This is a genomic window from Lysobacter sp. cf310, from assembly GCF_900114355.1.
Classification (GTDB): Bacteria; Pseudomonadota; Gammaproteobacteria; order Xanthomonadales; family Xanthomonadaceae; genus Lysobacter.
In genome coordinates, this window is sequence record NZ_FOSS01000004.1 from 250,945 (window position 1) to 306,216 (window position 55,272).

A 55,272-nucleotide genomic window follows, 5' to 3' on the forward strand; every position below is an offset into this window, starting at 1 on the left:
AGCGTCACGCAGCGCGGCCGGCAGGCGGTCCCGGCGCGCATGGTCGCGACCAAGCGGTACGGCGTAGCGATGATGGGACGCGTATGCCGATCGGGGTGGCGCCGGCATGGCGAGCGTTGCGATAGGGTTGGTCATTCGCGAATGCCTGCCAGTCCATGCACGGTTTGTTCGCTCAAGGCAGGCCCGCCGGCGGCAGCGATGACCTCCGGCGGGAACTGCGGCAGCTGGCCCGTCCCCGAACGCCGCAGGCGCTCGCCCGACTGGATCGGCGGGCCGTCTTCCTCCATGTAGCGCCGGATGTGCTCATACAGGCGCCACAGCAGTTCATCCTCCCACCAGCCCTTGTAGCCGATGGTCACGATCTCCTTGCATTGCCTGGCTTGCTGGGGGTCGCCCCACAGCAAGGCCAGCAGATAGGAAGATCGCATCGTTTCGCCCGTCAACTCGCTGAGCCGATAGCTGCGCGCATGGGCGTCGTCCCAGCGATAGGTCTTTACCTCGCCGACGCCGGCACATTGCCAGAATGTCCAGAAACGCATCGGGATGACGGTGAAGAACGAGACCTCTCGGGTCTTGCGATTGAACAGGACCGGGAGATCGCGCGGCGTAAGGAATCCGACCCTGAAGAAAAACAGCGCCGCAACCAGAAAGAACAGCGCGGCGATCGTCGAAACGACGGCCATCGACAAGTTCAGGGCATGATCCGCCTGGTTCGGATCCAGCGTCGCGATCGCTTCGACGGCGCCCCATCCGAACATGCAGGCGGCGAAGCCGATCAGGACCGCGTACAACCCCATCATGAATCCGATCTCGCTGGTGCCCGCCGGCGCGCCGACCACGATGGCGTCGGCATGAACGCTCAGCAAGGAATCGCAGGAGCTCGCCTCGCCATGCACGGATTCGCGCTTCTCGCGCGGGGCGACGCGCCAGGGGGCTGTCCCACCCAAGAGGGTTTTCTTGCGCGTCCGCTCGACGAATTCGAAATGCGGATCGGGCGCATTCCATTGCGGCAGGCGAATATCGTAGTCCGGGTGGTTCGCACGACTCATGATCGTTCACTGGGCGAGTGGATCGATGCGGAACCCGGCGGCGCGCATCGATCCGATCGCCTCAGGCGCTAGAGCCGACGTCGGCGGTGGTCCAGATTCCGTCGATACAGCGTTGCACGCCGCCGGGGTTGGCGTCACGCAGCTCGGGCGGCAGGCGGTCCTGGCGCACGTTGTCGTAACTATGCAGCGCCGCATAGCGATGGATGGACGCTGGCATGCCGACCGAGGTGAAACCGGCGTGGCTGGTGCTGGGGTACGGACCGCCGTGCTGCATGGCCGGGCTTACCGCCACGCCGGTCGGCCACTTGTCGTCGATCAGACGGCCCACGCGCGGACGCAAGGCCGCGGCGAGGCGCGCGTACTCGGCCTCGTCGCTGCCGTCGGCGGCGCTGTGCAGGCTGCCGGTGAGGTTGCCGTCGAAGGCGCGCGCGATCGCCACGGCCTGGTCGGCGTCGCGATAACGCAGCAGCAGCGACACCGGCCCGAAGGCTTCCTGCTGCAGGGCTTCGGCGGCGGCGAGGAAGTCCGCGCCGTCCACGCTCAACAGGGTCGGCGCATAACGCGCGCCGGGACCCGACGCCTGCGCCGCGCCGGCCACCACCCGCGCGCCGGCCGCGCGCAGCCGCGTCACCGCCAGCTCCAGCTGGCGCTGCACGCCTGCAGAGAACAGCACCGCCGGCGCCGCGGCGGCGAAGCGCGCGGCGGCGGCGGCGACGAAGGCGTCGCCCGCCTCGTCCATCGGCAACACCACCACGCCGGGATTGGTGCAGAACTGACCGCTGCCCAGCGTGCACGAGGCGTAGAAGTCCTGCGCCAGGGTCTCGCCGCGCTCGCGCAGCGCGCCGGGCAGCAGGAACACTGGATTCACGCTCGACATCTCGGCGTAGATCGGGATGCCCGCGCGGTCCGCCGCGGCCTTCAGCGCCAGGCCGCCGCCGCGGCTGCCGGTGAAACCGATCGCACCCAGGCGGCGGTCGCCGGCCAGCTGCAGGCCGCGCTCGGGATCGAGCTCGTACAGCAGTTGCACCGCCGCTTCCGGCAGCCCGCTCGCGTGCACCGCCTCGTGGGCGATGCGCGCGAGCACGCGGCTGGTGCCCGGGTGGGACGGATGGGCCTTGGCGATCACCGGATTGCGCGCGGCGATGGCGGAGGCGAAATCGCTGCCGGCCACCGCGTTGAAGGCGAACGGGAAATTGTTGGGGCCGAACACCAGCACCGGTTTGTGCAGGGGCGCGTAGTGCGCGCGCAGACCGGCCTGGGTATCGATGACCGGCTGCGTCCAGGCGTAGGCGTGCACCGCCGCCGCGGCCTGGCGCAGTTGGCCGGTGGTGCGCGGCAGTTCGACCGCGGACAACCGCGGCGCCAGCGGCAGCGCGGTTTCGGCGTGCGCGATCGCGACCAGCTCGTCCGCGGCGGCCTCGATGCCGGCCGCGTAACGCTCCAGGAAATCGGCGATGCGCGCGGGCGCGGTGGCCGCCAGTTCGTCGGCGGCCGCGCTGGCCGCGGCCACGGCCGCCTCGATATCGCGCGGGCCCGAGCGCGGAAAGATCTCGCCGATGGGCTCGCCGCTGGTCGGATCCAACGCGCGAAAGCCGCCGGCGTCGTCGCGGCTTTGCTGCCATTGGCCTGCGATCAGAATCGGTTGCATGCGCTGGTTCCTCGCGGGATGGCCTGGATCAAAGCTTGGGGCGCGTAGCCAGGGCGTGCTCGATCACCGCCAGCGCCTCGGCGCGTTCGGCGCCCTCCACCAGCAGACGCGGCGCGCGCACGCGCTCGTCGCCCATGCCCACGCGCTGCTGCTGCAGTTTGATCAGCTGCACGAACTTGGGCACGGTGTCCATGCGCAGCAGCGGCAGCAGCCAGGCGTAGAGGTCCATCGCCGCCGCCGCGCCGCCGTCGCGGGCCTGTTCGAACACGCGCACCGATTCGGCCGGGAAGGCGTTGACCACGCCGGCGATCCAGCCCACCGCACCCATGGACACGCCCTCCACGATCGCGTCGTCCATGCCGACCATGAGTTCCAGGCGGTCGCCCAGCAGCGCCTTGATCGCGGCGAAGCGGCGGATGTCGCAGGAGGATTCCTTGACCGCCTGCAGGTTCGGATAGGCGGCGGCGAGCTCGGCGATGCGCTCGGGCACGAAGTCGGTCTTGTAGGCGACCGGGTTGTTGTACAGCAGCACCGGCAGGTCGGTGGCCTCGAGGATGGCGCGCATATGCGCGCCCATCTCGCGCCAGTCGGTGGAGTAGACGTAGGGTGGCAGCGCCATCAGGCCGCGCGCGCCCAGGCGCTCGGCGGCCTGGGCCAGGCGCACGGCCTCGGCGGTGGACAGGGCGGCGATGCCGGGGATCACCGGCGCGCGATCGCCCAGCGCCGCGACCAGGGTTTCGATGATCGCCAGCTTCTCGTCGAACGACAGCGTCGCGCCCTCGCCCAGCGAACCCAAGGGCACGATGCCCGTGCAGCCGGCGTCGATGAGCTGGTTGGCGTGGCGGGCGAGGAAGGCGTGGTCGACCGAGCCGTCGGCGGCGAACGGCGTGGTGATGGCGGGCACGACGCCGCGCCAGAAACTTGCGTTGCTCATGTAGGGATCCTGTTCGATGCGGTGTTGAAAGGGTTCGCGGCGCGCGGCGTCTACTCGGGACGCACGCCCCAGGCGAAGGGGTCGTCGTCCTCGACCAGCAGCCGGCCCTGCGCCATCAGATGCGCGCGGCCGCTGATGCGCGGACGGATGCGGCCGTCGGCGGCATGTTCGTAGCTGCCTTCGAACACGCTGCCCAGCACGCTCTCCATGCGCGTGACCGCGCCGGGCGCGAGCGCGCCGTCGGCGGCCAGGCAGGCCAGCTTGGCCGAGAAGCCGGTGCCGCAGGGCGAACGGTCGTAGGCCAGGCCCGGGCACAGCACGAAGTTGCGCGCGTCCACGCCGGGCGCGTGGGCGGCGCCGTTGAGTTCGATGTGGTCGATCTCCGCTTCGCCGGCGCCGCGCACGCCGGCGGCTTCCAGCGCGCGCCGGATCGCCTCGGTGTAGGCGGTCAGCTCGCGCCAATGCGCGATCGTCAGCGGGATCGTGCCGTCGCGGGTGATGTAGAACCAGTTGCCGCCCCAGGCCACGTCGCCGCGCACGCGGCCGTAGCCTGGCACGTCCAGCGTTACGTTCTGGGCGTGGCGATAGCTTTCGACGTTGTCGATGGAGACCAGTCCGTCGGCGTGCAGTTGCGCCACCACCGTGCCCACTGGCGTGTCGATCGCATGCCGGCCCGGGCCGATCCGGCCCAGGTGGGCGAGCGTGCGCACCAGACCGATGGTGCCGTGGCCGCACATGCCCAGGGTGCCGACGTTGTTGAAGAAGATCGTCGAGGCCACCGAGAACACGTGCTGCGGCGGCAGCAGCAAGGCGCCGACCATGGCGTCGGAGCCGCGCGGCTCGCAGGCGATCGCGCTGCGCCAGCGGTCGTGGTGGGCGGCGAAGGCCGCGCGCTGCTCGGCCAGATCGCCGGTGCCCAGATCGGGCAGGCCGGACAGCACCACCCGCGTGGGTTCGCCGCCGGTGTGGCTGTCGATGTAGTCGATGCTGCGCATGATCGCCATGGTCCGGCCGAGGGCGCGTACGGGTCTAGCGGGCTTGCGCCACGGCGGATGCGGAAATCGGCACAAAGTTTCGCGCGCGCCGCATAATCGGACGATGCCTTCCGCGCCGCTGCCGCTGGTGGACCCGGACCTCCTGCAGGAGTTGTTCGATCGTCTGCCCGACGTGGTGTTCTTCATCAAGGACCGTCAGGGCCGCTATACCCACGCCAATCAGACCCTGGTCCAGCGCCTGGGCCTGGGCGGGCGCGAGGCGGTGATCGGCCGCGGCGCGAGCGAGTTGTTCCCGGCGCGCCTGGGCGACAGCTACTCCGCGCAGGACCGGCGCGTGCTCGCGGGCGGGCGCATCGACGACCAACTGGAAATGCACATGTTCCAGAACCGCGCCGCGGGCTGGTGCCTGACCAGCAAGCAGCCGCTGTGGCACGAAGGCGAGGTGCTGGGCCTGATCGGCATCTCGCGCGACCTCGCCCAGCCCGACGGCCGTCATCCCGGCTACGCGCGCCTGCGCCGCGTGCTCGACCACATGGAAGCGCATTACGGCGAACCCGTGCGCATGCAGGCCCTGGCGGAATTGGCGGGCCTGTCGTTGTCGCAACTGGAACGCCAGTTCCGGCGCGTGTTCCAGCTCGCGCCGCAGCAGTGGCTCACGCGCCTGCGCATCGAAGCGGCGATGCAGCGCCTGCACGGCGAGGACACCATCGCGGCGATCGGTCACCAGTGCGGCTTCACCGATCAAAGCGCCTTCAGCCGCCAGTTCAAGGCCAGCGTCGGCCTGACCCCGCGCGACTATCGCCGGCTCAAGCCTGCGCCGCCTTGCGCGCGGACATGAGCATCTGCGCGGCCGCGTACAGCACCACCACCACCACCAGCCAGCGCAGCCATTCCAGCGGCAACGACTTGACCGCGAACGCGGCGATCAGCACGCCCGGAATGCCGCCTACCGCCAGGCCCAGCGCCGCGCGCAGGTCGTAGCGGCCCGAGCGCACGAAGGCGCCGCCGCCGACCGGCATCAGGAAGGCGCAGGCGCCCATCATGATCGGGAACGCGGCGATCGGATTCATGCCCAGCAGCGCGACCAGGATCAGGCAAGGCGCGTACAGGCCGATGCCCAGCATCATCAGCGCGCCCAGCAACAGGCTCACCGCGATCGCGAACACGAGCTTGCCGCCTTCCAATCCCAGCGCGACGCCGCCGCCGGGCAGCCAGTCCAGGTTCGCCGCCAGGAACAGCCCGGCCGCGATCAACAGGGCCACGCCCATGCCGATCTGGATCGCGCGCCGCGGCAGGCGCGCGACCACGCGCACGCCGAGCCAGGCGCCGACCACGGCCGCGCCGATCATGCCCAGCAGGGTGGTCAGGTCGACTTCCACCACCGCGATGAAGATCAGCGCCTGGACCACGGTCGGCAACGCGTTGCCGACGTTCAAGGTGCCGGGAATGCGGTCGTCGTCGACGCGGCCACGCAGCTTGAAGATCGCGGTGGTGGTGGCGAAGGAACCGATGCCCAGGGTGTCGAAGAAGTTGGCGACGAAGCCGGTCGCCAGATCGCGCGCATCCGGCCGGCGCGGCGCATCCGTCGGCACGCGGCGCGCGCGCTCGATCATCCACCAGCGCCCGACATAGCCCAGGGCCAACAGCGTCAGTGCCGACAGCAAAAGGATGGTGCCGTCCCGGATGGGATCCATCGACCGACTCCTGCGCAGCGCACGCGGACGCGTGCCGAGGCATGTTCGGTGCGCGCTGGCGCGCGCGGCTTGTCTGGCTTCCGCGCCCGGCGTGCGGATATTTGCGTAGTCGCCCGCCGCGGCCGCGCCTAGCATCGTGGCTCCTCGTCCGCCCGGGCCGCGCGCTTGAGCCGAACTTCGTCTTCCGTGCTCGTGATCGGCGCCGGCGTGATCGGCCATGCCTGCGCGCTGGGCCTGCAGCAGCGCGGCTGGCGCACGATCCTGACCGACCCCGACCGCGTCGGCGCGGCCGCGTCCTGGGGCAACGCCGGGCATATCGCCACCGAACAGGCGCAGCCGCTGGCCTCGCCGGCGACGCTGCGCTCGGCGCCGCGGCGGCTGTACGCCTTCGGCGGGCCACTGGCGCTGCGCGATCCGCTCAGCATCGCGCCCTGGGTGTGGCGCTATCTGCGCGCCTGCACGCCCGCCTCCTACGAACGCGGCCGGCTGGCCTTGCGCGGCTTGCTCGCGCAGGCGCTGCCGGCCTGGCGACGACTGGCGCAGACCCTGGAGCAACCGGAGCTGCTGCGCGAGACCGGGCACTGGTTGTGCTGGGAGTCCGCCCGCAGCGCGCAGCAGGGCCGCGAGGGCTGGCAGCGCAGCGATATCGGCGACACCCGTTTCGATGCCTTGGCCGCGAGCGACCTCGACGCCCTGCGTACGTCGCTGCGCGCGCCGATCGAAGCCGGCATCGCGTTTTCCGGCACCGCCCAGATCGCCGACCCGCGCCGCTTGGCGGCGGCGTTGCACGAGCGCTACCAGGCCATGGGCGGCGAGCGCCGCTACGACCGCATCGAGGCCTTGAGCATCGACGACGACGGCGTGCTCGCGCGCACCCGCGACGGCGCGCAGCTGCGCGCCGAACGCGTGCTGGTCTGCGCCGGCGCGCGTTCGCGCGGCCTGATGGCCTCGCTGGGCATCGATGCGCCGCTGGTGGCCGAGCGCGGCTACCACCTGCAGTGGGCGGACCACGACTGGCCGGATCGGCCGCCGGTGGTGTTCGAGGACCGCTCGATGATCGTGACCCGTTTCGAAGGCGGCCTGCGCGCGGCCGGTTTCGTCGAATACGCACGCGTGGACTCGCCGCCCGATCCGGGCAAGTGGCGACGCCTGCGCCGGCACGTCGCCGAGCTCGGCCTGCCGGTGCGCGGCGAGCCCAACGAATGGTTCGGCGCGCGCCCGACCCTGCCCGACTATCTGCCGGCGATGGGACGCAGCGCGCGTCACCCGCGCCTGCACTACGCCTTCGGCCACCAGCACCTGGGCCTGACCCTGGCCGCGATCAGCGGCGAGCTGATGGCCCAGGCGATGAGCGGGATCGAGGCGCCGACGGACTTGGCGGCGTTCGATCTGGCCCGCTTCGGCGGCCGATAACAGCCGCCGCGGCGCGCGCATGGCCGCCCCGGCGCGGCCTTACACTGGCCGCATGTCCATCGATTCCGTCGCCCTGGTCGAAGCCGACGCCGTCGCCGCGCAGATCCGCGAGGCCTTCGCCGATTACCACGCGCGCTTCGCCGCGATCACCCGGCGCGCCAAGGGCCGTTTCGAAACCTGCGACTGGAACGGCGCGCGCGACGACGCGGTCGCACGCATCGCCCTGTACGACCGCTGCGTGGCCGAGGCCAGCGATGCGCTGGACGCGCGCCTGGGCGCGCAGGCCCACGACCGCGCGCTGTGGTCGGCGGTGCATGCGCGTTACGCCGAACAGATCGAGCCGCTGCTGGATCGCGAGCTCTACAAGACCTTCTTCAACACCCTGACCCGGCGCTTCTTCAAGACCCGCGGGGTGGACGCGGCGATCGAGTTCGTGGCCCTGGACATCGAGCCCACCGACGCCATCACCCACCCGGTCGCGCGCCACAGCTATGCGGTGTCGGAGGACCGGCTCACCGAAACCCTGATGCGGGTGCTGGACGATTACCCGTTCGCGGTGCCCTACGCGCACCGCACGCGCTGCGCGGCCGGGATCGCGGTGCGCTTGCAGGACGATCTGCACCACTGGGGTCCCAGCCCGGTGCGCGCGATCGAGCTGCTGGACGCGGTGTTCTACCGCGAGCGTCGCGCCTACCTGATCGGGCGGGTGTTCGGCGAGCGCGCGTTTTCGCCCTGCGTGATCGCCCTGGTCAACGACGGCGGCGCGCTGCGCGTCGATGCGGTGCTGACCTTGCGCGCCGACGTGGTCCAGTTGTTCAGTTACTCGCGCAGCTATTTCCACGCCGACCTCACCACGGTCGGCGACGCGGTGGTGTTCCTGCGCACCTTGCTGCCGGGCAAGCCGATCGACGAGCTCTACACCGTGCTCGGCCGCGCCAAGCAGGGCAAGACCGAACGCTATCGCACCTTCTTCCGCCAGTTCGCGGCCCAGGCCGGCGAGCGCCTGGTGCGCGCCGACGGCGAGCGCGGCATGGTGATGGCGGTGTTCACCCTGCCCAGCTATCCGCTGGTGTTCAAACTGATCCGCGACCGCTTCGCCTATCCGAAGGAGATCGCGCGCACCGAAGTCGAGGCCAAGTACGCGCTGGTGTTCCACCACGACCGCGTCGGCCGCCTGGTCGACGCCCAGCCATTCCGCTTCCTGCGCTTTCCGCGCGCGCGCTTCGCACCGGAGCTGCTGGAGGAACTGCTGAGCACCTGCGCCGGCAGCATCACCCAGGACGGCGACGATCTGGTCCTGCACCTGTGTTACGTGGAACGCCGGCTGCGGCCCTTGAACCTGTATCTGCGCGAGCAGCCGCTGGAGGCCGCGCGCGCCGCCGCGATCGACTACGGTCAGGCGATCAAGGATCTGGCCCTGGCCAACATCTTCCCCGGCGACTTGCTGCTGAAGAACTTCGGCGTCTCGCGCCACGGCCGCGCGGTGTTCTACGACTACGACGAGCTGTGCCTGGTCACCGATTGCCGCTTCCGCGCGGTGCCCGAGGCGCGCAATCACGAAGACGAGATGGAATCGGGGGCCTGGTTCTACGCGGCCGGCAACGACGTGTTCCCCGAGCAGTTCCCGCGCTTCCTCGGCCTGGCGCCGCCCCTGCTGGGCGCGCTGCTGCACGCGCACCCCGAGATCTTCCAGGTCGCCTGGTGGCAACAGGTGCAGGCCGCGCTGGTCGCCGGCCGCTACACCGACGTCGCGCCGTATCCCTTGGACCGGCGCCTGCCCTAGCGCTCAGCGCCAGCTGGACGGATCGATCGGCAGGTCCATGCGCGGGTCGTGCACCAGCAGGCGGTCGTCGGCGCCGAGCAGGTCGGGATACACCACCAGGTTCAGGCCGCCGATGCGGCGGGTGGACGGGAACACGACCGCGGCCAGGCCGGCGGCGCGCACGTCGTCGGCGATCACCCAGCTCGGCGGTTCGATCTCGTCCAGGAAGGCCAGGCGCTTCCAGTTGCAGGACAGCTCCTGCCACAGCGGCGCCCATTGCGCGGGGTCGTAACCGGCGCGGAAATCGGCCACGCGCGCGATGCTGACGCGGTAGGCGACCAGGGTACCGGGGCGCACCAGCGGATCGTCCTGGCGGAATTCCTCGATCGCGGTTTCCGGTTCCAGCGCCAGATACAGCGCGTCGATGCCGGGGCGGTTGAGGCGGCCGCCGGCCACGGCCGCGCCGGCGCCGCTGAGCGGCTGGAACGACCAGCGCGGGGTGTGCATGCGATACGCCGGGAGCTCCGGCCCCAGCCCCGCGAGGATCATCCGGTGGCGCCGCCTTCCAGCGTCGCCAGGTAGCGGATCACGGCTTCGGACTTGCCGTCGCGCACCAGATCGGCCGCGGTCTGGTAACCGAACTCGGCGATCGGGTGATTGATGAACCAGAACAGGGTGCGCTCGCGGTCGTCGTTCACGCGGTAGGCCGCGGCCAGCACTTTGACGATGTCGCGCAGGGCGCCTTGCAGCTGCGCCGACTCCGGATTGCCGGTGACGGTGTTGCGGTGCACGCGCGCCAGGCCGGCCAGGTCGCTCACGCCCATGTGCAGGGCCTGGGCCATCCGCACCGGCGACAGAGTCGGGCGCGAGGGCTCGCGTAGGGTTTCGAGGAAGGTGTCGAAGGCGGCGGCGGACACGGCGGGCTCCTGCTCGGTTTGGGCCCATGATACGCCTAAATATTGCACAAGCAAGGCCCGGTTCCGCCTAAAGCAAAGGCCCGGACGAACCGGGCCTGCTAGGGGAGGGAGCGCAGACGAGCCGCCGCCATCAGCAGCACGCGCCAATCGCGCCTGGGCTGGCGCAGCGGGCGGCGGCTTGCGGGACCCCCGCCAGGATGGGCTTGGGAACCACCGCCTTGGCCTCGGCGGCCGGCACGGCCTCGGGCGGGTCGAAGAAGCGGTGATCGGTCAGGTACCCCTGCATGAACAGCAGGTCCTTGTAGATGCTCAAGACGCTCATGACGTGCTCCTGGCGGGACGGGCGCCGGTCCGGAATGGACTGGCTAGTTGAGTAAGGTGCAAGTTACGCTTAGGCTAGGCCTTGAAAAAGCGATCATTCTGCAAGTCAGCCTTGAGCAGGATTCAAGATGAGCCGCCCCCCTCTGCACGCCCTGCTGGGCTTCGCCGCGGCCGCCCGCAGCGGCAACCTGACCCGCGCCGCAGGCTCGATGCACCTCACCGTGAGTGCCTTGAGCCACCAGATCCGTGCACTTGAGGAGCGCCTCGGGCGGCGCCTGTTCGATCGCGGTCCGCGCGGGGTCAAGCTGACCGCCGACGGCGAGCGCCTGATGAACCGGATCGCGCCGCACCTGGAGGCGCTGGACCACGCCCTGCGCCCCTACGCGCCCTGCCGCGACGACGTGCTCACCCTGAGCCTGATGGCCTCGATGGCCTCGGCCTGGCTGGTGCCGCGGCTGGGCGATTTCCTGGCCCTGCACCCGCAGCTGGAGCTCAACCTGCAGTCCAGCACGCGCCTGGTCGATTTCGAACGCGAAACCAATGTCGACGCCGCCCTGCGCGGCGGCTACGGCGGCTGGCCGGGCGTGGTGATCGAGCACCTGTTCGACGAGACCCTGACCCCGGTGGCCAGCCCCAAGCTGGTCGAGCGCATGGGCGGGCTGCCGGCGCTGGAGGATCTGCAGCGCTGGCCGCTGCTCGGCGATCCGGCCGATCACTGGCGCGACTGGTTCGAGCACTACGGCGGCCGCGAACCCAACCGCTACGTCGCCCACTTCGACGATTCCGAGACCATGCACCGCGCCGCCGTCGAAGGCATGGGCGTCGCGCTGGCACGCATGGCGCGCACGCGCTTGCTGATCGAGAACGGCCAGCTGGTGTCGCTGCGCCCCGAACGCCTGCGCACCGACTACGCCCATTACCTGGTGTACCCGCAGCGCTCGGCCGATCACGCCGGCCTGCTCGCGTTCCGCGGCTGGGTGCACGAACAGGCCCAGGCCTATGTGCAGCGCATGCACGACACCCTGCCCAGCGACGAAGCGCTGACGCGGCCGGTGCGCAAGCACTCGCAGACCTGAGCGGGTCCGGGACCACCGGCACTGGCCGCTAACGCGGCAGCGGTTAGGCTGATCGCCCTTTCCGCTCCGAGGCCGACGCATGACCGCTCTCCCCTTGCACCGTCCCTTGCTGATCGCCGTGATCGCCGCCGCGCTCGGCCTGGGCGCCGCGTCGGTCGAAGCCAAGCCACCCGCCGCGAAAGCGGCCGCGGCCACGAAAGCCGCCGGCTTCGAGCGCGTGCTCGCCGGCGACTGGCGCAACGAAAAGAACCGCGCCCGCGACGTCTATCGCCACCCGGCCCAGACCCTGGGCTTCTTCGGCGTGAAGCCGGGCCAGACCGTCATCGAAATCACCCCCGGCGGCGGCTGGTACAGCGAAGTCCTGGCGCCCTACCTCAAGGACGACGGCCAGTACGTCGCCGCGGTGTGGGACGACGCGATTCCGGACCAGCCCAAGTACCGCTACAGCCTCAACACCCAGCTGCGCGCCAAGTTCGCCGACAGCCCGGCGATCTACGGCAAGCCCGACGTGCGCGTGTTCGACCCCAAGGCGCCGAACTTCGGCCCGGCCGGCGGCGCCGACGTGGTGCTGACCTTCCGCAACGCCCACAACTGGGTCTCCGACGGCAACGCGCCGGCCTACTTCAAGGCCTTCTTCGACGCGCTCAAGCCCGGCGGCGTGCTCGGCGTGGTCGATCACCGCGCCAAGCCCGGCACCGATCTGGAGGCGATGAAGAAGTCCGGCTACCTCACCGAAGCGCTGGTGATCGAACTGGCCCAGGGCGCCGGCTTCGTGCTCGACGAGAAGAGCGAGGTCAACGCCAATCCCAAGGACACCGCCGACCATCCCAACGGCGTGTGGACCCTGCCGCCCAGCAACCAGCACGACGCCGCCGACGACGCCAAATACAAGGCGATCGGCGAAAGCGACCGCATGACCCTGCGCTTCAAGAAGCCGGGCTGAGGACGACCGCGCAGCGCGCTTGCGGCCAAGCCGCGGGCGCGCTGCGCGACTCGCGCGGCGAGTGCGGCGTGCGCAGGTCGCAACGCAATCGCGTTCCAGTACAGTGCATGCAAAAGGACGTTGGGGACGGTGGGATGGCTGGACGAACTACGACGCGGCTCCTGTTCGCGGGGCTGAGTGTCGCGTTGATACTCGCAGTCGCCGTTGCCTTGCTGATACTGATGCCCAACCTGCGCAGCGCCGACTACTGGAGCTCGCTGCGCGACGCGGCCCTGGGCGCGCCGACACCGCCTCCGGCGCCCGGGCCGGAGCTCACCGCCGAAGTCCCCGCGACCGACACCGCGACGGTCGCGGCCGTCGAAGCAGTACCGGGCGCGGAAAACAACGCGGTCGCAGCGGCCGAGCCCGACACCAGTTCGCTGGACGTGTTGCCGGGCCCGTATCGGAACCTGGCCGCCGCCGCGTTGCCGTACGCGCTGCAGCCCGACGTCCGCTACGAAGGCCGTCTCGATACGCAAGATCTGCCGCCCGACGTGCTGCCGTCCTCGGTGGAGGAAGCGCTGGAGCACAGCGTGGACTCGGCCTCGGACGAGGAAAGCCAGGCCGTAGCGGCCGTGGAAATGGAACGTGCGATCCGCCAACGCGGCAAGGCCGGCGCCGACGTCTGCGCCGGCGCGGACCTGCAGGCCGGACAGCGCGCGCTGATGCGCCGGCGCGAGTTCGTGCTGCCGTGGGTGCGCAGCGGCGACCTGGTGATGATCCAGGGCGCCTTCCCGGGCAACGCGTTCCAGCGTGCCAAGCTCGCCGGCGGTAGGCCCTTGGGGGCCAAGCCGGAGGTGTCGATGGCGGTGCACGGCCCGAGCTTCGAGTACTTCCGCGCCAGCCTCAACAACGAGCGCGGCGCGCAGCCCGACGACAAGGAACGGCTGGCGCTGGTGTTCAAAGCCGAGAAAGACGGCGCCTACCGGCTCATCGTCAAGGTCGACGATTGCACGACGGCCAGCTCGATTGCCTACGCGCTGCAAGTGCGGCGCCGCGGCGCGCGCACGCAGAGCGCGGCCGAGGCCACGCCGGCGACGACGCGCACGCAGGCACTGCCGGCAAGCAGCCTGCCGCTGGTCGAGATCGGCGACACCTATCAGGGCCGCCTGCATCCCGCGCGGCCGCTCAAAGGCGCTTATTCGCCGTCCACCTTGTACTCGACGCTGTTCCAGGACATGCGCATCGGGCCGCTGGTCAAGGGCAAGCGCTATCTGATCGAGGTCGCCAGCCCGGACGTCGATCCGGCGCTGCAGCTGTTCCAGCGCGGCCCGCTGGTCGGCGACACCTCGCCGCGCCAGGACACCGATGGCGGCGCGCACGGCAACGCGATGCTGGTCTACCAGCCCACGCTGGACGGCCCGCACATCCTGCGCGTGCTCGGCACCGATCCGCGCGATATCGAACGCGAGCACGCGAGCTTCGGCTACCAGGTGCGCGTGAGCGAATGGACGCAATGAGCGCGGCTGCGATCAGCTCGGGCTCGATCCCTCGTCGCTAGGCGGGGACCGAGTGTCGGACGCCGCCGCCTGCACCGTCGGTGTTTGGCGGCAGGCGCGGCCTCGGCGATCATGCGCGCATGCTGATCGCGTTCAACAAGCCTTACGGGGTGCTCTGCCAGTTCACCGACCGCAGCCTGCCCCCGCGGCCGACCCTGGCCGGCTTCGGTTTGCCGCCGGACGTGTATGCGGCCGGGCGCCTGGATCATGACAGCGAAGGCCTGCTGCTGCTCACCGACGACGGCGGCCTCGCGCATCGGCTCACCGATCCGCGTCATAAGCAGAGCAAGACCTATTGGGTGCAGGTCGAGGGCGATCCTTCCGAGGCGCAGCTGCACGCGCTGCGCGAGGGCGTGGACCTCAACGACGGCCGCACCCGTCCCGCTCAAGCGACACGCATCGAGACGCCGACACTGTGGCCGCGCGATCCGCCGGTGCGCTTTCGCAAGACCGTGCCGGATGCGTGGTTGGCGCTGACCATCGGCGAAGGCCGCAATCGCCAGGTGCGGCGCATGACCGCGGCGGTGGGGCTGCCGACGCTGCGGCTGGTGCGCGTGGCGATCGCCGAGCATCGGTTGGACGGGTTGGCGCCGGGGGCGTGGCGGGAGCTCTAGCGCCATCGGAGTTCGCCGCCGTTCGGGGTGTCGCGATCGCGGCTTACGCCGCTCCCACAGAAAGCCCATCGCCGCTTTGGGGTAGGAGCGGCGTAAGCCGCGATCACGCCACCTCAGGCACCGCGCACGCCACCTGCCCTCTGTAGGAGCGGCGCAAGCCGCGACCGCGCCACCACAGACACCGCGCAAGCGCCGCGCTTTCTGTGGGAGCGGCGTAAGCCGCGATTCGCGCTAGCGATGCGGCGACGTCGCCACCGAATGACGCGTCGCTACCGCGCACACCCGCGCATCCCCCTCAATCCCGCTCCGCCATCGGCGGCGCCACCGGCACCGAGTTCGCGCCCGGCCGGGTCAGGATCAATACCCCGCCCAGCACCACCGCGGTGCCCACGATCTGCACCGGCGTGATCGCCTCGCCCAGCACCCAGCCGCCCAGGAACACCAGCGACACCGGCCCCAGCACCGACAGCTGGGCGGCGGTGCCGGCGCCCAGGCGCGCGACCGCGGCCATGGTGAAAGTCACCGGCAGGAAGGTGCAGAACAGCGCATTCGCCGCGGCCAGGCCGTAGACCGGCCAGGGCAGCTGCAGCAGGTGCGCGGGATCGCGCGCGATCAGGTAGTGGATCAGCGTGGCCGCGGTCGACACCACCATCGCGTAGGCGACCAGGCGCAGCGAGCCGATGCGCTGGATCAGCTGCCCCGACATCGCCAGGTACAGCGCGTAGCAGAACGCCGCCATCAGCACGAGCGCGCTGCCCAGCAGCACGTGCTCGCCTTCCACGCGCAGGTTCTCGACCATCACCAGGGCCACGCCGGCGTAGCTGACCGCCATCGCGATCCATTCCTTGCGCGCGACCTTGCGCCCGAACGCGAACACGCCCATCAGCAGCACGAAGGTCGGGTTGAGGAACAGGATCAGGCGTTCCAGCGAGACCGGCACGTATTCCAGGCCCCAGAAGTCGAGCAGGCTGGACAGGTAGTAGCCGAGCACGCCCAGCACCACGATCAGGCCCAGGTCGCGCCGGCTCAGGCCGTCGCCGCGCGCGCGGGCGCGGCGGGTCTCGCGCAGGCCCAGCAGCGCGAACAAGGGCAGCGACAGCGACATGCGCAGCGCCATCACGTCCAGGGCGTCGATGCCGTAGCGGTACTGCAGCTTGGCCAGGATCGCCTTGGCCGAAAACAGGATCGCGCCGGCCGCGGCCAGACTCAGGCCGAGGCGCCGCGCGGCGGGGTCGTGGGTGGGGGTCACGGCGGGTTCGCGAAGACGGAGCCCGGCCATGATAGCCGCCGCGCCGGGGCCGGCCGTGGCGGCCGCCGGGGAGCCGGCGAACCCGGACGGCGGCGGCCGCAAATCGAGGCGCCGACGGCACCCGCCGGACCCGCCCGCGGCGGCCCCGACGGCGACGTTGCGAACGCCGGTGAATGGTTCAGACTGTCCCCGGAAACGCGCTGCTACGCCGCGAAATATTCTGTTAAGTTGCCACCATAAATGCGCATAGACGACGTGTCAGAGGCGCGGCAGGACTCGCCGCAAAGCTCGCCGGTTCCGGACCGCGATGCCCACCTCTTGCCGGACCTGGCGCCCGCCACACAGGCCTTGGGGAGCGACACCGGACGTATGACCATCGCCACGACGTCCATGGGCCGGATTCTGGTGGTCGACGACCAGGCCGCCAATCTGCGCGTGGTCGGCACCCTGCTGCAGCGCCAGGGTTACGAAGTGATCCCGGCGTCCAGCGGCGACGAAGCGCTCGCGCGTTACGCCGAATCCGAACCCGATCTGATCCTGCTCGACGTGATGATGCCGGGCATGGACGGCTTCGAGGTCATGGAGGCGCTGCGCGCGCAGGCGCCGTTGAAGGTGCCGGTGGTGTTCGTGACCGCGGCCCACGACCGCGACCTGCTGCTGCGCGCCTTCGACGCCGGCGTGGTCGACTACGTGACCAAGCCCTTCCTGCCCGAGGAACTGCTGGCGCGGGTCAACGCCCATGTCGGTCTCAAACTCACCCGCGATCGCCTGGAGCGGGTCGCACGCGAGCGCGAGGAACTGGTCAACCTGGTCGCGCACGACCTCAAGAATCCGCTCACCAGCGTGCTGTTCGCCAGCGACCTGCTGCGCAGCGGCGGCTGCAAGCCCGAGCGCGTGCCGCGCTACCTGCAGATGATCCACGAGAGCGCCGACGACGCCCTGGGCTATATCCGCCACTACCTGGAAAGCAGCAGCGCCGGCCGGCGCGCGGCCAGCGGCGACGAACGCGCCGACCTGGGCCAGACCCTGCAATGGCTGGTGCACCGTTACGAGATGCAGTTGGACGCGCGCGGCATCCGCATCGAGGTGGCGCCGCCGCCGGGCACGGCCGAGGTCGCGATCGATCCGCGCGTGCTGCGCCAGGTCAGCGAAAACCTGGTCACCAACGCCATGAAGTACGCGCCCGGCAGCGAACTGCTGCTGGCCGCGCGTCCGGGCGCGCCGGGGTTCTGGCAGTTGATCGTGGCCGACCGCGGCCCCGGCATCGCGCCGGCGCGGCAGCGCGAGCTGTTCAAGCCCTTCGTGCGCCTGCACGAGGAGGCCCTCGACGACGGCCTGTCCAGCGGGCTGGGTTTGTCGCTGGCGCGCCAGATCGTGGCCAATTTCGGCGGCCAGCTCTGGTACGAGGACCGCCGCCAGGGCGGCGCGCGTTTCGTGGTGGAGCTGCCCGAGGCGCCGTAACGGCGACCCCGGGCGATCCGGACCCGCCCTTACTCGCTGGCGGTGCCTTCTTCGGTCGTACGCGTGCGCCGGCGGCGGGTGCTGCCGTCGGCACGGCGCGCGTCGATGCGCTTGGCGCTGCCTTCGATGGGCGCGTCGGCGCGGTTCTGCTTGGCGCGATGCCGCGCGGCCAGCCACAGCAGCCCGGCGCCGGCCACCGCGGCCACCGCGATCGCCGGGTTGCGGCGCACGAAACCGCCGGCCACGCGCGCGCCGGTCTTGACCGCGCCCAGCACGACGCCCGCTTCGAGCAGCTTGCCGGCGCTGCCGGGGACCTGTTTGAGGCTGTCGCCGACCGTGGCGACGAGTTCCATGGCGCGTTCGGGCAGCGAAGTGAGCTTGCTCATCGGATCCGATCCTGGGGCTGGAATGCGGGGTCCAGTCTCCATCGCGGATCGTTGAAATCGCGTGATCGGGGTCGCGTATTGCCCGCCCGGGGCTGAATGCCGATCATGGCCGCACCCGATCGTCCGATCCGGGACCGACCCGACGCGAGCCGCCATGATCCGAGTGCTGCCCAACGTGCTCAACGCCGCCGAACTGCAGGCGGTGCGCGAGCTGCTGCCGCAGGTGCGCTTCGGCGACGGCCGCGTCACCAATCCCGACTCCACGGTCAAGCAGAACCTGCAGGCGCCGCAGGAGGACCCGGCCAACGCGCGCATCGCCCAAATCGCGCGCGACGCCTTCATGCGCCACCCCGATGTGCGCACCTACGCCCACCCCAAGCAGATGGCGCGGACCACGGTGGTGCGCTACGAGCCGGGCATGAACTACGGCTGGCACGTGGACGAGGCCTTGTTCCCGTCCACGCCGCCGCTGCGCAGCGATCTGTCGTGCACGATCTTCCTCAACCCGCCGGGCGAGTACGACGGCGGCGAGCTCACGATCGAACTCGGCGCCCAGCACCTGACCTACAAGCTCGACGCCGGCAGCGCCATCATCTATCCGTCCACCACCATCCACCGCGTCACCCCGGTCACCCGCGGCGTGCGCCTGGCCGCGATCACCTGGCTGCAGAGCTGGGTCGCCGACGTGTCCAAGCGCGAATTGCTGGTGCAGCTGGACGAAGCGCGCGCGATCGCCGCCGCCCGCCCCGGCGGACCGGACCCGCGCCTGCAGGTGCTGCTGGAATCGCTGCGCACCAATCTGTTTCGGATGTGGGCCGATACCTGAGCGCGCGGCGGCGCGCGGTCTGGGCGACGGCATGCGCGCTGTTGCCTACCAGCGCCTGCGCGTCGGATATGTCGGGTCTGATGACGATCATGATCGGACTGCCGGTGATGGCGGCGGCGCTGCTGGTGCTGGGCGTCATGGCCTTGTGGCGGCCGCTGGGACGCGCCGGGCGCGGCGTGGCCGCGGTGGTGTTCGCGCTCGCGGCGATCGTCGCGCTGATCCTGCTGCGCGATTCGCTCACGCTATTCCCGCGCTATACCGACCTGGGCGTGCTCTTCTACGGTTTGTTCGCCGCGGCGACCGCATGCTTGGCCGTGGTCCTGGCCAAGCGCGACAAGGCGGACGCCGACGCAGACCGAAAGTAGCGCGACGATGCGGTTCGCCTTCGGCTCACCGCATCCTACGGCCCGCGATTTTCCTCCCCCCGTGTTGAGAGAGATTTGTTGCGGCGACGCAGGCCCGCAGCTCATGACTCGGCAGGCTCACCTCGAACGGCTCTCGCAGTGGTGGCGTCGCTGCTTTTGCCTCCCCCTTTGGCAAAGGGGGATTGAGGGGGATTTGCTTTGCTCGCCACGCAGCGCATCCACGCTCGCGACCAGCGCTCGCGACCATGCCGCCGCGGCGAATCAGTCGGCGACGGCCGCCCTCAATGCCGGTTCGCGGCGCACGAGCGTGTCGACCCAGGCCACGCCTTCGGCGATTTCGTCGGCGTGGCGCTGCATCGCCAGCGCGAGGTCGTGGGCGCGGTCGTCCGCGCTGTAATCGTGGGTCTGCGCTTTGGAGTAACGGCCCCAGGCCGGTGAGGCCAGCGCTTGCGCCACGCCTTGCGGATCCAGACTCAGATGCGTCGCCAGACGCTGCAAGCTGGCTTCGGGCTGGGTGAGCAAGGTTTCGAAATCCAGGCGCAGCACGCGCGCGGCGTGTTCGCCGCCCGCATGTGCGGCGAAGCGCACGCGCTCGGCCAGCCAGCCCATCGCGCATTGTTGCGGCAACGACAAGGCGTGCAGCGCCGCATCGGCGGCGTGCCCGCGCGCCTGCAGATCGCGCAGGCGTTCGCCGGCGGCGCTGGCGGCGTCGAGCACCGAGGCTGGCGATTTCAGCAGGGTCGCCAGGTACGGACGCAAGGGCATGTCCAGCAGCACCGCGCGCGCGTCGCCGCAGGCGTTCAGCAGCGGCGCGATCAGGCCGTTGCAGCCGCTGGTGGCCTTGATCACGCTGCGTGTCTGCGGCGGCAGGGCGCGGCTCCAGTTGCCCCACAGCGCGCGCAGCAACTGCGGCGCTTCCGCGTCGGACAGGCGCGAATCGGATCGGCCGAGTTGCGGCCAGGCTTCGGCCAGCGTGCGCAACGGCAGCGGTTCGCGCAGGCCCTGCACCTGCGGCCAGGCGCTGAGTACGCGACTGAGCAGGGTCGAGCCGCAATGGCCTATGTGGAAGATCGCATCGGCCTGGGGCCCGCCCTGCGCGAGCGCGGGCGGCAACGAGTCCAGCGGCATCCAACCGCCCTCGGCATTCGCCGGCAAGGCGCGATCGTCGAGGAAGGCGGCCTGCGCACGTTGCTGCGCGTTCAAGCGCAGCCACAGCACGCGACGACCGACCAGGTCGAGCTTGAACGGCAGGAACTCGGGGAGGTCGGCGGGGCTGGCGCTCATGCGCGGCGAAGGACGGTAGCGGGAACCAGAGCAGTGTAGGCGATGCGTCCGAGGCCGAGCAGCCGCCGCGGCGCGGCGCGACGGCGTGCGCGTACCGCCCTAGGTCCCGCGCGGCTTGGCGCGATGGGTCGCCGTCGCGGTCCAGGGATCGTCGGGCCAGGGGTGCTTGGGATAGCGCCCCTTCATTTCCTTCTTCACTTCCGGATAGGTGCGCTCCCAGAAACCCTTGAGGTCCTGGGTGACCTGCAGCGGACGGCCCGCCGGCGACAGCAGATGCAGCGTCAGCGGCACGCGACCGTCGGCGATGCGCGGCGTGTCGGCCAGGCCGAACAGCTCCTGCAGCTTGACCGCCAGCACCGGCGCGGCGGCGCCGCCTTGCTCGTCGTAGGCGTAGTCGATGCGGCGTTCCATGCCCGAGGGCACGACGATGCGGGTCGGCGCGAGCGCGTCGATGCGCTGGCGCCAGGACCAGTCCAGGCGCGAACGCAGCGCATCGCCCAGTTCGCTCTCGCTCAGCGCGTCCAGGCGGGTCTTGCCGGACAGGGCCGGTTTCAGCCATTCGTCCAGATCGGCCATGAGCGCGGCGTCGGACAGATCCGGCAGGCCTTGTTCGCCGGCCAGTTCCGGCAGCCAGGCGCGCAGGCTGCGCACGCGCGCGCGCCACTGGCTGAGCGATTCGGTCCAGGGCAAGGCGTCCAGGCCGAGCTGGCGCACCGCGTCGACCAGGGCGTCGGCGTAGCGCGAGGGATCCGGGCGCGCCAGCGGACGGCTGTCGATCACGATGCGGTCGTAGCGGCGCTCGCGCACCGCCGCGATCGCGCGCGCGTTGGCGTCCCAGACCACCCGGTCCTCGCTGACGAAGCGTTGCGGGAACTCGCGCTCCAGGCGCGCCTCGTCCAGCGGCGCGGCCCGCAACACGCGTGCGTCGCGCGGATCGTCGCGCAGTTCGCTGATCACCAGCCAGCGTTCGCCGTACACCGCGCTGTCGTCGAACAAGCGCGCGCTGCGGCCGTTGGCGAGCTGGTAGCGGTACGGATCGCCGGGATGCTGGCGCGCGATGCGATCGGGAAACGCGTGCAGCAGCAGATCGCCCAGCGCATGCGCGGGCACCTGGGCGGGCGGCGCGCGCTCCACGCGCAGGCGCCGGCGCCATTGCTTGCTGGCCTGGTCGAGCGCGGCCAGCGCCGAACGCGAGACCTCGGCGGGTGCGCGCCCGGCCCGGAACGCGGCCAAGGCCTGCCAGCGCGCGGCCAGCGCATCGCCGCCGCTGCGCAGCGGATCGCGCGCTTCGATCAGCGCGGCCAGATCGCAGGCCAGCGCGCGTTCGTCGGCGTCGCTGGGCGCCAGCAGCATCGCCGCCAGGCGCGGATGCGTGCCCAACGCGAGCACGCGGCGTCCGAACGCGGTGATCGCGCCGCCGTCGAGCGCGCCCAGGCGCTGCAACAGTTCGCGCGCGGCGGCCAGGGCGCCGCTGGGCGGCGCGTCGAGGAAACGCAAGGAGGCATCGCCCCAGGCGGCGAGCTCCAAGGCCAGTCCGGCCAGCTCGACCTGCGCGATCTCGGGCCGGCGCTGCGGTTCCAGGCGCTGCGATTCCGGCCACAGCCGATAGGCCCAGCCTTCGGCGACGCGGCCCGCGCGACCGGCGCGCTGATCGGCCGAGGCCTGTGCGATCGCGACCACGTCCAGGCGCGCGAAGCCGCTGTTGGGGTCGTAACGCGGTTCGCGCGCCAGGCCGGCGTCGATCACCACGCGCACGCCGGGCAGGGTCACGCTGGATTCGGCGACGTTGGTGGCCAGCACCACGCGGCGGCGGCCGTCGGGATCGGGCTGCAGCACGCGCGACTGTTGTTCCACCGGCAGTTCGCCGTGCAGGGCCAGCACGTCGACCCCGCGCGCGGCCTCGCTGGTCTGCAACGCGGCGTCCACGCGCGCGATCTCGCGCTGACCGGGCAGGAACACCAGCACGTCGCCGGGGTGCTGAACCAGCGCCTGCTCGACCGCGCGTCGGGTCTGGTGTTCGAGTTTCTCGTCGCGGCGCGCGGGATGGTGGGCGACGCTCACCGGATAGCTGCGGCCGGCGCTGCTCAGGCGCGGCGCGTCCAGGAACTGGGCCAGGCGTTCGCCGTCCAGCGTCGCCGACATCACCACGATGCGCAGGTCCTCGCGCAGCGCGGCCTGCACGTCCAGGGCCAGGGCCAGGCCGAGGTCGGCGGCCAGATGACGTTCGTGGAATTCGTCGAACAGCAGCGCGCCCACGCCATCCAGGGTCGGATCGTCCTGGATCATGCGGGTGAGGATGCCCTCGGTGACGACCTCGACGCGGGTGCGCGCGGAAATCTGGTTTTCGAAGCGGATGCGGTAGCCCACGGTCTCGCCGGCGGCCTCGCCGCGCTGGCGCGCCATGAACTGCGCGGCCGCGCGCGCCGCGACCCGGCGCGGCTCCAGCATCACGATCTTGCGGCCCTGCAGCCAGGGCGCGTCCAGCAGCGCCGGCGGCACCTGGGTGGTCTTGCCGGCGCCCGGCGGCGCCTCCAGCACCAGGCGCGGATGCGCGGCCAGGCTGTCGCGGATCTGCGGCAGCAAAGAATCGATGGGGAAGACGGGCGCGGTCACGCGCGCAAGGATACGCGGGGGCGGCGCGCTTGCCATCGCGGCGCCCGCGCCACGACGGGCCCCGCTTTCCGCTTCCTGTGGGAGCGACGTAAGCCGCGATGGCTCCAGTACGCCGGGATCGCCGATTGCGTCGTGGCCGGCGACCATCGCGGCTTACGCCGCTCCCACAGAAAGCACAGACAGAAAGTACAGACAGGACGCCCAGAGAGCCGTGTGGCCGGCATTGCTAAACTGCGCGCCTCGCTATCGAACGCACCCCCATGCAACTGCTCGACATCGGCGCCAACCTCACCCACGACAGCTTCGACCCCGACCGCGACGCGGTGCTGCAGCGCGCGCGCGAGGCGGGCGTGACGCAGATGGTGGTGACCGGCGCCAGCCGCGAGCATTCGCCCAAGGCCCTGGCGCTGGCGCGCAAGCACCCCGGCGAGCTGTACGCCACCGCCGGCGTGCATCCGCACCACGCCAGCGAGTACACCGCCGAATGCGACGCCGAGATGCGCGCCCTGCTCGCGCATGCCGAAGTGGTGGCGGTGGGCGAATGCGGGCTGGACTACTTCCGCGATTTCTCGCCGCGTCCGGCCCAGCGGCGCGCGTTCGAGCAGCAGCTGCAGATCGCGGTCGACACCCGCAAGCCCTTGTTCCTGCACCAGCGCGACGCGCATGCCGACTTCATGGCGACCCTGCGCAACTTCGACGGCCGGCTCGGCCCGGCGGTGGTGCACTGCTTCACCGGCACGCGCGAGGAACTGTTCGACTACCTCGACCAGGACTGGCACATCGGCATCACCGGCTGGCTCTGCGACGAACGCCGCGGCCAGCACCTGCGCGAACTGGTCAAGAACATCCCCGCCGATCGCCTGATGATCGAGACCGACGCGCCCTACCTGCTGCCGCGCACGGTCCGGCCGGCGCCCTCGCATCGCCGCAACGAGCCCATGTACCTGGCCCACATCGTCGGGGAACTCGCACGCGATCGCGGCGAGGACGTGGGGGTCACCGCCGCCAACAGCACCGCGACCGCACGCGCGTTCTTCCGTTTGCCGGCGCCGTAAGCTCAGGGCGCGCGATCGCGACCCGCGCTGGCGGCGGCGACCCACCTGGTCTCGCTGTCCTCGCTCGATCCGGCCTGGGCCGCCGCCCAGGGGCCCGCTGCGGCGCAGTCCACGGCTGCGTCGCAAACGCCCGGGTGCGCGTCCGCCATGCCCGTCGCGGGTGCCGGCGGCAGGCCCAGGCCGGCGAGCACGAACGCCAGCAATCCCAGCCAGGGAATGCGGCGCCCGTCATCGCGCTCATTGCGCGGCGAAATCACCGCAGCCATACCAGTTGGCGGTTTGCGCCGCGCCCGCGATCACCGCATAGGCGTGCTTCTTGCCGGCGCTGTCCAGGCAGGTCTTGCCGCTGGCGACCTTGTTGATGCGCACCACCAGTTCGCGCAACTGGCCGTTGACGTTGATGCGCCCGATCAGGGCGTAGCGGTCGGGCTGCGGTTTGATCTGCGGGTCCTGGATCAGGCCGCCGTAGGCGACGCCGGCCAGCTGCGGCACCACCAGGTCGTAGCGCACGGCCTTGGCGCTGGTGTCGACGATCAGGCCCCAGCCCTGATTGCCGCCGCGGAACACCGCCGCGGGATACGAGACGGCGACCGGATCGGCCGAGCGCACCGGCGCCGGCCAGGACGCGAGCACGCTGGCCACACCCAGGCCGACGATCGCGACGACGAGTACACGCATGGAGCGCTCCTGCGGACGGCGACGGCGAGCTTGCCGTCTCCCCTTAGAACGCTCGGACGCGGACTACGTGAATGCGTCGGCGCCGGCCGCGCGCGCTCAGCCGATCGCGGGGGCGTCCAGCGCGGCCAGCTTGTCCGGATTGCGCATGATGTAGATGTGGGTGGCGCGGCCGTCCTGGTCGTAGGCGAACGACAGCGAGGCCGCGATGTGACCGTCGTGCTCCAGGATCACGCCGCGCGCGCCGTTGAGGTCGGACACGATCCAGCGGTACTCGCCCCAGTACTGGCGCAGCGACCCCAGCACGAAGTCCAGCACCTGCTCGCGGCCGTGCAGCACGTCCAGACGCGTGGGCACCTTGCCGCCGCTGTCGGCGCGCAGCTCGATGTCGTCGGCCAGCAGGGCGGCGAAGTCGTCGGTGCGGCCGCTGGCGATCGCGCCCTCGAACGCCGCCAGCAACTGGTCCTGGCGCTGCTGCGGGGTGACGTGGCGCACCCCGCCTTGCTCCACGTGCGCCTTGGCGCGCGAGACCAGCTTGCGGCAGGCGGCTTCCTGCAGCTCCAGCGTGCGCGCGATCTGCGGGTAGGGCAGGTCGAAGATCTCGTACAGCAGATAGGCCGCGCGCTCCTTCGGCGTCAGCCGCTCCAGCAGCAGCAGGAAGGCCGTGCTCAGCGACGAGGCCAGCGACAGCGCGGCCTCGGGATAATCCTCGCTGGCGCTGTGGATGGGCTCGGGCAGCCAGGAGCCGACGTAGTCCACCCGGCTGCGATGCGCCGAGCGCAGCAGGTCGATGCTGCGCCGGGTGCACAGGGTGGTCAGCCAGGCGGCCGGGTTGTCGATCGCGGCGTGATCGGCGTCCTGCCATTTCAGATAGGTGTCCTGGACCGCGTCCTCGGCATCGGCGCGCGAGCCGAGGATGCGGTAGGCCAGGCCGATCAGCAGACCGCGCTGGCTTTCGAAGGTCGCCGCGAGCGCGGCGGCCCGCGGGTGCGAGGCCTGCGCCATCAGTGCCTCGACACCTGGATGCGGTTCCACAGATTGATCATCGCCACGGTCGAAGTCAGCACGCCGATCTCATTGTCGCTGAAGTGCTGGCGCAGGCGCGCGCGCAGCGGGCCGAGCTCGGTGTCGGGCTGCAGCCGGGTCAGGGCCTCGGTCCAGGCCAGCGCGGCGGCTTCGCGCGCGCTGAAGTCCGCGCGTTCGGCCCAGTCCGCCAAGGCCTGCAGGCGCTCTTCGGTTTCGCCGTCGGCGATCGCCTCGCGCGTGTGCAGCTTGATGCAGTAGTCGCAGCGGTTGATCTGCGAGGCGCGCAGCTGCACCAGATGATGCAGGCCGCGTTCCAGGCCGTAGCCGTCCATGGCCCGGTGCACGCTGCCCATGGCCTGCAGGACGTCGGGGATTTCGCGCTGGTAGTTGATCGGGCGTGCGGCGGCGGTGTCGTTCATGGTGCGCTCCAGGGGCGACGGATCATTCCGTCTTACTGGAACGACGATCCAGCCCGCGCCGCTGTGACATGCCGGCGCGAACGCGTCGCGCGAGGCCGCGCTCAGTACACCGCGAGGTCGCCGCAGCCCTGCAGCGGCGGGTCCATGCCTTCCACGCGCACGCTCACGCTGTGCTGGTGCGGGCGGTCGCCGTCGTCGGTGCAGTCCTTGCGCACGATCTCGATGATCATCGGCTTGGCGCCTTGCGCCGTGTCCAGCGCGCCGCTGAGCACGATCAGCGAACTCGGCGCGTCCGCGGGCTGGCCGTTGTAACGCGCCTGCCCCTTCGCGCTGTAGCTGCCCGAGCCCCAGGTCAGGGCCACGGTGTGCTGCATGTCGCCGCTGGCCTGGATGTCGATCGACCAGTGCTCGCCGATGCCCTTGAACGCGGGCACCGGGCTGACTTTGCCGACCTGGTCGGCGCCGATCTTGCCGGCCGGGCGTTCGGCGGGCGCGGCGGGGTCCGGCGCAACGCCGGGTTCGGCCGGGGCCGGGGTGCCGGCGCAAGCGGCCAGGGCAGCGCTGAGTACGGCGGCGGGCAAGTAGGACAGGCGCATGCGGTCGCTCCGGGGCGTTCGAAGGCGCCAGTAGAGCGCATCCGGCGTGGGCGTAGGGTTAACGGGCGGCGGCGAGCCGGCGCGCGTCCGTGGCCGGCGGCGCCGACACGATGCGCACCTGCTGGGTGCCGGCGCGCTGGCAGGCACGGCCGGCCTCGGCCATCAGGCGCGCGCGCACCGCATAGGCCTGGCCGAGGTTGTCGATGCCGGTCAGGCGCGCGACCGCCTGCTGGTCGGGCAAGGCCGGGCGCTCGCAGTCGATCAACAGCGTGGCGGCTTGCGGCGGGGTGGCGGCGGCGGGAAGGGCGGCCAGCGCGAGCGCGGCGGCCAGGGACAGGGCGGACAGGTTCATGGCGTGGGGTCGGTAGCGCCGGGCGATCCGGCCCGCACAGGCTCGCGCCGCGCCGCCGCGCGGTCTTTAGGGCGGCATGAGGAAGGTCACTGGGAAGCCTGAGGCCGCAGACCTAAGCTTGGGAAAAGCTTAGGCCGCGTCAGCGCGGCCTGCGCGTAACCGTTAATGGCCCGTCCCCCGATGGCCTGCGATCGCACTACATGACTTCAGCCGTGCCCCCGACCGACCCTGCCCAGGCCGACCTCGCCCCGCTCGCCTTCGATGCCATCGTGATCGACCGCGGCGGGCGGCGCCTGCTGCGCGACGGCGAAGTGCAGGCGCTGGAGCCCAAGGCCTACGCGGTGCTGGCGCTGCTGGCCGGCACGCCGGGGCGGGTCTACGCGCGCGACGAGATCCTGGACGCGGTCTGGGGCCACCGGCACGTGACGCCGGGCGTGCTGAACCGGGTCATGACCCTGCTGCGGCATGCCCTGGGCGAGGACGCCGCCTCGCCGCGCTATCTGCACACCGTGCATGGCTACGGCTACCGCTTCGATCTGCCGGTCGCGACCGCCGCCGACGCGGCTGAGCCCGCCGACATCGGTGCCGCGGCCGACGCGACGGGCGCGGCGAACGCGCCGCCGCCGATGCGCCGGGCGGGCGACGGCGCGGCGCGGCCGCCGCACGCGCCGCGCGCGATCCTGCTGCTGGCCCTCGCGGTGCTGCTGGCGGTCGCCGGCCTGGCGTGGTGGCGCTACGGCGGCGACCGCGCCGGCGATAGCGACGTTGCCGGCGCGCGCAACGAAGCGCAGCCGGTACTGGCGGTGCTGCCGCTGCGCGCGCTGGGCGGCGACCCGCGCAGCCAGGACTTCGCCGACGGCCTCAGCGAGGAGCTGATCGGCCTGCTCGCGCGCATCGACGGCCTGCGCGTGACCTCGCACACCTCTTCGGTGCAGTTCCGCGACGCCAAGCTGCCGCTGGCCGAGATCGCACGCCGCCTGCGCGCCACTCATGTGCTGGAAGGCAGCGTGCGCCAGGACGGCGAGCGCCTGCGCATCAGCCTGCGTCTGGTCGAAGCCGTCAGCGACCGCACCCTGTGGACACAGGACCTGGACCGCGAATTCCGCGACATCTTCGAGATCCAGCGCAACATCGCCTACGCGATCGGCAACGCCATGCAGCGCCAGCTCGGCCGGAAGCCGCCGGCGCCGCCGGCCGACGAGGACCCGGCGCTATACCAGCGCTATCTGATCGCGCGCAACACCTCGGCCGGCGGCCTGCGCAACACCAACTCCTCCAGCCTGCCGTCCGAGCATGCGCTGCGCGCCCTGCTGCGCGACCACCCGGACTACGCGCGCGCCTGGGGCGCGCTGGCGGCCAGGCTGTGGCTGCGCTCGCTGGCCCCGGACCCGGGCCGCGACGCGGTACGCGCCGAGGCCGAACGCGCCGCCGCCACCGCGCTGAGGCTGGATCCGCAGCAGCCCGACGCCCTGGGCGTGCTGGCCAACCGCGCCTGTCGCGAGCAGCAATGGCAACAATGCCTGACCCTGTCCCAGCGCTCGATCGCGCTCACGCCTTCGGACACCGCCTGGCGCGGCGCGCATGCGCAGCGTCTGGCCACCATGGGCTACGTCGATCAGGCCCTGCGCCAGATCGACGACACCCTGCTGATCGCGCCCTACGATCCGATGCTGCATTTCTGGCGCGGCCGGGTGCTGGACACCCTGGGCCGCCACGACGAGGCGCAGTCGCACCTGGCCATGGCCGACCCGATCCAGGCCCAGACCGCGCGCTACTTCAACGCCGCCTGGCGCCGCGACTACGCCACCGCCGCGCGCGTCGCCCAGACGCTGCCGTCCGAGGTGCCCTGGCGCAATTCGGAAATCGCCGCGGCGGCGGCCCTGCAGGATCCCTCGCGCTGGCCGGCGGTGTTGCCGGCGATCGAGGCCTCCGAACGCAGCCTGCGTTACGGCCAGGTCGATTACGACTTCACCCGCCTGCTGCTGCCGGTGCGCGACTATCGTCGCGATATCGCCGGACTCGATGCGGTGCAACGCGCGGGCTACGCCTCCTACCACTGGGTGCTGTGGCAACCCGAGTCGCGCGCGCTGCGCCGCGATCCCGCGTTCCAGGCCTATCTGCGCGACAGCGGACTGGCGGCGTTCTGGCGCGAGCAGGGTTGGCCAGTGCTGTGCCGCTCCGACGGCGCCGACGGCGCGGTGTGCGACTAGGTCGGCGCCGTAAGGTGCGGTGCCAACCGCACCGGCGCGGGAGTTCGATGCGGCGCGGCGATGCGGTTCGCCTGGGGCTCACCACATCCTACGAGCGTGGGTGTTTTGGGTTCTGCGCGCGCCCGTCGTAGGGTGCGGTGTCAACCGCACCGGCGCGGGAGTTCGACGCGGCGCGGCGATGCGATTCGCCTGGGGCTCACCGCATCCTACGAGCGCCGGTGTTTTGGGTTCTGCGCGCGCCCGTCGTAGGGTGCGGTGTTAACTGCACCGGCGCGAGTATTCGACGCGGCGTGGCGATGCGGCTCGTCTGGGGCTCACATCCTACGAACCGCGGCGCGCCCGCCTGCGACTTAGGGCCGCTGCCGCAGCAGCGCATCGATGTCGTTGCGCACCTCGGCGCAGTGGCTGGCTTGGTAGCGATGCTCGTCGGCGATCTCTTCCGCCGGCAGCTTCAGCAACTCGCTCATGGCCTGACTCATGCCTTCGTACAGGTCGTCGCCGTAACGCGCCTCATCGACGGACACGCCCGCTTCGCGCGCCCGCGCGTCGGTCTGCGTGCGCAACCGCGCGGCCAGCCGGCCCAGATCGTCTTCCGCGTAACCGCACAGGGACGCGCGGCTCAGGCGCAGGCCGTCGGCGATCGCCAGTTCGCGCAGCAGGCGCACCGCGTCCGATTCGACCGCCGCTCGCGCAGCGGCGGTTTCGGCGGCGGCGGCGCCGCCGCTCAACGCCAGTGCCAGCATCAGCGCCGCCGCGTTCGCGCCGCGGCGCGCGCTCAACTGCGCAGCCCGACGCCGCGCTTGAGCAACCACAGGCCCAGCGCCGACAGCGCCACCACGAACCCCAGCATCAGCGCATAGGCCACCCACAGCGGCACATCGCTGCTGCCCAGCAGGCCGTAGCGGAAGGCGTTGACCATGTAGAAGATCGGGTTGGCATGGGTCATGGCCTCGGCCCACGGCGGCAGCAGCTTGACCGAATAGAACACGCCGCCCAGGTAGGTCAGCGGGGTCAGGATGAAGGTCGGCACGATCGCGACGTCGTCGAACTTCTTGGCATAAACCGCATTGATGAAGCCGGCCAGCGAGAAGATGGTCGCGCCCAGCAGCACCGTGGTCAGGGTCACCAGCGGATGCGGCACGCTGACCTTGGTGAAGCACATCGCGATCAGCAGCACGATGGTGCCCACCATCAGGCCGCGCAGCACGGCGCCGGCGACGTAGCCGGTCAGGATCACCCAGTTGGGCATCGGGCTGACCAGCAACTCCTCGACGTGGCGGCCGAACTTGGCGCCGAAGAAGCTGGAGGAGATGTTGCCGTAGCTGTTCTGGATCACGCTCATCATCACCAGGCCGGGGACGATGAACTCCATATAGCTGTAGCCGCCCATGTCGCGGATTTGCGAACCGATCAGGCCACCGAAGATCAGGAAGTACAGCGCCATCGTGATCGCCGGCGGCACCAGGGTCTGGCCCCAGATGCGCAGGATGCGCGCGACTTCGCGCCGCACGATGGTGGCCAGCGCGGTCAGGTTGCGCTGCGCGTTGCTCTGCGGTTTGGCGACGACCTCGTTCATGCGCTGGTCTCCGGTTGCGCGGGCACGCCGTTGCCGAGCGGGCCCTTGTCGAGGTTGTCGCTGGTCAGGCGCACGAACAGCTCCTCCAATCGATTGGACTTGGTGCGCATCGAGCGCACCCGGATGCCGGCCTCGCCCAGGGTCGCGAACACGCGGTTGAGATCCATCGCGCGCGGCATTTCCAGGTCCAGGGTGTGGTCGTCGGTGGCGCTCAAGGTCGCGCCTTCGATGCTGGGCAGGCTGGCCGGCAGCACGCCGTCGATGTCGAACAGGAAGCCCTCGACGTCGAGCTTGGCCAGCAGCGCCTTCATCGGGCCCTGCTCGACGATGCGGCCGTGGTCGATGATCGCCAGGTTGCGGCAGAGGCTTTCGGCCTCTTCCAGATAATGCGTGGTCAGGATGATGGTGGTGCCCGCGGCGTTGATCTCGCGCAGGGTCTTCCACATGCCGCGACGGATCTCGATGTCGACGCCGGCGGTGGGCTCGTCCAGGATCAGCAGCTGCGGCCGGGTCATCATGGCGCGCGCGATCATCAGGCGCCGCTTCATGCCGCCCGACAGGGTGCGGCTCATCATCTGGGCCTTGTCCCACAGCTGGGCGCGCTTGAGCTCTTCCTCGGCGCGCTCGATCGCGACCTTGCGCGGCACGCCGTAGAAGCCGGCGTAATTGACCAGGATGTCGAGCGGCTTCTCGAACATGTTGAAGTTGAGTTCCTGCGGCACCAGGCCGATCAGGCGCATCGCCGCGTCGCGCTGCTTGGCCAGGTCGGTGCCGAAGATCTCGACCGAGCCGGCGCTGAGGTTGACCAGCGAGCTGACGATGCCGATCAGGGTCGACTTGCCGGCGCCGTTGGGCCCGAGCAGGGCGAAGAAGTCGCCCGGGGCGACGTCCAGGGACACGCCCTTGAGGGCTTCGACGCGGTTGTCGTAGGTCTTGCGCAGCGCGCGCACGGACAGCGCGGGCACCGCCGCGGCGCCGCCGGCCGCCGTGGACGCGAGCGCCGCGGAGGCCGTATCAGCTGAATTCTGGGTCATTTCGGGAAGCCTGCGCCGCGAGCCGCGCGGCGATAACCGGTAGTATAGGCGCCCCCGTGGTCGCGCTCCGGCCACAGACTGTTGCAGGTTTGTCGGTAGCCGTGGCCATCCAGCATTTCCCCCTCAAGCTCGTCTCGCGCCGCATGCTGGCCCCCACCGTGGGCCACTACACCTTCGTCCGCGACGACGGCCAGCCGCTGGATTACATCCCCGGCCAGTTCATCCAGGTTCACTTCCAGTACGCCGACGGCACCGCGACCAAGCGCAGCTACTCGCTGGCGACCATCCACGACCACGCCCTGGGACCGGGCGAGGCGGTGGAGATCGCGGTGAGCTACGTGCCCGGCGGCGCGGCGACCGCGCTGTTCGAGGGCCTGGACGAGGGCGGCACGGTCGACGCCAGCGGCCCGTTCGGGCGCTTCTGCCTGATGCCCGGCGACGCCAACCGGCGCTACCTGCTGATCGCCACCGGCACCGGCGTAACGCCGTACCGGGCGATGCTGCCGCAGCTGGAAACCCTGATCCGCGAACGCGGCATCGAGGTGGTGCTGCTGTTCGGCGCGCGCACCCCGGACGAGCTGCTGTACGGCGACGAGTTCCGCGCCTTCGCCGACCGCCAGCCCAACTTCCGCTTCGTGCCCTGCTACTCGCGCGAGCTGCCGGCCGACCCGCACCCGGACACCCGCCGCGGCTACGTCCAGCAGTTCCTGGACGAGTTCGCGCCGCAGGGCGAGACCGACATCGCCTACCTGTGCGGCAACCCGAACATGGTCGACGCCTGCTTCGAGGCGCTCAAGGGCCACGGCCTGCCGGTGCCGGCGATCCGTCGCGAGAAGTACGTCAGTAGCAAGTAGCAGGAGTGAGCGTAGAGGAGTGAGGAGCGAGCGAAAGCGCTTCTACTCACTTCTCACTCCTCTACGCTCACTTCTGGCTTTTCGCTTCCAGCCTCACTCCTGCTCCACATCGCGCGCCCCACCATGGCCGCCTCCCAGCAGCGGGGCCGGTCATGAGCATGCACAGCGGTTTCACCCGTATCGCCAAGTGGGCGTCGCGCTTCACCGGCCGGCCGCTGTGCTTCGCGCTGGCGGCAGGACTGATCCTGGTCTGGCTGATCTCCGGGCCGCTGTTCGGCTTCAGCGACACCTGGCAGCTGGTCATCAACACCGGCACCACCATCATCACCTTCCTGATGGTGTTCCTGATCCAGAACACTCAGAACCGCGACACCGAGGCCATGCAGATCAAGCTCGACGAGCTGATCCGCGCCAGCCGCGACGCCCACAACGCCCTGCTGGACCTGGAAGAACTGGACGAGGCCGCGCTGGACCGTTATCGCAACCGCTACCAGGCGCTGGCCAAGACCGCGCGCGACGGCGGCGAGAGCGACGAGATCGAGGACAGACGCGCGTCCGCGGGCCCGGATCTGTAACCCCCGAACGACGCAAGCCGCGCGCCCCTGTAGGAGCGGCACACGCCGCGACCGCGGGGCCACGCATCGCGTCGCCGGCCACGCGGAGCGAGACGCGCAACAGACGTGGGTCTATGGGGTTCGCGGTCGCGGCTCACGCCGCTCCTACCCCAAAGCGGTCTCGACGCACTCAAGAGAGCACGGGCCTCCTGTAGGAGCGGCGCACGCCGCGACCGCGGGGCCACGCATCGCGTCGCCGGCCACGCGGAGCGAGACGCGCAACAGACGTCGGTCCATGGGTTCCGCGGTCGCGGCGTGTGCCGCTCCCACCCCACCGCCGCTTTCCGCCGAACCGCAACACCCCTCGGTCACATTCTTCCGCCTGCCCCAGTCTGTCATCCTGAAGGCGCATCGCCTTAGGACGAGAGGGATCCATGCGTATCACCCAGACTTTGACGGCCGCGCTCGCGGCCGCCCTGCTGTTGGCCGGCTGCGGCCAGGGCCCGGCCGCGAAGGATCCGGCCCAGGCCGGCGTCGGCCAGCGCCTGTACGGCAAAATCGCCTTCAAACCCTGCTCGCTGGCCAGCCCGTTCGCGGCCGACAGCATCGCCGCGCAGTGCGCGCGCTATGCGGTGCCGGAGAACCCGGCGCTGCCCAAGGGCCGCCAGGTCCAGCTCAACATCGCCTGGCTGCCGGCGACCGACGAGGCCGACATCGCCGCCGATCCGGTGTTCTTCCTCGCCGGCGGCCCCGGCCAGGCCGCCACCGAAGTCTGGCCGACCATGGACTCGGCGTTCCGCGAAGTGCGCAAGCACCGCCACATCGTGCTGATCGACCAGCGCGGCACCGGCGAGTCGAACCCGCTGATCTGCCGCAACGCCAAGGGCGATAGCGCGGTGATGGAGGACGATGCCGGCGGCATCGACGCCGCGGTCAAGTTCGCCGGCGACTGCGCGGCCAAGCTGCAGGCCGATCCGCGCTACTACACCACCACCGACGCGGTGCGCGACCTGGACGCGGTGCGCGCGGCGCTGGGTGTCGACAAGATCGACGTGGTCGGCGGCTCCTACGGCACCCGCGTGGCCCAGCAGTACGCGATGCGCTACCCGGCGTATACGCGCACGGTGGTGATCGACGGCGTGGTCCCCAACGAGCTGGTGCTGGGCTCCGAGCACGCGCGCAACCTGGACGCCTCGCTGGCGCTGCAGTTCGAGCAGTGCCGCAAGACGCCGACCTGCCGCCAGCGTTTCGGCGACGACCCGCGCGCGCAGCTGCGCGAGCTGATGGCGCGCCTGAAAGAGCATCCGGTCGAGGTCGAGTACCGCGATCCGACCACCGGCGAGCTCAAGCGCGACATGGCCACCGCCGGCGCGGTCGCCGGCCTCACCCGCATGTTCGCCTACGCACCGCAGGCCGCCGCGCTGCTGCCGCTGGTGCTCAACGAAGCCGACCAGGGCCGCTACGCGCCGCTGATGTCGCTGGCGCAGTTGATCCAGGGCCAGGTCAGCGAACAGATCATGCACGGCATGCAGCTGTCGGTGATCTGCGCCGAGGACGCCGACCTGCTGAAGGACGATCCCGCCGACGTCGACACCGTGATGGGCAGCGACCTGTCCACGGTGCTGGTGGCGCAGTGCAAGGCCTGGCCGACCGGCAAGCGACCGGCCGATTTCCACGCACCGTTCAAATCGTCCCTGCCGACGCTGCTGCTGTCGGGCGAGTTCGATCCGGTGACGCCGCCGCGCTACGGCGAGCAGGTGCTCAAGGGCCTGCCCAACGGTCGCCATCTGGTGTTGCGCGGCCAGGGCCACGGCAGCTTCGCTTCGGGCTGCATGCCCAAGCTGCTGAGCCAGTTCCTGGAAAGCGCCGACGCCAAGCAGCTCGACGCCAAGTGCCTGGGCACGCTGGACTACGTGCCGCCGTTCGTCTCGTTCAACGGGTGGGAGCCGTAGCGCGTAGCGCGCTGCGATCCACCGCGTTCCCACTTTTCCAGGCGTTCATCCATGATCACCGCAAACGATCTGCACAAGAGTTTCAAAACCAAGACCGGCATGGTTCACGCCGTCGAGGGCGTCGACTTCGAGGCCCGCGACGGACAGATCACCGGCCTGCTCGGCCCCAACGGCGCCGGCAAGACCACCACCCTGCGCATGCTCTACACCCTGATGCAGCCCGATCGCGGCGACATCCAGGTCGACGGCGTCGATGCGCGCCGCGATCCGGCCACGGTGCGGCGCGCGCTGGGCGTGCTGCCCGACGCGCGCGGCGTGTACAAGCGCCTGACCGCGCGCGAGAACATCGCCTACTTCGGCGAGCTGCACGGCATGTCGCGTTCGGCGATCGCCGAGCGCACGCGCACCCTGGCGGCGGCGCTGGACATGAACGACATCCTCGACCGCCAGACCGAAGGCTTCTCGCAAGGCCAGCGCACCAAGACCGCGATCGCGCGCGCCCTCATCCACGACCCGCGCAACGTGATCCTGGACGAGCCCACCAACGGCCTGGACGTGATGACCACGCGCGCGATGCGCGGTTTCCTCAAGCAATTGCGCGACGAGGGACGTTGCGTGATCTTCTCCAGCCACATCATGCAGGAGGTGGCCGCGCTCTGCGATCGGATCGTGATCGTGGCCAAGGGCAAGGTGGTCGCCTCCGGCACCGCCGACGAGCTGCGCGCGCAGACCGGCGAAGCCAATCTCGAGGACGCGTTCGTGCGCGCGATCGGCAGCGACGAGGGCCTGCACGCATGAAGACTTCCTGGTTCTCCGCAACGATGGCGGTGATGCGCAAGGAACTGCGCGACATCGGCCGCGACCGCCGTACCCTCGCCCTGGCCCTGCTGCTGGGTCCGCTGCTGTATCCGGTGCTGATGCTGGGCATGGGCTCGCTGGCCGAGAAGCGCGCCAAGACCCAGCTCGACAAGACCCTGGAGGTGCCGGTGCTGGGCGCCGAGCGCGCGCCCAACCTGATCGCCTACCTGGCCACGCGCGGCATCGTCGCGACCAAGCCGCCGGCCGATCTGGACCAGGCGATCGCGCGCCAGGACGTCGACGTCGCCCTGCAGATCGGCGCCGACTACGGCAAGCAGTGGAAGGACGGGCAACCGGCCCTGGTCGAGATCGTGCAGGACACGACGCGACGCGACGCCGAGATTCCCAGTGCGCGCCTGCGCAACGCGCTGGAGTCGTACAGCCAGCAGGTCGGCGCGCTGCGCCTGCTCGCGCGCGGCCTGTCGCCGACCATCGTGCGGCCGGTCAACGTGGGCACGCGCGATCTGGCCACGCCGGAAGCCAAGCGCGGTTTGATGCTGTCCTTCATGCTGCCCTACCTGCTGATCTTCTCGTCCTTCATCGGCGGCGCGGCCCTGATCCTGGACGCCACCGCCGGCGAGCGCGAACGCCAGTCGCTGGAACCGCTGCTGGCCACGCCCGCCTCGCGCGGCTCCATCGTCAGCGGCAAGATCGCCGCCGCCTGTGTGCTGGGTTTCACGTCGCTGCTGCTGACCCTGCTGGCGTTCAAGCTCAGCGCGCAGATGGGCACAGGCAGCTCGCGCATGCTCGACGTGAGTTTCATGGCGATCGGCAAGATGCTGCTGATCCTGCTGCCGATGCTGTTCATCGGCACCGCCCTGCTCACCTATCTGGCCGCCGGGGCCAAGAGCATCAAGGAGGCGCAAAGCCACATGACCTGGCTGATGCTGATGCCGATGGTGCCGACCATCATCCTGATGGTGAACCCGCTCAAGACCCAGCTGTGGCAGTTCACGGTGCCGTTCCTGGCCCAGAACCAGCTGCTGCTGAAGGTGATCCGCGGCGAGTTCATCGCGCCGCAGGTATGGATGGTCTACCTGGCCGCCGGCTTCGCCCTGGCCGCGCTGCTGTGGTTCGCGGCGGTGCGCCGTTACCACAACGAACGCCTGGCGATTTCAGGCTGAGGTTCGAGCCGCAGTGCGTATCGCAGAAAGCCCGGCCTAGCGCCGGGCTTTTTGTTTCGATGCGGCGCATCGCGTGGCGTAGGACGCGACGACCACCCCGCCGTCGCGATGCATCGTAGTCACGCGACGATGCGGTTCGCCCAAGGCTCACCACATCCTACGTTCGCGAGCGTCGTCGTAACGACGCAGCGCTCGCTGCGACTGCAGTTGTCGCTGTTGCTGTTGCTGTTGCTGTTGCTGTTGCTGTTGCTGTTGCTGTTGCTGTTGCTGTTGCTGTTGCCGCGGCATTCAAATCCAAAAGCCCCGTACTCACACGACCCACCATAGACCCGAAGGGCGGCGCGCAGGACGCGCGCCGTTTTTCGATAGGACAGGGATGTCCTATCGAAAAATCCCGGCGCGAGCTCCGCACTCGCAGGGGAGGTTTGGTCCGGCTAGCCCTTCTCTTTGGTTACTTTCTCTTGGGCTAGCAAGAGAAAGTGACCCGCATGCGCAGCAGGCGGAAGCCGTTGACCTTCGTGACGAAGAGACAAAAGCAAAGCAAAAGCAAATCCTCCCCAACCCTCCTTTGATAAAGGAGGGAGCTAGGAGCTATAGAGCTAGGAGCTAGGAGCTATAGAGCTGAGAGCAAGTGGTCGAGATTCGCGCACGAGCCTGCGGTTCGTAAGCCGTACAAAAAACAACGCCCGGCCGAAGCCGGGCGTTGCGGGTGCTGCCGGCGGGTCCCCTGTGCGTCGCCGCACTCCCGCCTGATATCGCTTAACCGCCGGGATTGAACCCGATCGTGCGACGGGTCGTGACCGGTGCCCCCACCGGCTGGAACCGCCACTTGCGCACCGCATTGACCGCCTCGCGATCGAAGATGCGCGCCGGATTGGAACGGACCACGCGGGCGGCGGTGACCGAACCGTCGGTGCCGACGGTGAACTCGACCTGCACCTCGCCCGACTGACCCGCGCGCAGCGCTTCCGGCGGATAACGCGGCGCCGGCGTCGACACCGCGCGCAGATCGCTGCCCGCCGACGGCGTGGCGGCGGCGGTCTGACGCGCTTCGGCGGCGCGCGCTTCGGCCGCGCGTTGCTCGGCCGCGCGCTGATCGGCGGCACGCTGGTCGGCGGCGCGCTGATCGGCTTCGCGGGTGGCGGCGGCCTGACGCTCGGCGGCCTGGGTCGCGGCCAACTGGGTCGCGGCCTGCTTCTGCTGCGCTTCCTGCTGGGCCAGACGCTGCTTCTCGAGCTCGGCCTGCTTCTTGGCCTGCTCTTCGGCGGTCAGGACCTGCTCCTCGGCGCGCTTGGCGACTTCGGCCTGCTTGGCGACGATGCTGGCCTTCAGGCGCGCAAGGGCCGGATGCTGGGCGTCGGCTTTTTCCAACAGGGCCGACAGACGCTGGGCCTCGGCGAAGTCTTCGCGGCCGACGCTCTGCTCGGTGGCGATGACGGTCATCGGCAGCAGGTCGGTGAGGGCGCTGGAGACGGCGGCGTCGGCCGGCGCCTTGTCGCGCAATGCGAGGTAGTACTCCACCGCATTGTCTTCGACCGGTGCGTACAAACGGTTTTCCGCATAGGCCTTGCGGGCGGCCTCGCGCAGCTGGTCGACGGTCAAGGCCGAGACCTTGGCCGACACTGCGGTTTCCGGTGTTACCGCCGGGGCCGTGGTGGCCGCGGAGGTGGCCGCCGCATCCTGGGCGGGTTGATCCTTACCGCAAGCAGCCAGCGTGCAGGCCAGGGCCAGCGCGATGGTCGCATGCGTTACGACGGACAGCCGGCGTGAACGCCGGTCATTTTGGTTCACAGTCATTGGCAAAACTCCCCTGAAGTGCGCCGTAGCGAGCACACGCCGGATAGGACGCGCTAGCAGGCCGCGTTTGTCAAGCGGCCGGGGGCCCAAAACGGGCTCGGCCAGGCATGAATCGGGGATTGTGACCGATCCGAGGCAAGAGGGTTCCGCGAGCGCCCGCTTGGGGGCGCGCGGCCAAACTCCGCAACGTGGCGGGGCCGTCGCCGTGCCCTTGCCCGGCGGGCGCCGCTGACGGCCAGCGGCGGTACGGACGGGGCCCGAAGGGGCGTGCCACCGGACCGTGGTGGCGGCCTACTTACCGATGCAAAAGCTGGAGAAGATGTGCCCGAGCAGATCGTCGGCGCGGACCCGACCGGTGATCTCGCCCAGGGCATCGTGGGCCTGACGCAGCGACTCGGCGGCCAGGTCCAGGACTTCGCGCTCGAGCTGGACCCCGGCGTCGGCCAGTTCGGCCTGGGCCCGGCGCAGCGCTTCGACGTGGCGGGCGCGGGCGGTGAAGGCGCCCTCGCTGGCGTCGGCGCCCTCGCCCTGGGCGAGCCGGCGCAGCTGCACATGCAGGGCGTCCAGCCCTTGGCCGGTGCGCGCCGACAGGGCGATGCGGTCGTCGTCCAGCGCGGCGGCCGCGGCCGGCTCCAGCAGGTCGGCCTTGTTGTGCAGCCACAGCCGCGCGGGCACGCCGGCGATGGCGTCGGCGACCGCGGCGCGGCCGGACTCGGGATCGCGCGCGTCCAGCACCACGATCGCCAAGTCGGCGCGCGCGAGTTCGTCGCGGGCGCGGCGCATGCCCTCGCGCTCGATCGCGTCGCCGCCCTCGCGCAGGCCGGCGGTATCGACCAGGGTCAGTTCGACCCCGTCGCTGCGGATGGTCTCGTGCAGCAGGTCGCGGGTGGTGCCGGCGATGTCGGTGACGATGGCGCGCTCGCTGCCGGCCAGGGCGTTGAGCAGCGAACTCTTGCCGGCGTTGGGCGGGCCGACGATGACCGCGTGCAGGCCGTCGCGCAGGCGGCGGCCACGTTCGGCGGCGGCCAGCAGGGCGTCCAGGTCGGCCGACAGCGAAGCGAAACGGCGGCGCAGGGCCGCGCCGCCCAAGGTATCCAGGGGTTCGTCGGCGAAATCGATCGCGGCTTCGACGTGCACGCGCACCGCCAGCAGCTCGTCGGCCAGGGCATCGACGCGGCGCGAGAACTCGCCGTCCAGCGCGCGCCGCGCCGCACGGGCGGCGCGTTCGTCGGCGGCCGCGATCAGGTCGGCGACGGCCTCGGCCTGGGCCAGGTCGAGGCGGCCTTCGAGGAACGCGCGTTCGCTGAATTCGCCGGGCCGCGCGCGGCGGGCCCCGAGCGCGCCGCAGCGCGCGGCCAGGGCCTGCAGCACGGCGGGACTACCGTGCGCCTGCAACTCGACCACGTCCTCGCCGGTGTAGCTGGCGGGCGCGGCGAAGTAGAGCGCGATGCCGTCGTCGATGGCCTCGCCGCTGGCATCGACGAAACGCACATGGTGGGCATGGCGCGGCCGCAACCGCCGCGCGGCCACGGCCTCGCCGATCGCACGCGCACGCGGCCCCGACAAACGCACGATGCCGACACCGCCCGCGCCGGGAGCGGTGGCGATCGCGGCGATGGTGTCGCGGTCGGAAGGGGGCGTGGCGGTCATACGGGTTCGGGACGGCGGTGGGGCATCAGGGTAACGCGTTGGGTATGGGGTAGATGGCGCACGGCCAGGAGGAAAAGCAATTGTGCCTACGGCGCTGCGCCGCCCTCACCCTCACCCTGAGGCTCGACCGCCCAGCGGTCGGGCATTCGGTGCAGCGCGAGCCCATGGCTCGCAAGCGCTGCCCCTCACCCGCAGGCGGGAGAAGGGACGCCCAAGCAGCAGTGGCGGTTGCGACGACAATGGCTGTTGCCGTTGAGTTGCTGTTGCTGTTGCTGTTGCTGTTGCTGTTGCTGTTGCTGTTGCTGTTGTCGCGGCATTGAAGTCCAAAAGCCCCGCACTCACACGACCACCCGTAGACCCGAAGGGCGGCGCGCAGGACGCGCGCCGTTTTTCGAATGGACAGGGACGTCCATTCGAAAAATCCCCGCGCCAGCACCGAACCCGCAGGGGAGCTTTGGCCAAGCGAGCCCTTCTCTTTGGTTACTTTCTCTTGGGCTAGCAAGAGAAAGTGACCCGCATGCGCAGCAGGCGGAAGCCTTTGACTTCCGTGAAGAACCCGCGCAAAGCCAAGCAAGAGCAAATCCTCCCCAACCCTCCTTTGATAAAGGAGGGAGTCAAAGGCCAAGCGGAGTCCCGATCCGATCGGATCGACAGGCATAGCTCGCCGCCCACAAACACGAAGCCCGCCGAGCGGCGGGCTTCGTGAGCGAACGATGCGGCGCGGATCAGGCCTTGGCCGGCGCCTCGGCGTAACGCTTGGTCATCCACCACTGCTGCAGCAGACCCAGACCGCTGTTGGTGATCCAGTACAACACCAGACCGGCCGGGAAGAACGCGAACATCACGCCGAACACCAGCGGCATCAGCTGCATCATCTTCTTCTGCATCGGGTCCATGCCCGGCGTCGGCGTCAGCTTCTGCGTCGCCCACATCACCGCGATGTTGATCAGCGGCAGCACGAAGAACGGATCGCGCGCGGTCAGATCGTGGATCCACAGCATCCACGGCGCGTGGCGCAGCTCGACCGACTCCAGCAACACCCAGTACAGCGCCAGGAACACCGGCATCTGCACCAGGATCGGCAGACAGCCGCCGACCGGATTGATCTTCTCCTTCTTGTACAGCTCCATCATCGCCATCTGGAACTTCTGCTTGTCCTCGCCGTAGCGCTCCTTGAGCTGCTCGATGCGCGGCTGGAACTTGCGCATCTTCGCCATCGAGCGGTACTGCGCGGCGGACAGCGGATACATGGCTAGCTTGATCAGCACCACCAGGCCGATGATCGACCAGCCCCAGTTGCCGAACAGACCGTGCAGCTTGTCCAGCAGCCAGAAGATCGCGTTGGCCATCGTGGCCATGATGCTGTAGCTGCTGAAGTCGACCGCGCGCTCCAGGCCGGGGACCTGCTGGCCCTCGATCGCCTTGACCAGCTTGGGACCGATCCACAGGCGCGCCACGGTCTGCGCCTTGGCGCCCGGGGCGACGTTGACGGCCGGGCCGAGGTCGCGGATCAGGTACTGCGCGCCGCCGCCGGCGGTGCCGGCGGTCGCGAGCGAGAACATGCCCTCGTCGTTGGTGCCCGGGATCCAGGCCGCGAAGAAGTGGTGCTGCAGCATCGCCACCCAGCCGCCGGTGACCTTCTTGTCGAGCGGGCCGTCCTCGCCGAACTTGTCGAACTTGCGCTTCTCGTACTTGTCGGCGGCGCTGTACCAGGCCGCGCCCTGGAAGCTGTACTGCTCGGCATTCATCGGGCCGCTGCGGGTCAACGCGCGCGGCACGCGCGCGAGCTGGCGGTAGATCACGCCCTGCCACGGCGCGGCGCCGGCGTTGACGATTTCGTCGCGCACGGTGACAGCGTAACCGCTGTGCTGGAACACGTAGGTGCGGCGGATGGTCAGGCCATTGGCGCCGGTCCAGACGAAGGGCACCGCGATTTCCTTGGCGCCGTTGGCCAGCACGTAGTCGCGCTGCGCGCTTTCGGGCACGAAGCCGCCCTCATGGGTCGGGGTGGCGCCGTTCTGGCTGACCCAGCCGCTCTGGGCGACGAAGTAGTTGTTGGCGTCCTCGGCCAGCAGGCGCACCGGCGCGCTGTCGTCGGCCGCTTCGCTCGGATACTTCAGCAGGTCGGCGCGGTGCAGGGTGCCGCCGTCGAGCACGACCTTGAGCACGTCGGTGGTGACGGTGACGGTCTGCGCGGCGCTGGGCGCGGCGACCGTGGCGGTCGGTGCGGCGCCGGGCAGCGCCGGCGCTGCGGGCACCAGGCCCTTGCCGGCCGCGGCCGTGGGCACGGTCGCGCCGGGCACGGTGCTGGCCGTGGCGGCGGCGGAAGCGGCGGTCACCGCCGGCGCCGGAGGCGCGGACTTCTCCTTGCCCCATTCGATCCACAGCAGGGTCGCCACCATCAGCCAGGCGAAGATCAGGAATACACGGGTCTGGTTCATGGGCAGCAGGCGGGCTCAGCCGGGACCGGGGTCCGGCAGTGGGGAGGGAATGGGATCGGCCGGCATTGTGCCGGGCACCGCAGGTGCGGGCAACGCGCCGGCGCGCTTGAGCAGACCCAGGAAGGCCTGGTCGAGTTCCTCGCGCGTGCAGCGCGAGGCGCCGGGGCGGGCGACCACGACGTAATCGCCGCGCGCCAGCCCGGCACGCAGTTTGCGGAAGGTATCGCGCAGGGCGCGCTTGATGCGGTTGCGGCCGACCGCGTGCGGGTCGACCTTGCGCGATACCGCCAGGCCCAGACGCGGCTCGCAATCGACGACCTGCCAATGCAAAGCAAGCACGGGCAGCGCGATGCGCCGGCCGTGCTTGAAGATGCGGTCGAAATCCGAACGCGCGCGTACCCGCGCGGTGCGCGGGAAGCGGGTGGAATTCATCGGGTCGGTACCGGCGATTGCCGGACGGTTGCCTGGGATCGCCTTAGCGACGGGCAACCGGAACGACGTTTAGGCGCAAAGACGCTTGCGGCCCTTGGCGCGACGACGGGCCAGGATCTTGCGGCCGTCGGCGGTCGCCATGCGGGCACGGAAACCGTGGTCGCGCTTGCGCTTGAGGTTGCTGGGCTGATAGGTGCGCTTGGTGGCCATGGTCCGGCTCAATTAATACGGCGGAAAAGACCGGCGATCATAGCGGCGATCCCAGGGCGCGGTCAAGTTGAACTGAACAGCGGGCCGGCGGGGGCGGTGTCCCCGGCGGCTGCGACGGACGGGGTCCATGCTGCGGCGATGCGGTGTCCGGCGCCTGGCCAAGAACGCGCCAATCCGCGTCCTGACTGGCTCGCGCCGGGTCCGGGCCTGTGGACTAGCCTGTGTTCAGCCTTGTGGACAAGTCCTGTTCCGGACCTCGCCGCGGTGATAGTCTGGCCGACCCCCCTGCCCCGTTCGCCGCGAGTTGCATCGCGCGGCCGGCGGCGTTTCGACCGCCGCGCCCCCAGGCCGGCCGCACCGCACTAAGAAGACCTGCCGACCGATGGAAGCTTGGCCCCGCTGCCTCGAACGACTCGAAGCCGAATACCCGGTCGAGGATGTCCACACCTGGCTCAAGCCGCTGCAAGCGGCCCAGCGCGACGACGTCACGGTGCTGTACGCGCCCAACGCCTTCGTCGTCGAGCATGTGCGCGAACGCTACCTGGCGCGCATCCGCGAGCTGCTGAACTATTTCGCCGGCAGCGCCGAGGTCAGCCTGGAAATCGGTTCGCTGCCGCGCGTGGCGCCGGTGCGCGAAGCCGAGCCGGTCAGCGCCGGCCGCCCGGCCGCGGTGGCGCCGGTCGAACCCTTCCAGGGCAATCTGGACAATCACTACACCTTCGACAACTTCGTCGAAGGCCGCAGCAACCAGCTCGGCCGCGCCGCGGCGCTGCAGGCCGCGCAGAAGCCCGGCGAACGCGCGCACAACCCGCTGCTGCTGTACGGGGGCACCGGCCTGGGCAAGACCCATCTGATGTTCGCCGCCGGCAACGCCATGCGCGAGGCCAATCCGGCCATGCGCGTGATGTACCTGCGCTCGGAACAGTTCTTCAGCGCGATGATGAAGTCGCTGCAGGACAAGACCATGGATCAGTTCAAGCGCCAGTTCCAGCGCGTGGACGCGTTGCTGATCGACGACATCCAGTTCTTCGCCGGCAAGGACCGCACCCAGGAAGAGTTCTTCCATACCTTCAACGCGCTGTTCGACGGCAAGCAGCAGATCATCCTGACCTGCGACCGTTACCCGCGCGAAGTCGAGGGCCTGGAGCCGCGCCTGAAATCGCGCCTGGCCTGGGGCCTGTCGGTGGCGATCGAGCCGCCGGACTTCGAGACCCGCGCCCAGATCGTGATCTCCAAGGCCAAGGAACGCGGCGCCGCGATTCCGGAGGAAGTCGCGTTCCTGCTGGCCAAGAAGATGCGCAGCAACGTGCGCGACCTGGAAGGCGCGCTCAACACCCTGACCGCACGCGCCAACTTCACCGGCCGCGCGATCACCGTCGAGTTCGCCCAGGAGACCCTGCGCGATCTGCTGCGCGCGCAGCAGCAGGCGATCGGCATCCCCAACATCCAGAAGACCGTGGCCGATTACTACGGGCTGCAGATGAAGGACCTGCTGTCCAAGCGCCGCACCCGTTCCCTGGCGCGCCCGCGCCAGGTCGCGATGGCGCTGACCAAGGAACTGACCGAACACAGCCTGCCCGAGATCGGCGATGCCTTCGCCGGCCGCGACCACACCACGGTGCTGCATGCCTGCCGGCAGATCCGCACCCTGATGGAGACCGACGGCAAGCTTCGCGAGGATTGGGACAAGCTGATCCGCAAGCTCAGCGAGTGAGGCCGCAGGCGACGAACGGCGCCGGTGCAGGTACTCTTCGAACAAAGCGGTGCATGGCCCGCGTACAAGCTGTGGATAGATCGGAGCCGGCGACCGGCCTGCAGATTTATCCACAGATTGTCCCGGAGCTCAGGGTCCGGTTCTACCGAACTTTGCATGAACGAAAAATCCAGTAAAAACAATTAGTTATTGTAGTTTTCCCGGGTTTTCGGCGACACCATCACCACCATGCTTTTGATTTATCCATCTCTTTTGTATTGGGCGTTGCCGCCCGAACCGACTAGGGGCTAAGGGGTCCGCATGCGTTTCAGCCTGCAACGAGAAGTGTTTCTCAAGCCGTTGGCGCAAGTCGTCAACGTAGTCGAACGCCGGCAGACCCTGCCGGTCCTGGCCAATCTGCTGGTACAGGTCAAGGACGGGCAGCTCTCGCTGACCGGTACCGACCTGGAAGTCGAAATGGTCTCGCGCATCGTCGTGGACGACGCCAAAGACGGCGAAACCACGATTCCGGCGCGCAAGCTGTTCGAGATCGTTCGCGCCCTCCCTGACGGCAGCAAGGTGACCGTCACCCAGACCGCCGAGAAGATCACGGTCCAGGCCGGGCGTTCGCGCTTCACGCTGGCCAGCCTGCCGGCCAACGACTTTCCGTCGATCGACGAAGTCGAAGCCACCGAGCGCGTGCGCGTGCCGGAAGCGGCGCTGAAGGAACTGATCGAACGCACCGCGTTCGCGATGGCCCAGCAGGACGTGCGCTACTACCTCAACGGCCTGCTGTTCGATCTGCGCGAGAACAGCCTGCGCTGCGTGGCCACCGACGGCCATCGCCTGGCGCTGTGCGAAACCGCCTACGAAGGCAGCGGCCAGACCAAGCGCCAGATCATCGTGCCGCGCAAGGGCGTGCAGGAACTGCAGCGCCTGCTGGAAGGCGGCGACCGCGAGATCGAGATCGAGATGGGCCGCGGCCACATCCGGGTCAAGCGCGACGACGTGACCTTTACCAGCAAGCTCATCGACGGCCGCTTCCCCGACTACGAAGCGGTGATTCCGATCGGTGCGGACCGCGAAGTGCGGATTGAGCGCGAGACCCTGCGTGCGGCCCTGCAGCGCGCGGCGATCCTGTCGAACGAGAAGTACCGCGGCGTGCGCATCGAAGTCTCGCCCGGTCAGCTCAAGATCAGCGCGCATAACCCGGAACAGGAAGAAGCGCAGGAAGAGGTGGAAGCCGACACCAAGGTCGACGACTTGGCGGTGGGCTTCAACGTCAACTACCTGCTCGACGCCCTGACCGCCCTGCGCGACGAGCACGTGGTGATCGCCCTGCGCGACGCCAACTCCTCGGCGCTGGTGCGCGAAGCGGCCAACGAGAAGTGCCGCCACGTGGTCATGCCGCTGCGGCTTTGATCGGCGTCCGGTCCGCGAGGATCGGTTCCACGTGGAACATGAAACGCCCGGCGCTGCCGGGCGTTTCGTTTTGGCGCCGGCGTGGGCTGTGCGCTGCCTCGGTTTGGCTGTGCATTGCTCGCTCGTCTTAAAGGCTGAGGCCGGACGGGTTGGGGAGGATGCGGCCCTGCTTGCGGCTGGCCTGAAAGCAAATCCCCCTCAATCCCCCTTTTTCAAAGGGGGAGGCCGTATCGACGGATCATCGATTTCCGCTCCCTGCTCCCTGCTCCGCTGCCCGCCTGCTCCTCTGCCCCCTACCTCCCAGTGCGTCCAATCACCCAGCGTCCTGCATTCCTCCCGCGCCGCCCGAACCCGATCTGCGATCATCCACACATGCACGTAACCCGTCTGGAAGCCCGCGGCCTGCGCCGCTTCGCCGATGTCCGGCTGGCGCCGGCGCCCGGGATCAACCTGATCACCGGCGACAACGGCGCCGGCAAGACCAGCCTGCTCGAGGCCCTGCACTTGATGGCCTACGGGCGCAGCTTCCGTGGCCGGGTCCGCGACGGCCTGGTCCGGGCCGGGGATCCTGCCCTGGAGGTGTTCGTCGAGTGGCAGGAAAGCCTGGGACCGAATGCGGCCGCCGTGGCTGACGGCGGCCCGGAGGCGACCCGGATGCGCAAGGCGGGCCTGCGCCACACCGGGCAGGACTGGATCGGCCGCCTGGACGGCAGCCCGGTGGCCCAGCTGGGTGAGTTGTGCGCGGCCCTGGCCGTGGTCAGCTTCGAGCCCGGCAGCCATGCGCTGATCACCGGCGGCGCCGAGTCGCGCCGGCGCTATCTGGATTGGGGCCTGTTCCACGTGGAACACGACTTCATTGCCCTGTGGCGGCGGTATACCCGTGCGCTCAAGCAGCGCAACGCCTTGCTCAAGGCCCGGGCCCGCGACGGCCAGCTCGATGCCTGGGACCGCGAGCTCGCCGATGCCGGCGAACCCTTGAGCCGGCGGCGCCAGCATTACCTGGAGGATCTGCAGCCGCGCTTCTCGGCCCTGGCCGCCGAGCTGGCACCGGCCCTGGGCGATACCCGCCTGGACTACCTGCCGGGTTGGCGCCGCGACGAGCTGCCGCTGGCCGACGCCCTGCTGCTGGCACGCGAACGCGATCAGACCGCCGGCTACACCTCGGTCGGCCCGCATCGGGCCGACTGGCGCATCCAGTTCGGCGGCCTGCCCGGCCGCGACGCGCTGTCGCGCGGCCAGGCCAAGCTCACCGCCCTGTCCGCGCTGCTGGCCCAGGCCGAGCACCACGCCCTGGCGCGCAAGGAGTGGCCGGTGATCGCGCTGGACGATCTGGCCTCGGAACTGGACCGTCAACACCAGCGCCGGGTGCTGCAGCGCCTGATCGCCTGCGGCGCCCAGGTCTTCATTACCGGCACCGAGGCGCCCAGCGCCCTGGCCGAGCTGGGCGTCGAGACCATGGTGTTCCACGTGGAACAAGGAGAAATTCGTCCTACCTAGATGTTCCACGTGGAACATCGAGCGCCGCCCCACTGCGCTGCGTCGTGATACCGGCAGCCGCGAGCCGCGGGACCAAGGCCAGAGAGCTCATCGATCGCTGCGCTGCGGGCGCGCAGCGACGCCCGCCTCCCGATCGCGATCGGAACCGCACGACCCGCTCCCGCTTCCCCGCACCCCCACCGGAAGCCGCGCACGCCCGACCGCGCCGCGCCCTTGCCCGGATTCCTCCGCAATGCACCCTCGTGCGCCCAGCAGGCACCGGGGGCCGGCCCGCCCCCTCCGCGCAGCCCGCACGGCCCGGCAACGCCCGCCTAGGGCCTCTCCTGCTGCCGTCTGACCGGGGGATATCCCGGGCGGACCGGCAGGCCCCAGGCGCGGTATACTCGGCCTCAGTCCCTACAGCTAATGTGTCGCGTCTCCGACCTCCGTAGGCGGACCGCGGAATCCCACAGCGCATGTCTGAAAACAACGACCAGCTTCCCGAGCCGACCCCGAACCAGACCTACGACTCCAGCAAGATCACCGTCTTGCGCGGACTCGAAGCCGTGCGCAAGCGGCCGGGCATGTACATCGGCGACGTCCACGACGGCACCGGTCTGCACCACATGGTGTTCGAAGTCGTTGACAACGCGATCGACGAAGCGCTCGCCGGCCACGCCGACGATGTGATCGTCACGCTGCACGACGACGGCTCGGTGTCGTGCTACGACAACGGCCGCGGCATTCCGGTCGACATCCACAAGGAAGAAGGCGTGTCGGCGGCCGAGGTCATCCTCACCGTGCTGCACGCGGGCGGCAAGTTCGACGACAACAGCTACAAAGTCTCGGGCGGTCTGCACGGCGTGGGCGTGTCGGTGGTCAACGCGCTGTCCGAGCAGCTGTGGCTGGACATCTGGCGCGACGGCCACCACCACCAGCAGGAATACGCGCTGGGCGAGCCGGTGTATCCGCTCAAGCAACTCGAAGCCTCCGACAAGCGCGGCACCTTGCTGCGCTTCAAGCCGGCGGCGGAAATCTTCACCGACGTCGAATTCCACTACGACATCCTGGCCAAGCGCCTGCGCGAACTGTCGTTCCTGAATTCCGGCGTCAAGATCACCCTGGTCGACGAGCGCGGCGAAGGCCGGCGCGACGTGTTCCAGTACGAAGGCGGCATCCGCTCCTTCGTCGAGCATCTGGCCCAGGTCAAGACGCCGCTGCACCCGAACGTGATCTCGGTGTCGGGCGAGCAGAACGGCATCACCGTGGACGTGGCGTTGCAGTGGACCGATTCCTACCAGGAAACGATGTTCTGCTTCACCAACAACATCCCGCAGAAGGACGGCGGTACCCACCTGATCGGTTTCCGCGCCGCGCTCACCCGCACGCTGACCAACTACATCGAAAACAGCGGCATCGCCAAGCAGGCCAAGGTCGCGCTGTCCGGCGACGACATGCGCGAAGGCATGATCGCGGTGCTGTCGGTGAAGGTGCCCGACCCGAGCTTCTCCTCGCAGACCAAGGAAAAACTGGTCAGTTCGGAAGTGCGTCCGGTGGTGGAAAGCACCTTCGGCGCGCGCCTGGAGGAATTCCTGCAGGAGCATCCGAACGAAGCGCGCGCGATCACCGGCAAGATCATCGACGCCGCGCGTGCGCGCGAAGCCGCGCGCAAGGCGCGCGACCTCACCCGCCGCAAGGGCGCGCTCGATATCGCCGGCCTGCCCGGCAAGCTCGCCGACTGCCAGGAAAAAGACCCGGCGCTGTCGGAACTGTTCATCGTCGAGGGCGACTCCGCAGGCGGCTCGGCCAAGCAGGGCCGTAACCGCAAGACCCAGGCGATCCTGCCGCTCAAGGGCAAGATCCTCAACGTCGAGCGCGCGCGTTTCGACCGCATGCTCGGCAGCGCCGAAGTCGGCACCCTGATCACCGCCCTGGGCACCGGCATCGGCAAGGACGAGTACAACCCGGACAAGCTGCGCTACCACCGCATCATCCTGATGACCGACGCCGACGTCGACGGCTCGCACATCCGCACTTTGCTGCTGACTTTCTTCTACCGGCAGATGCCGGAGCTGATCGAGCGCGGCCACATCTATATCGGCCTGCCGCCGCTGTACAAGATCAAGCAGGGCAAGAACGAGATCTACCTCAAGGACGACACCGCGCTGGACGTGTACCTGGCCAACAACGCCGTCGAAGGCGCGGGCCTGATTCCGGCCGAGGGCGAGCTGCCGATCGAGGGCGCGGCGCTGGAGAAGCTGCTGCTGGCCTATGCCGGCGCGCGCGAAGCGATCGCGCGCAACGCGCATCGCTACGATCCCAACGTGCTCGAGGCGCTGATCGACTTCACCCCGCTGGACAGCGCGCACCTGCTGGCCAACGTCGACGAACAGCACGAACTCGAAGCGCTGGAAAAGCGCCTCAACCGCACCGGTCTGGGCAAGCCGCGCTACCGCCTGCGCCTGCACCCGGCCAGCGAAGCGCGCCAGGCCGCGCTGCTGGTCACGCGCAGTCACATGGGCCAGGAACTGACCCAGGTGCTGCCGCTGTCGGCCTTCGAGGGCGGCGAGCTGCGCGCCTTGCGCGAAGCGGCCTCGCTGTTGCACGGCCTGGTCCGCGAAGGCGCGCAGATCGTGCGCGGCAATCGCGCCCAGCCGGTCGACAGCTTCGCCCAGGCGCAGGCCTGGTTGCTCGAGGAAGCCAAGAAGGGCCGCCAGATCCAGCGCTTCAAGGGCCTGGGCGAAATGAACCCCGAGCAGCTGTGGGACACCACGGTCAATCCGGAAACGCGCCGTCTGCTGCAGGTGCGCATCGAGGACGCGGTGGCCGCCGATCAGATCTTCAGCACCCTCATGGGCGACGTGGTCGAACCGCGCCGCGCCTTCATCGAGGACAACGCGCTCAAGGTCGCCAATCTCGACGTCTGAGCCGACGCCGATGGCGCCCGCTTTCGAGCCCACCGCCGCCGCCCTGCCCGCGGCGGTGCCGCCGCCGCTGCCGGCGCCGCGCACCCGCGCGGTGCTCGGCCACGCCGCGCTGGATTTCCTGATCGCGGTCGCGATCATGCTGGCCCTGAGCTTCGCCACCATGGTCGCGTGGGCGGTCGTGCGCGGCATCCAGATCGGCCTGGCGCAGCAAGCCGCGCCTACCGCCGACGCCTTCGCCGACATCGGCCAACCCGGCGGCCTGGCCCAGCTGGCCATGGCCCTGGTCGCGATGGGCAGCGCTTCGTTCGCCGTCTACCTGCTGCGCCGCCGCGCCGGGCGCGAGGAACGCGCCGCCTCCTGGCGCGCCGCACGCCGGCCCGCCACCTGGGCCTGGGCCGCGGGCGTGGGCCTGGCCACCTTCGGCCTCAGCGCCGCGCTGAGCTGGATCGGCGAGCAGTTCGGCATCGAACCCCTGCCCAGCAACGTCGAGATGATCCAGGCCGCCCTGCGCAGCCAGTTCGTCCTGACCCTGCTGTTCGCGGTGGTGCTGGCACCGGCCTACGAAGAACTGCTGTTCCGGCGCGTGCTGTTCGGGCGCTTCTGGGCCGCCGGCCTGCCCGGCCTGGGCATCGTCCTGAGCAGCCTGGCCTTCGCCCTGATGCACGAACTGCCCGGTCTGAGCGGCAACGGACCCGGCGCGATCAGCCTGTTGTGGCTGACCTACGCCAGCATCGGCGCCGCCTTCGCCTGGCTTTACCGCCGCACCGGTACCCTGTGGGCGGCCATCGCCGCGCACGGAATCAACAACCTGCTCGCCTGCGCCTTGCTGGTTGCGCAGGGCTGATGTCCCCGCCCTGGCGCGTTTGACGAAAAGTTAATCCCGATCGGTCTACAACGCGGTCATACGCAAGGGGAATTCTGCTCAGTGAAGCGTTTACTGCTCGGTGTCTCGATCGCGCTGGTCGCCGCCGCCTGCGCCACCACCACCTCGCCCACCGGGCGTCGGCAGAGCGTGGGCGCGGTATCGCAGGAACAGCTCAATCAGATGGGCGCGCAAGCCTTCGTCGACGCCAAGTCCAAGGGCAAGCTCAGCACCGACGCGCGCCAGACCGGCTATGTGCGCTGCGTGGTCGATGCGGTGACCCGCCAGCTGCCGGCCGGCTGGCAGGCGCAGTGGGACGTCGCCGTGTTCGTCGACAGCTCGCCCAACGCCTTTGCCCTGCCCGGCGGCAAGGTCGGCGTGAACACCGGCATCTTCACGGTCGCCAAGAACCAGGACCAGCTGGCGGCGGTGATCGCGCACGAGGTCGGCCACGTGGTCTCGCGCCACCACGACGAGCGCATCACCCGCCAGATCACCGCCCAGACCGGCCTGAGCATCGCCGGCGCCCTGCTAGGCTCGCGCTACGGCGAAGGCGCGGCCAGCGCCACCAACCAGCTCGGCGGCGCCGCGGTGCAGGGCCTGTTCCTGCTGCCCGGCTCGCGCACCCAGGAATCCGAGGCCGACGTGGTCGGCCAGCAATTGATGGCCCAGGCCGGCTTCGATCCGCAGCAGGCGGTGAACCTGTGGCAGAACATGATCGCCGCCAGCCAGAGCCGTCCGCCGCAGTGGTTGTCCACCCATCCGGACCCCCAATCGCGCATCCAGGAACTGCGCGCGCGGGCCGGCGGGCTCATGCCGGTGTACCAGCAGGCGCGTTCGGCCGGCCGTACGCCCAAGTGTGGATGAACGAGAAGCATTAACCGCTGCAAAACCCCGTATCGCCCGGCCCCGCGTTTCTGTTAGCGTGACGGCCCCCCGGCCCTGCGGCCATCGACCCCGCCACGGCGGCAGCTGATTGAGGTGACCATGAACAAGCTCTCCACCCGCCATCGCACCGTGCTGACGGCCGCCATCGGCGCCGTGCTCGCGCTGGGCTCGATCGCCCAGGTTCACGCGCAGTCGGCGATGGAACGGGCCGAAGAGCGCCGTCAGCGTCACGCGGACAAGAAGGAAGACAAGAAAGCCTCTTCCTCGGCGTCCAAGGTCGAGTATCCCAACGCCACCCGCGAGCAGCCCGACGCCAAGGCCTCGGCCAAGGTCACGCCGAAGCTGAAGAAGATGATGGATTTCTACGACGACGATAAGCCGGCCGAAGGCCGCGCGATCGCCGACGAGATCATCGCCAACCCGGCCGCCAACGCCTACGACCGCTCCTTCGCCGCCCAGATCGGCGCGCAGCTGGCCTACGGCGCCGACGACAGCGCCGCCGCCATCGCCTACCTGACCAAGGCCCTGGAGTTCAACGGCCTGGACAACAACGGCCACTACGGCGCCATGTTCATGATGGCGCAGCTGCAGCTGCAGGAAGACAAGTACGCCGAGGCCCTGGCGACCATGGATCGCTTCCTCGCCGAGACCAAGAGCACCAAGCCCGAGCACCTGATCGTCAAGGGCAACGCCCTGTACCGCCTGGAGCGCTACAAGGACGCCGCGCCGATCATCAAGCAGGCCATCGACGCCTCGCCCGAGCCCAAGTCCGACTGGCAGCAGCTGCTGATGGCCGCCTACGCCGAGTCCGGCCAGACCGGCGAAGCGACCAAGATGGCCGAAGCCGTCGCCAGCAAGAACCCGGGCGACAAGCGCGCCCAGCTCAACCTGGTCGCCACCTACCTGCAGGCCGACCAGTTCGACAAGGCCGCCGCGGTGCTGGAGAAGCTGCGCGCCGCCGGTCAGCTCAACGAAGACAAGGACTACCGTCAGCTCTACTCGACCTACCTGCAGATCGACGGTAACGAGAAGAAGGCCGCCGAGGTCATCAACGACGGCCTGAGCAAGGGCATCCTGAAGCCGGATTTCCAGGCTTACCTGGCGCTGGCGCAGTCCTACTACTTCTCCGACCAGGTGAACCCGTCGATCGAGGCGTACAAGAAGGCCGCCCCGCTCGCACCCGATGGCGAGACCTACCTCAATCTCGCTCGTGTCTTGTGGCAGGAAGACCGCATTCCAGAGGCCAAGGAAGCCGCCAAGCAGGCGATCGCCAAGGGCGTGAAGAAGCCCGACGACGCCAAGAAGATCATCGCGCTGCCGGGTAAATAACGGCGCACGATAGGCAAATCCGCCCTTGGAACCTAGGGCGCGGTTTGGTATATGCTAGGAGGTTCACGCGACTGGAAACGGTTGCGGGAACCGAACGACGGCCCGTGGCGCCCTTGCGTCCGGAAACACTTCCCGAGCTGACGGCATGACGCAAGACCTCGAAATCCACGCTAAGAAAGATGACGACCGCGAAGGGCTGAACTGGGCACGTATCGCCGGTATCACCTCCGCGATCGCCGTGCATGTCGCGGCGCTGCTCTTGCTGCTCGCGCCCATGGCGCCGCCGGCAACCGAAAAGGCGGAAGAACAGGTGACCGTCGTCAACCTGATCAAGCCGCCGGAACCGCCGCCGCCGCCCCCGCCGCCGCCGCCGGAACCGCCGCCGCCGCAGCAGATCAAGCAGCTGGCCGCGCCGCAGCCGACTCCGCTGCCGCCGCCGCCGGAAGATCCGCCGATCGTCGTCGACGAGCCGAGCCCGGTGGACATCCAGCAGGAGCCGCCGACCCCGCCGTCGACGCCCGCGCCGGCCACCACCATCAGCTCCGGCGTCGATCCGTCGTCGAAGCGGCTCAATCCGCCTAAGTACCCGCCGACCGAAGCGCGTCAAGGCGTGGGCGGCACCGTGGTCCTGGTCATCACCATCGATGCCTCGGGCAACGTGCTCGACGTCTCCGTCGAGAAGTCCAGCCGTAACCGCAACCTCGACCGCAGCGCCATGGATGCCGCACGGAAGTGGAAGTTCAACCCCGAGATGCGCAACGGCGTTGGTGTG

52 protein-coding genes (1 of these 52 only partly in view) are annotated in these 55,272 nt (G+C 69.8%); 26 read left to right on the top strand and 26 right to left on the bottom strand.

The genetic code is table 11. The features are described from left to right. Nucleotides 1-131: 131 nt before the first annotated feature. The 4 genes from BMZ45_RS21855 to BMZ45_RS15615 all read right to left on the bottom strand — a co-directional run bounded on the left by BMZ45_RS21855 (nucleotide 132) and on the right by BMZ45_RS15615 (nucleotide 4,626). Nucleotides 132-1,049, bottom strand: coding sequence for a DUF6708 domain-containing protein (locus tag BMZ45_RS21855; RefSeq protein ID WP_217643215.1), 918 nt, complete (start codon nucleotides 1,047-1,049; stop codon nucleotides 132-134). A gap of 61 nt (nucleotides 1,050-1,110) precedes the next feature. Next, entirely contained in the window at nucleotides 1,111-2,697 is a 1,587-nt protein-coding gene (locus BMZ45_RS15605) for an aldehyde dehydrogenase family protein (RefSeq protein ID WP_091637455.1), read from the bottom strand. A 28-nt stretch (nucleotides 2,698-2,725) separates the two neighbouring features. Further along, nucleotides 2,726-3,631 (bottom strand): dihydrodipicolinate synthase family protein, encoded by a 906-nt coding sequence (locus BMZ45_RS15610; RefSeq protein WP_091637456.1) that lies wholly within the window; start codon nucleotides 3,629-3,631, stop codon nucleotides 2,726-2,728. Nucleotides 3,632-3,681: 50 nt separating this feature from the next. Then, nucleotides 3,682-4,626, bottom strand: a complete 945-nt coding sequence (locus BMZ45_RS15615; RefSeq protein ID WP_091637763.1) for a proline racemase family protein — start codon at nucleotides 4,624-4,626, stop codon at nucleotides 3,682-3,684. A 103-nt stretch (nucleotides 4,627-4,729) separates the two neighbouring features. Between BMZ45_RS15615 and BMZ45_RS15620 the strand changes: the two genes are divergently transcribed. Then, entirely contained in the window at nucleotides 4,730-5,464 is a 735-nt protein-coding gene (locus BMZ45_RS15620; protein ID WP_057161789.1) for an AraC family transcriptional regulator, read from the top strand. On the opposite strand, the gene BMZ45_RS15625 is transcribed toward BMZ45_RS15620, so the two are convergent. Further along, the gene (locus BMZ45_RS15625; protein ID WP_091637457.1) at nucleotides 5,433-6,320 is read right to left on the bottom strand and encodes a sulfite exporter TauE/SafE family protein; all 888 of its coding nucleotides are present in this window, start codon (nucleotides 6,318-6,320) and stop codon (nucleotides 5,433-5,435) included. The two genes, BMZ45_RS15620 and BMZ45_RS15625, sit on opposite strands and share 32 nt — an antisense overlap. A 186-nt stretch (nucleotides 6,321-6,506) precedes the next feature. Between BMZ45_RS15625 and BMZ45_RS15630 the strand changes: the two genes are divergently transcribed. Both BMZ45_RS15630 and aceK read left to right on the top strand, forming a co-directional pair. Beyond that, the gene (locus tag BMZ45_RS15630) at nucleotides 6,507-7,733 is read left to right on the top strand and encodes an NAD(P)/FAD-dependent oxidoreductase (RefSeq protein WP_217643216.1); all 1,227 of its coding nucleotides are present in this window, start codon (nucleotides 6,507-6,509) and stop codon (nucleotides 7,731-7,733) included. Between the two features lie 52 nt (nucleotides 7,734-7,785). After that, a complete protein-coding gene (gene aceK, locus BMZ45_RS15635) occupies nucleotides 7,786-9,516 on the top strand; it encodes a bifunctional isocitrate dehydrogenase kinase/phosphatase (protein ID WP_091637459.1) in 1,731 nt (576 codons plus the stop codon). Between the two features lie 3 nt (nucleotides 9,517-9,519). Here the strand turns inward: aceK and BMZ45_RS15640 are convergent, their stop codons facing one another. From BMZ45_RS15640 to BMZ45_RS15650, 3 genes are all read right to left on the bottom strand, one after another. After that, entirely contained in the window at nucleotides 9,520-10,002 is a 483-nt protein-coding gene (locus tag BMZ45_RS15640; RefSeq protein WP_217643217.1) for an RES family NAD+ phosphorylase, read from the bottom strand. Between the two features lie 38 nt (nucleotides 10,003-10,040). Further along, on the bottom strand, nucleotides 10,041-10,412 hold the full coding sequence (locus BMZ45_RS15645) for a DUF2384 domain-containing protein (protein WP_091637461.1): 372 nt from the start codon (nucleotides 10,410-10,412) through the stop codon (nucleotides 10,041-10,043). A gap of 130 nt (nucleotides 10,413-10,542) precedes the next feature. Then, nucleotides 10,543-10,734, bottom strand: coding sequence for a hypothetical protein (locus BMZ45_RS15650; protein ID WP_091637462.1), 192 nt, complete (start codon nucleotides 10,732-10,734; stop codon nucleotides 10,543-10,545). A 127-nt stretch (nucleotides 10,735-10,861) separates the two neighbouring features. Between BMZ45_RS15650 and BMZ45_RS15655 the strand changes: the two genes are divergently transcribed. From BMZ45_RS15655 to BMZ45_RS15670, 4 genes are all read left to right on the top strand, one after another. Further along, complete coding sequence (locus tag BMZ45_RS15655; RefSeq protein WP_091637463.1) at nucleotides 10,862-11,809, top strand: LysR substrate-binding domain-containing protein; 948 nt, start codon at nucleotides 10,862-10,864, stop codon at nucleotides 11,807-11,809. Between the two features lie 79 nt (nucleotides 11,810-11,888). Next, a complete protein-coding gene (locus BMZ45_RS15660; RefSeq protein WP_091637464.1) occupies nucleotides 11,889-12,752 on the top strand; it encodes a class I SAM-dependent methyltransferase in 864 nt (287 codons plus the stop codon). Nucleotides 12,753-12,961: 209 nt separating this feature from the next. Beyond that, complete coding sequence (locus BMZ45_RS15665) at nucleotides 12,962-14,251, top strand: hypothetical protein (protein ID WP_091637465.1); 1,290 nt, start codon at nucleotides 12,962-12,964, stop codon at nucleotides 14,249-14,251. A 119-nt stretch (nucleotides 14,252-14,370) separates the two neighbouring features. Further along, nucleotides 14,371-14,904, top strand: coding sequence for a pseudouridine synthase (locus BMZ45_RS15670; RefSeq protein WP_091637466.1), 534 nt, complete (start codon nucleotides 14,371-14,373; stop codon nucleotides 14,902-14,904). A gap of 295 nt (nucleotides 14,905-15,199) precedes the next feature. Here the strand turns inward: BMZ45_RS15670 and BMZ45_RS15675 are convergent, their stop codons facing one another. Further along, nucleotides 15,200-16,153: a DMT family transporter gene (locus tag BMZ45_RS15675; protein ID WP_254776668.1), complete on the bottom strand. Its 954-nt coding sequence runs from the start codon at nucleotides 16,151-16,153 to the stop codon at nucleotides 15,200-15,202. A 369-nt stretch (nucleotides 16,154-16,522) separates the two neighbouring features. Between BMZ45_RS15675 and BMZ45_RS15680 the strand changes: the two genes are divergently transcribed. Then, on the top strand, nucleotides 16,523-17,614 hold the full coding sequence (locus tag BMZ45_RS15680) for a hybrid sensor histidine kinase/response regulator (RefSeq protein ID WP_175489101.1): 1,092 nt from the start codon (nucleotides 16,523-16,525) through the stop codon (nucleotides 17,612-17,614). A gap of 29 nt (nucleotides 17,615-17,643) precedes the next feature. Here BMZ45_RS15680 and BMZ45_RS15685 read toward each other — a convergent pair whose 3' ends face one another. Further along, complete coding sequence (locus BMZ45_RS15685) at nucleotides 17,644-18,000, bottom strand: hypothetical protein (RefSeq protein ID WP_091637469.1); 357 nt, start codon at nucleotides 17,998-18,000, stop codon at nucleotides 17,644-17,646. Between the two features lie 154 nt (nucleotides 18,001-18,154). On the opposite strand from BMZ45_RS15685, the gene BMZ45_RS15690 reads away from it, so the two are divergent. Both BMZ45_RS15690 and BMZ45_RS15695 read left to right on the top strand, forming a co-directional pair. Then, the gene (locus BMZ45_RS15690; protein WP_091637470.1) at nucleotides 18,155-18,826 is read left to right on the top strand and encodes a Fe2+-dependent dioxygenase; all 672 of its coding nucleotides are present in this window, start codon (nucleotides 18,155-18,157) and stop codon (nucleotides 18,824-18,826) included. Nucleotides 18,827-18,906: 80 nt separating this feature from the next. Then, on the top strand, nucleotides 18,907-19,191 hold the full coding sequence (locus BMZ45_RS15695; protein WP_139215533.1) for a hypothetical protein: 285 nt from the start codon (nucleotides 18,907-18,909) through the stop codon (nucleotides 19,189-19,191). A gap of 261 nt (nucleotides 19,192-19,452) precedes the next feature. Here the strand turns inward: BMZ45_RS15695 and BMZ45_RS15700 are convergent, their stop codons facing one another. After that, nucleotides 19,453-20,475, bottom strand: a complete 1,023-nt coding sequence (locus BMZ45_RS15700) for a sulfotransferase (RefSeq protein WP_091637472.1) — start codon at nucleotides 20,473-20,475, stop codon at nucleotides 19,453-19,455. 99 nt (nucleotides 20,476-20,574) lie between these two features. Continuing rightward, nucleotides 20,575-23,088 (bottom strand): ATP-dependent helicase HrpB, encoded by a 2,514-nt coding sequence (hrpB, locus tag BMZ45_RS15705; RefSeq protein ID WP_091637473.1) that lies wholly within the window; start codon nucleotides 23,086-23,088, stop codon nucleotides 20,575-20,577. Nucleotides 23,089-23,348: 260 nt separating this feature from the next. Here hrpB and BMZ45_RS15710 point away from each other — a divergent pair, with 260 nt between their 5' ends. Next, nucleotides 23,349-24,143 carry a TatD family hydrolase gene (locus tag BMZ45_RS15710; protein ID WP_091637474.1) on the top strand — a complete coding sequence of 265 codons (795 nt, stop codon included), beginning with the start codon at nucleotides 23,349-23,351 and terminating at the stop codon, nucleotides 24,141-24,143. Between the two features lie 2 nt (nucleotides 24,144-24,145). Here the strand turns inward: BMZ45_RS15710 and BMZ45_RS15715 are convergent, their stop codons facing one another. From BMZ45_RS15715 to BMZ45_RS15740, 6 genes are all read right to left on the bottom strand, one after another. Then, nucleotides 24,146-24,409, bottom strand: coding sequence for a hypothetical protein (locus BMZ45_RS15715; RefSeq protein ID WP_139215534.1), 264 nt, complete (start codon nucleotides 24,407-24,409; stop codon nucleotides 24,146-24,148). Continuing rightward, nucleotides 24,381-24,821 (bottom strand): hypothetical protein, encoded by a 441-nt coding sequence (locus tag BMZ45_RS15720; protein ID WP_091637476.1) that lies wholly within the window; start codon nucleotides 24,819-24,821, stop codon nucleotides 24,381-24,383. The genes BMZ45_RS15715 and BMZ45_RS15720 overlap by 29 nt, the downstream gene beginning before the upstream one ends. A 96-nt stretch (nucleotides 24,822-24,917) precedes the next feature. Next, complete coding sequence (sigJ, locus tag BMZ45_RS15725) at nucleotides 24,918-25,823, bottom strand: RNA polymerase sigma factor SigJ (RefSeq protein ID WP_091637477.1); 906 nt, start codon at nucleotides 25,821-25,823, stop codon at nucleotides 24,918-24,920. Then, a complete protein-coding gene (locus BMZ45_RS15730) occupies nucleotides 25,823-26,263 on the bottom strand; it encodes a carboxymuconolactone decarboxylase family protein (RefSeq protein WP_091637478.1) in 441 nt (146 codons plus the stop codon). The genes sigJ and BMZ45_RS15730 overlap by 1 nt, the downstream gene beginning before the upstream one ends. A 101-nt stretch (nucleotides 26,264-26,364) precedes the next feature. Continuing rightward, nucleotides 26,365-26,859, bottom strand: a complete 495-nt coding sequence (locus tag BMZ45_RS15735; RefSeq protein WP_091637479.1) for a hypothetical protein — start codon at nucleotides 26,857-26,859, stop codon at nucleotides 26,365-26,367. A gap of 58 nt (nucleotides 26,860-26,917) precedes the next feature. After that, nucleotides 26,918-27,211 (bottom strand): hypothetical protein, encoded by a 294-nt coding sequence (locus tag BMZ45_RS15740; protein ID WP_091637480.1) that lies wholly within the window; start codon nucleotides 27,209-27,211, stop codon nucleotides 26,918-26,920. A 212-nt stretch (nucleotides 27,212-27,423) separates the two neighbouring features. Between BMZ45_RS15740 and BMZ45_RS15745 the strand changes: the two genes are divergently transcribed. Next, a complete protein-coding gene (locus BMZ45_RS15745) occupies nucleotides 27,424-29,421 on the top strand; it encodes a winged helix-turn-helix domain-containing protein (protein WP_175489102.1) in 1,998 nt (665 codons plus the stop codon). A 350-nt stretch (nucleotides 29,422-29,771) separates the two neighbouring features. Here the strand turns inward: BMZ45_RS15745 and BMZ45_RS15750 are convergent, their stop codons facing one another. The 3 genes from BMZ45_RS15750 to BMZ45_RS15760 are packed head-to-tail and all read right to left on the bottom strand — an operon-like array spanning nucleotide 29,772 to nucleotide 31,947. After that, a complete protein-coding gene (locus tag BMZ45_RS15750; protein WP_091637482.1) occupies nucleotides 29,772-30,200 on the bottom strand; it encodes a hypothetical protein in 429 nt (142 codons plus the stop codon). Next, a complete protein-coding gene (locus BMZ45_RS15755; protein WP_091637483.1) occupies nucleotides 30,197-30,997 on the bottom strand; it encodes an ABC transporter permease in 801 nt (266 codons plus the stop codon). Before BMZ45_RS15755 ends, BMZ45_RS15750 begins: the two co-directional genes overlap by 4 nt. Continuing rightward, entirely contained in the window at nucleotides 30,994-31,947 is a 954-nt protein-coding gene (locus BMZ45_RS15760; protein WP_254776677.1) for an ABC transporter ATP-binding protein, read from the bottom strand. Before BMZ45_RS15760 ends, BMZ45_RS15755 begins: the two co-directional genes overlap by 4 nt. Before the next feature lie 227 nt (nucleotides 31,948-32,174). On the opposite strand from BMZ45_RS15760, the gene BMZ45_RS15765 reads away from it, so the two are divergent. The 5 genes from BMZ45_RS15765 to BMZ45_RS15785 all read left to right on the top strand — a co-directional run bounded on the left by BMZ45_RS15765 (nucleotide 32,175) and on the right by BMZ45_RS15785 (nucleotide 37,373). Beyond that, complete coding sequence (locus BMZ45_RS15765; protein ID WP_254776678.1) at nucleotides 32,175-32,885, top strand: FAD-binding oxidoreductase; 711 nt, start codon at nucleotides 32,175-32,177, stop codon at nucleotides 32,883-32,885. A gap of 152 nt (nucleotides 32,886-33,037) precedes the next feature. Next, nucleotides 33,038-33,460 (top strand): low affinity iron permease family protein, encoded by a 423-nt coding sequence (locus tag BMZ45_RS15770; RefSeq protein ID WP_091637486.1) that lies wholly within the window; start codon nucleotides 33,038-33,040, stop codon nucleotides 33,458-33,460. Nucleotides 33,461-33,873: 413 nt separating this feature from the next. Next, nucleotides 33,874-35,391 (top strand): alpha/beta hydrolase, encoded by a 1,518-nt coding sequence (locus tag BMZ45_RS15775; protein ID WP_091637487.1) that lies wholly within the window; start codon nucleotides 33,874-33,876, stop codon nucleotides 35,389-35,391. Nucleotides 35,392-35,442: 51 nt separating this feature from the next. Next, nucleotides 35,443-36,189: an ABC transporter ATP-binding protein gene (locus BMZ45_RS15780; protein ID WP_091637488.1), complete on the top strand. Its 747-nt coding sequence runs from the start codon at nucleotides 35,443-35,445 to the stop codon at nucleotides 36,187-36,189. After that, the gene (locus tag BMZ45_RS15785; protein WP_091637489.1) at nucleotides 36,186-37,373 is read left to right on the top strand and encodes an ABC transporter permease; all 1,188 of its coding nucleotides are present in this window, start codon (nucleotides 36,186-36,188) and stop codon (nucleotides 37,371-37,373) included. The genes BMZ45_RS15780 and BMZ45_RS15785 overlap by 4 nt, the downstream gene beginning before the upstream one ends. A 759-nt stretch (nucleotides 37,374-38,132) precedes the next feature. Here the strand turns inward: BMZ45_RS15785 and BMZ45_RS15795 are convergent. Together BMZ45_RS15795 and mnmE are read right to left on the bottom strand one after the other, a co-directional pair. Then, a complete protein-coding gene (locus BMZ45_RS15795; RefSeq protein WP_091637491.1) occupies nucleotides 38,133-39,170 on the bottom strand; it encodes an energy transducer TonB in 1,038 nt (345 codons plus the stop codon). A 291-nt stretch (nucleotides 39,171-39,461) separates the two neighbouring features. Next, complete coding sequence (gene mnmE / locus BMZ45_RS15800; protein WP_091637492.1) at nucleotides 39,462-40,820, bottom strand: tRNA uridine-5-carboxymethylaminomethyl(34) synthesis GTPase MnmE; 1,359 nt, start codon at nucleotides 40,818-40,820, stop codon at nucleotides 39,462-39,464. 53 nt (nucleotides 40,821-40,873) lie between these two features. Between mnmE and BMZ45_RS21730 the strand changes: the two genes are divergently transcribed. Further along, the gene (locus BMZ45_RS21730; protein WP_091637493.1) at nucleotides 40,874-41,140 is read left to right on the top strand and encodes a hypothetical protein; all 267 of its coding nucleotides are present in this window, start codon (nucleotides 40,874-40,876) and stop codon (nucleotides 41,138-41,140) included. A gap of 405 nt (nucleotides 41,141-41,545) precedes the next feature. Here the strand turns inward: BMZ45_RS21730 and yidC are convergent, their stop codons facing one another. The 3 genes from yidC to rpmH form a co-directional block, all read right to left on the bottom strand. Further along, nucleotides 41,546-43,261: a membrane protein insertase YidC gene (yidC, locus tag BMZ45_RS15810; protein WP_091637494.1), complete on the bottom strand. Its 1,716-nt coding sequence runs from the start codon at nucleotides 43,259-43,261 to the stop codon at nucleotides 41,546-41,548. A gap of 15 nt (nucleotides 43,262-43,276) precedes the next feature. Beyond that, complete coding sequence (gene rnpA, locus BMZ45_RS15815) at nucleotides 43,277-43,693, bottom strand: ribonuclease P protein component (protein ID WP_091637495.1); 417 nt, start codon at nucleotides 43,691-43,693, stop codon at nucleotides 43,277-43,279. A 69-nt stretch (nucleotides 43,694-43,762) separates the two neighbouring features. Beyond that, nucleotides 43,763-43,903 carry a 50S ribosomal protein L34 gene (gene rpmH / locus BMZ45_RS15820; RefSeq protein ID WP_031374044.1) on the bottom strand — a complete coding sequence of 47 codons (141 nt, stop codon included), beginning with the start codon at nucleotides 43,901-43,903 and terminating at the stop codon, nucleotides 43,763-43,765. A 382-nt stretch (nucleotides 43,904-44,285) separates the two neighbouring features. Between rpmH and dnaA the strand changes: the two genes are divergently transcribed. From dnaA to BMZ45_RS15860, 8 genes are all read left to right on the top strand, one after another. Beyond that, on the top strand, nucleotides 44,286-45,617 hold the full coding sequence (gene dnaA / locus BMZ45_RS15825) for a chromosomal replication initiator protein DnaA (RefSeq protein ID WP_091637496.1): 1,332 nt from the start codon (nucleotides 44,286-44,288) through the stop codon (nucleotides 45,615-45,617). A gap of 300 nt (nucleotides 45,618-45,917) precedes the next feature. Beyond that, the gene (gene dnaN, locus BMZ45_RS15830) at nucleotides 45,918-47,018 is read left to right on the top strand and encodes a DNA polymerase III subunit beta (RefSeq protein WP_091637497.1); all 1,101 of its coding nucleotides are present in this window, start codon (nucleotides 45,918-45,920) and stop codon (nucleotides 47,016-47,018) included. A gap of 372 nt (nucleotides 47,019-47,390) precedes the next feature. Further along, a complete protein-coding gene (recF, locus tag BMZ45_RS15835) occupies nucleotides 47,391-48,515 on the top strand; it encodes a DNA replication/repair protein RecF (RefSeq protein ID WP_091637498.1) in 1,125 nt (374 codons plus the stop codon). A 455-nt stretch (nucleotides 48,516-48,970) separates the two neighbouring features. Further along, a complete protein-coding gene (gene gyrB, locus BMZ45_RS15840; protein WP_091637499.1) occupies nucleotides 48,971-51,421 on the top strand; it encodes a DNA topoisomerase (ATP-hydrolyzing) subunit B in 2,451 nt (816 codons plus the stop codon). Between the two features lie 10 nt (nucleotides 51,422-51,431). Beyond that, the gene (locus tag BMZ45_RS15845) at nucleotides 51,432-52,265 is read left to right on the top strand and encodes a CPBP family intramembrane glutamic endopeptidase (RefSeq protein WP_091637500.1); all 834 of its coding nucleotides are present in this window, start codon (nucleotides 51,432-51,434) and stop codon (nucleotides 52,263-52,265) included. 81 nt (nucleotides 52,266-52,346) lie between these two features. After that, entirely contained in the window at nucleotides 52,347-53,150 is an 804-nt protein-coding gene (locus BMZ45_RS15850) for a M48 family metallopeptidase (protein ID WP_091637501.1), read from the top strand. A gap of 219 nt (nucleotides 53,151-53,369) precedes the next feature. Next, nucleotides 53,370-54,500, top strand: a complete 1,131-nt coding sequence (locus BMZ45_RS15855; RefSeq protein WP_091637764.1) for a tetratricopeptide repeat protein — start codon at nucleotides 53,370-53,372, stop codon at nucleotides 54,498-54,500. A 145-nt stretch (nucleotides 54,501-54,645) separates the two neighbouring features. Further along, on the top strand, nucleotides 54,646-55,272 hold the 5' portion of the coding sequence (locus BMZ45_RS15860; RefSeq protein WP_091637502.1) for an energy transducer TonB. Its footprint extends 45 nt past the window's final position; the window shows 627 of its 672 coding nt (coding positions 1-627); its start codon is at nucleotides 54,646-54,648; its stop codon lies beyond the right edge, outside the window.

Bases quoted from the DNA above. Each gene is read 5' to 3' on its own strand.
- gyrB (WP_091637499.1), top strand. From the start codon at position 48,971: ATGTCTGAAAACAACGACCAGCTTCCCGAGCCGACCCCGAACCAGACC.
- aceK (WP_091637459.1), top strand. From the start codon at position 7,786: ATGTCCATCGATTCCGTCGCCCTGGTCGAAGCCGACGCCGTCGCCGCG.
- recF (WP_091637498.1), top strand. From the start codon at position 47,391: ATGCACGTAACCCGTCTGGAAGCCCGCGGCCTGCGCCGCTTCGCCGAT.
- BMZ45_RS15605 (WP_091637455.1), bottom strand. From the start codon at position 2,697: ATGCAACCGATTCTGATCGCAGGCCAATGGCAGCAAAGCCGCGACGAC.
- BMZ45_RS15780 (WP_091637488.1), top strand. From the start codon at position 35,443: ATGATCACCGCAAACGATCTGCACAAGAGTTTCAAAACCAAGACCGGC.
- BMZ45_RS15715 (WP_139215534.1), bottom strand. From the start codon at position 24,409: ATGGCTGCGGTGATTTCGCCGCGCAATGAGCGCGATGACGGGCGCCGC.
- rpmH (WP_031374044.1), bottom strand. From the start codon at position 43,903: ATGGCCACCAAGCGCACCTATCAGCCCAGCAACCTCAAGCGCAAGCGC.
- mnmE (WP_091637492.1), bottom strand. From the start codon at position 40,820: ATGACCGCCACGCCCCCTTCCGACCGCGACACCATCGCCGCGATCGCC.
- BMZ45_RS15795 (WP_091637491.1), bottom strand. From the start codon at position 39,170: ATGACTGTGAACCAAAATGACCGGCGTTCACGCCGGCTGTCCGTCGTA.
- BMZ45_RS15720 (WP_091637476.1), bottom strand. From the start codon at position 24,821: ATGCGTGTACTCGTCGTCGCGATCGTCGGCCTGGGTGTGGCCAGCGTG.
- BMZ45_RS21855 (WP_217643215.1), bottom strand. From the start codon at position 1,049: ATGAGTCGTGCGAACCACCCGGACTACGATATTCGCCTGCCGCAATGG.
- BMZ45_RS15620 (WP_057161789.1), top strand. From the start codon at position 4,730: ATGCCTTCCGCGCCGCTGCCGCTGGTGGACCCGGACCTCCTGCAGGAG.
- BMZ45_RS15765 (WP_254776678.1), top strand. From the start codon at position 32,175: ATGCTGGCCCCCACCGTGGGCCACTACACCTTCGTCCGCGACGACGGC.
- yidC (WP_091637494.1), bottom strand. From the start codon at position 43,261: ATGAACCAGACCCGTGTATTCCTGATCTTCGCCTGGCTGATGGTGGCG.
- BMZ45_RS15660 (WP_091637464.1), top strand. From the start codon at position 11,889: ATGACCGCTCTCCCCTTGCACCGTCCCTTGCTGATCGCCGTGATCGCC.
- BMZ45_RS15690 (WP_091637470.1), top strand. From the start codon at position 18,155: ATGATCCGAGTGCTGCCCAACGTGCTCAACGCCGCCGAACTGCAGGCG.
- BMZ45_RS15735 (WP_091637479.1), bottom strand. From the start codon at position 26,859: ATGCGCCTGTCCTACTTGCCCGCCGCCGTACTCAGCGCTGCCCTGGCC.
- BMZ45_RS15685 (WP_091637469.1), bottom strand. From the start codon at position 18,000: ATGAGCAAGCTCACTTCGCTGCCCGAACGCGCCATGGAACTCGTCGCC.
- BMZ45_RS15855 (WP_091637764.1), top strand. From the start codon at position 53,370: ATGGAACGGGCCGAAGAGCGCCGTCAGCGTCACGCGGACAAGAAGGAA.
- BMZ45_RS15755 (WP_091637483.1), bottom strand. From the start codon at position 30,997: ATGAACGAGGTCGTCGCCAAACCGCAGAGCAACGCGCAGCGCAACCTG.
- BMZ45_RS15775 (WP_091637487.1), top strand. From the start codon at position 33,874: ATGCGTATCACCCAGACTTTGACGGCCGCGCTCGCGGCCGCCCTGCTG.
- BMZ45_RS15785 (WP_091637489.1), top strand. From the start codon at position 36,186: ATGAAGACTTCCTGGTTCTCCGCAACGATGGCGGTGATGCGCAAGGAA.
- BMZ45_RS21730 (WP_091637493.1), top strand. From the start codon at position 40,874: ATGGCGCACGGCCAGGAGGAAAAGCAATTGTGCCTACGGCGCTGCGCC.
- BMZ45_RS15640 (WP_217643217.1), bottom strand. From the start codon at position 10,002: ATGCACACCCCGCGCTGGTCGTTCCAGCCGCTCAGCGGCGCCGGCGCG.
- BMZ45_RS15650 (WP_091637462.1), bottom strand. From the start codon at position 10,734: ATGAGCGTCTTGAGCATCTACAAGGACCTGCTGTTCATGCAGGGGTAC.
- rnpA (WP_091637495.1), bottom strand. From the start codon at position 43,693: ATGAATTCCACCCGCTTCCCGCGCACCGCGCGGGTACGCGCGCGTTCG.
- BMZ45_RS15610 (WP_091637456.1), bottom strand. From the start codon at position 3,631: ATGAGCAACGCAAGTTTCTGGCGCGGCGTCGTGCCCGCCATCACCACG.
- BMZ45_RS15615 (WP_091637763.1), bottom strand. From the start codon at position 4,626: ATGCGCAGCATCGACTACATCGACAGCCACACCGGCGGCGAACCCACG.
- BMZ45_RS15670 (WP_091637466.1), top strand. From the start codon at position 14,371: ATGCTGATCGCGTTCAACAAGCCTTACGGGGTGCTCTGCCAGTTCACC.
- dnaN (WP_091637497.1), top strand. From the start codon at position 45,918: ATGCGTTTCAGCCTGCAACGAGAAGTGTTTCTCAAGCCGTTGGCGCAA.
- BMZ45_RS15700 (WP_091637472.1), bottom strand. From the start codon at position 20,475: ATGAGCGCCAGCCCCGCCGACCTCCCCGAGTTCCTGCCGTTCAAGCTC.
- BMZ45_RS15680 (WP_175489101.1), top strand. From the start codon at position 16,523: ATGACCATCGCCACGACGTCCATGGGCCGGATTCTGGTGGTCGACGAC.
- sigJ (WP_091637477.1), bottom strand. From the start codon at position 25,823: ATGGCGCAGGCCTCGCACCCGCGGGCCGCCGCGCTCGCGGCGACCTTC.
- dnaA (WP_091637496.1), top strand. From the start codon at position 44,286: ATGGAAGCTTGGCCCCGCTGCCTCGAACGACTCGAAGCCGAATACCCG.
- BMZ45_RS15740 (WP_091637480.1), bottom strand. From the start codon at position 27,211: ATGAACCTGTCCGCCCTGTCCCTGGCCGCCGCGCTCGCGCTGGCCGCC.
- BMZ45_RS15730 (WP_091637478.1), bottom strand. From the start codon at position 26,263: ATGAACGACACCGCCGCCGCACGCCCGATCAACTACCAGCGCGAAATC.
- BMZ45_RS15655 (WP_091637463.1), top strand. From the start codon at position 10,862: ATGAGCCGCCCCCCTCTGCACGCCCTGCTGGGCTTCGCCGCGGCCGCC.
- BMZ45_RS15695 (WP_139215533.1), top strand. From the start codon at position 18,907: ATGACGATCATGATCGGACTGCCGGTGATGGCGGCGGCGCTGCTGGTG.
- BMZ45_RS15625 (WP_091637457.1), bottom strand. From the start codon at position 6,320: ATGGATCCCATCCGGGACGGCACCATCCTTTTGCTGTCGGCACTGACG.
- BMZ45_RS15710 (WP_091637474.1), top strand. From the start codon at position 23,349: ATGCAACTGCTCGACATCGGCGCCAACCTCACCCACGACAGCTTCGAC.
- BMZ45_RS15845 (WP_091637500.1), top strand. From the start codon at position 51,432: ATGGCGCCCGCTTTCGAGCCCACCGCCGCCGCCCTGCCCGCGGCGGTG.
- BMZ45_RS15770 (WP_091637486.1), top strand. From the start codon at position 33,038: ATGAGCATGCACAGCGGTTTCACCCGTATCGCCAAGTGGGCGTCGCGC.